This window comes from Halalkalicoccus sp. CG83 (genome assembly GCF_037081715.1).
Classification (GTDB): domain Archaea; phylum Halobacteriota; class Halobacteria; order Halobacteriales; family Halalkalicoccaceae; genus Halalkalicoccus; species Halalkalicoccus ordinarius.
The window spans coordinates 1,160,713-1,214,740 of record NZ_JAZDDH010000001.1 but is presented as its reverse complement, the minus strand read 5'-3'; the positions used below and the strand labels follow the sequence as shown (position 1 = coordinate 1,214,740).

The following is a 54,028-nucleotide window of genomic DNA, read 5'->3' as shown; positions in this document are numbered from 1 at the left end:
GGGCGATGGCCAGGATGAGCGAGACGCCGGTGACGACGGCGATGATCACCGACCCGAAGACGTTTCCGACCGACTGCGGTCCCAGGATGCGCTGGACGTTGCTCGGGCCGGCGACGTTCAACAGGACGAAGATCCCGAACATCGCAAGCGAGAGGACGCCGGTGACGATCCACCGGTTCGCGGTGATCAGAAACCACATCTTCACCGCGCTCTCGCCGGTGCGCTCGCGCATCGTATCCGCCGGTTGTGTTAGCTCGTCCGACTGGCTCATTCTGTCTATCGAAGTCGCACCGCGATCCGTCGATCACTACGCGTTCGGTACACCCTGATCACACGTCCGTGGATCTATGAGGACGTTGATTCGGCGGCATTTCTCGAAAGGACGCTACACGCTACGACTGTTCGTCGCGGATGTCCTCGAGTTCCTCGTCGATCTCGCCGGCCTCGAGCTCCTCGTCGACGTCGACCTCCGCGGCGGCCTCGACGTCGGCTTCGAGCTCCTCTTCGTCGTCCTCCTCGACGCTCGCGCTCGTGGTCTCCTTGCCCATCTCGCCCTTCAGCGTGTCGAGCTCGGCCTCGACCTCGCTGTCGGTCCGCCCGGCGGCGAGCTCGCGGTCGATGCTGTCCTCGTCCGAGAGCGCGTCGTCGAACGCGCCGGTGTCCTGGAGCTCGTCCATCGCGGCCGAGCGCGCCTCCATCTCCTCGGTCTCCTCCTCGGCGCGCTCGATCGCGCGCGAGACGTCGGCCATCTCGTCGCCCGCGCCGGTCATCGCCTCCGAGACGCGGACGCTCGCCTCGCTGGCCTCGTACTGGGCCTTCATCGTCTCCTTCTTCGTGCGGAACTGCTCGATGCGGCTCTGGAGCTGGTCCTTCTGGTCGACGAGCTTGTCCTGTTTGTTCTGGAGGTCCGCGATCTGGTCCTCGAGCTGCTCGATCTGGCTCATCTTCGACTTCTTCTTCTCGAGCGCCTGGCGCGCGAGGTCGTCACGGTCCTGGCGCACCGCCTCGCGGGCCTGCTCGTTGTGTTTCTCGACGTTCTCCTCGAGGCGGCGCTTCTGCATCTCGAGGCGCTTCTTCTGCGTGGTGAGGTCCGCGATCCCCTGTTTTACGTCCTGCAGTCGATCGCGCATCTGCTCGTACGAGTAGTCGAGCGTCTCCCGGGGATCCTCGCTCCGGTTGAGCATTGCGTTGATCTTCGACCGGATGACGTACGACATCCGCGAGAGTACTCCCATGGCATCCGTTTGCGGCCGAGTCCTTAAAAACGTCACCGACGAACGGGAACCATGACCGACGTGGCGGTACCGGGGGCGAGGGACGTCCGCGCGACCCTCGACGGCGAGGAGGCCGAATCGATCGTCGTCGCCTGCCCGCCCCATCCCCGACAGCGCGGCCACCGCGGCGACCCCAGGCTGACGGCGGTGGGCGGGGCGCTCTCGGACGAGGGGGTCGCCTGTCTCCGCTTCGACTACGGGGAATGGGACGAGGGCTACGGCGAGCGCGAGGACGCGCGCAACGCGATCCGCTGGACCGCGGAGCGCTACGATCGGGTGGGCGTCTTCGGCTACAGCTTCGGCGCGGCGGTCGCGCTACTGGCCGCAGCGAGCGTCGAGGAGCCGCTCGGCGGCGTGTCCGTGCTCGCCCCCGCCGCCAGCCTGGGCGACGGGGACCTGGATGCGGCGGGCGCCGTCGCCGAACTGGACGCCCCGCTACAGGTGCTCTACGGTGCCCGTGATACGACCGTCGACTGGAGGCCGGTCGTCGAGGCCGCGCGCGAGGCGGGCGCGCGCGTCGAAGAACTCCCCGCGGACCACTTCTTCCTCGGTAAACACGACCGGATCGCCGCATCGGTGGCCGAGTTCTTCGCCGAACGGTTCTGAGCGATGCGTCGGTCGGATCGAGCAACACCCGGCTCCCGCCCGGAGAGCGGCTCCGGCGTCCACGGACGGGACCATTGCCGCCGCGGAACGATCGGAACCGACCAACGGGTCACGTCCACCACCTCACTTCTCGGAGCGGTCGATGCGGAGGGGTTGGCGCGATCCGTAGGTGAGCACGCGCCAGAGCCACTCCAGGGGACCGAACCGGAAATAGCGCAGCCAGAGCACCGACAGCGGGATCTGCACCGCCCAGATCGCCACGACGACCGCGAACGCCTCGACCCGGCTCACCCGGGCGAACAGGCCGAGTCCGTGGCCGTAGAAGATCGACGTCGCGAGCACCGTCTGCAGGACGTAGTTGCTGAAGGCGGTCCGCCCGACGGCGGCGAGCGCCCGGGTCGCGGCCCCCTCGGGGCGCCACCGGCAGTAGAGCATCACCAGCCCGACGTACGCGCCGGCGAGGGGGAAGCTCCCCCAGTAGTTGAACTGCCGCCAGAACAGCGCCGTGCCGGCGCCCCAGTCGTTCGCCTCGACGTACAGGACGCCGGCGAGGACGGCGGCGAGCCCGCTCGTCGCCCCGATCGCGATCAGCCGGCGGTAGAACCGCGACGAACGGTCGTTGGTCAGCACGCCCCGCTTGAACAGCGCCATTCCCAGGAGCATCGAGCCGCTCACGCGCCAGGCGGTGTAGCCGAGGAAGCCCGACGTCTGTCGTCCGAACGACGTCGGAACCCGGTGGTCCATCTGCTCGAGCCAGCCGCCGCGGTACGCCTCGATCTCGCTTCGGAGGGCCGCCTCGGAGGGGTGCCACGTGCTTGCGAGCGCGCTCGGGTCCACGGCCAGTCCCACCAGTACCTCGATGACGGAGGGGACCGCCAGCAGGGCGAGACCGATCAGTGCCAGCGTCCGCGGCGCGTAGCCTCGCAGGAAGACGACGACGAACGCGCAGAGGCCGTAGGCGACGAGGATGTCGCCGTACCACAGCAGATAGGCGTGCGCGAGGCCGAAGGCGACCAGCCAGCCCGAACGCCGGAAGTACGAGTCGAGCGCGGAGCGCCCCTTCCGCTCGGCGCTGCGGGTGAACAGCACGACCCCGCCGCCGAACAGGAACGTAAAGAGCGTGATGAACTTCCCCTCGACGAGGACGTGTCCGACCAGCCAGACCCAGTAGTTCGCCCCGGTCAGATCGCCGAACGCCGTCGGGTTGCTCAGGACCACCTCGGGCATCGAGAACGCCCGGACGTTGATCACCAGGATTCCCAGCAGCGCGAACCCCCGAAGCGCGTCGAGCCCGACGATGCGGTCGGACGGCGACGTCGGTCCGTCGCCGTCACTCATCGCTCGGGCTCCGGGTCGGGATCTCGTACTGGATTGCCCGTCCGGTCTCCATGAGTCATCGCTTATGCCGTGCGGAGCGGCCACGAAAGGCGTGTCGCCTTCCGATCGCGGTCCCGGCCGGACGCCGGCGAGCGTTCGTTCATCGGTGGCTCTCGTCCCTGGAGAACTATCGTTCTCGAGTCCCAACCCCGTGGTATGGCTTCCCACTCGAACGAGGACGTCCGCGACCCGGCCGGACGTCGACCGATGTCGATCGAGGAGATCCGCGCGTCGTACGCGGAGTGTGCACCCTGGATGGATCGGCTCGACTGGCTCGACCGGCGGCTGACCGGCCGATATCGCCGCCGGCTGTTCGAGAGCGCGGAGGGACGCGTCCTCGACGTCGCCTGCGGGACGGGCGTGAACTTCCGATACCTCCCGTCCACGGTCGACCTCGTCGGGATCGACGTCAGCCCGGAGATGCTGGCGAGGGCACGGGACCGGCTCGATCGACTCGAGGTGGACGGAACCCTCCGGGAGATGGACGCACAGGCGCTCGAGTTCGAGGACGACGGTTTCGACACCGTGATCTCGTCGCTCTCGACCTGTACGTTTCCCGACCCGGCGGCGGCGCTAAAGGAGATGGACAGGGTGTGTAAACCCGGCGGACGGATCCTGCTGCTCGAACACGGTCGAAGCGACGTCGGGCCGCTCGCGCGCTTTCAGGACTGGTACGCCGACGCCCACTACTCGACGGCCGGCTGTCGGTGGAACCAGAGGCCGTTGGAACTCGTCCTGCGTGCCGGGTTGTCCGTACGCGAGGCCAGTACCCACGCCCTCGGGATCATCACGCTGATCGAGGCCCGTCCCTCGCGGGAGTCGCTAGTCGATGCCGCCCGCGCGCATCTCACGACGACTCGTTAGGACTCACCCATAGCGGGGGAGGACGACCCCGGCACTCAATGGCACTTCGGTCGGTGCGTGTCGAACGCGTCACGTCTCCGCCATCGGGCTCTCCCCTGTCTCCCCGTTCGACGGGCACGACGAGCCCACCGACCGACGGTCGAACAGTAGCCGGGGAGGACGGCGCGTCTGCCGGCACGCCGTTTAACCACCGGACTGCCGAACCGACGTGCATGGCGGAACTGCTGATCTACGGGTCGTACGGCTACAACGGGCGGCTGATGAGCGAGGAGGCGTTCGACCGGGGGATGGAGCCGATCCTCGCCGGTCGCGACGGCGGGGCGCTCTCGGAGCAGGCGAACGAACTCGGCCTCGAGAGCCGACGGTTCGGACTCTCGGAGCCCGCGGCCGTCGCAGAGGAGCTCGACGACGTCGACTGCGTGCTCAACTGCGCCGGCCCGTTCTCCAACACGGCGGACGAGCTCGTCGAGGCCTGCATACGGAGCCGGACGGACTACGTCGACATCACCGGCGAGATCCCCGTCATCGAGCGAGTGGGACGCCGAAGCGAGGAGGCCGAGGAGGCCGGGATCACCCTCCTACCAGCGGCCGGCCTCTCGTCGGTGCCGATGGACTGCCTGGCCGCCCACCTCGTCGAACGTCTCCCCGAGGCGACGCATCTCGCGCTCGGGGCGGAGACGTTCCGCCCGCCCTCCGTGGGTTCGATCACGACGCTGCTCGAGGGGCTCGAGGACGGCGGGGCGGTTCGTAACGAGGGGCGCCTCGAGTACGTCCCCGCGGGCTGGAAGTCCCGGCGGATCGACTTCGGGCGGGGCGAGCGCCCGGCCGTGACGATGCCGCTCGGCGACGTTTCGACGAGCTACTACACGACGGGCGTCCCGAACGTCGAGACGTACGTCTTCGCGCCGCCGCCGACGCGGCTCCTGCTCCGGGCTCACCGGTTCGTCGCCCCGCTGCTCGCCGCGGAGCCGGTCCGTGAGACGCTGAAAGGGGTCGCGCAGGTCGCCCGCGAGGGACCCTCGAAGCGCGCACGCGAGCGGGGCTCGAGCTACTTCTGGGGCGAGGCCCGTACCGAGGACGGAGAACGGGCCGTCTCGCGACTCCGCATGAGCGACCCGTACGTCGTCACCGGCGCGTGTGCGCTCGCGGTGACCGAACGGGTGCTCGACGGCGAGACCGCCCCGGGCTACCGGACGCCCGCCGGGGAGTTCGGCCCGGGGTTCGTCCTCGGGATCGACGAGGCCGAGGGGTTCCTCGACGAGGAGACCTCGTAGCCCGAGCGACGGCCTCCGAAATCGTTTTTTGCTCCCTGCGCGCAGGGTCAGTATGCCGACCGAACCGGAGACCGACTACGACCCTTCTCTCGGACGCAAGTTCATCTTCGTCACCGGGGGTGTGATGAGCGGCCTCGGTAAGGGGATCACCGCCGCGAGCACCGGCCGTCTGTTGAAGAACGCCGGGTTCGACGTCACCGCGGTGAAGATCGACCCCTACCTGAACGTCGACGCCGGAACGATGAACCCCTACCAACACGGCGAGGTCTACGTGCTGAAGGACGGCGGCGAGGTCGACCTCGACCTGGGCAACTACGAGCGCTTCCTCGACATCGACATGACGTTCGATCACAACGTCACCACGGGGAAGGTCTACAAGAACGTCATCGAGAAGGAGCGCGCGGGCGACTACCTCGGCAAGACGGTCCAGATCATCCCCCACGTCACCGACGACATCAAGCGGCGGGTGCGCGAGGCCGCCGAGGGCACTGACGTCTGCATCGTCGAGGTCGGCGGCACCGTCGGCGACATCGAGGGGATGCCCTATCTCGAGGCGCTTCGCCAGTTCGCCCACGAACAGGACGAGGGGGACATCCTCTTCACACACGTCACCCTCGTCCCCTACTCGAAGAACGGCGAGCAGAAGACCAAACCCACCCAGCACAGCGTCAAGGAGCTCCGGTCGATCGGCCTCCAGCCCGACATCGTCGTCGGGCGTGCCGACGATCACCTCGAGCCCGAGACCAAGGAGAAGATCGCGCTGTTCGGCGACGTCCCCACCGAGGCGGTGTTCTCGAACCCCGACGTCGCGGACATCTACCAGGTCCCGCTGATGGTCGAGGAGGAGGGGCTCGACGAGTACGTGATGGAGCGCCTCGGCCTCGCGGGAGAGGCCCTCCCCGAGGGCGAACGGAAGAACGAGTGGCGCGAGCTCGTCACCCAGACGGCCGATCACGAGATCGACGTCGCGCTCGTCGGCAAGTACGCCCTCGAGGACGCCTACATCTCGATCCACGAGGCGCTGAAACACGCGGGTCTCGAGCGAAACGTCGAGGTGAACGTCCACTGGGTCGACTCCGACGAGATGGCCGCCGCCCACGAGGAGCGCCTCCGTGAGGCCGACGGCGTCGTCGTCCCCGGCGGGTTCGGCTCCCGGGGAACGCGGGGGAAGATCGAGGCGATCCGTTACGCCCGCGAGGAGTCGGTCCCGTTCCTCGGGCTCTGTCTGGGATTCCAGATGGCGGTCGTCGACTACGCCCGCCACGTCTGCGGGCTCGAGGGTGCACACTCGACGGAGATCGAATCCGATACGACCCACCCCGTGATCGACCTGCTGCCGGAACAGTACGAGACGGCCGACATGGGCGGCACGATGCGCCTGGGCGCACACGACACCCAGATCGAGGCGGGAACGCTCGCGAGCGACGTCTACGGCGGCGCGAGCGCCTGCACCGAGCGCCACCGACACCGCTACGAGGTCAACCCCGAGTACATCGCTGAGCTCGAGAGCGAGGGAATGACGTTCTCCGGCCGGGCCGGAAACCGCATGGAGATCCTCGAACTCGACGACCACCCCTACTTCCTCGGGACGCAGTTCCACCCCGAGTTCCGATCGCGTCCGGGCCGCGCGAGCCCGCCGTTCGTCGGGTTCGTCGACGCCGTGCTCGAGCGGACCGCTCCGGAGGTCGAAGCCTGATGGTCGATCCCGAATCGTTCGTCGAGGAGGCGATCGCGGAGATCGAGCGGGAGGTCGGCGACGCGAACGCGGTGATCGCGCTCTCGGGCGGCGTCGACTCGTCGGTCGCGGCGGCGCTGGCCTACGAGGCGCTCGGAGAGCGGCTCACGCCCGTCTACGTCGACACCGGACTGATGCGAAAGGGCGAGACCGAGGCACTCCGCGAGACGTTCTCCTACATGGAGTCGCTTCGAGTGGTCGACGCCGAGGAGCGGTTTCTGGAGGCGCTCTCGGGCGTGACGGACCCCGAGGAGAAACGGTCGGTCATCGGCGAGTCGTTCATCCGCGAGTTCGAGCGCGAGGCGCGCGAGGCTGACGCCGACTACCTCGTCCAGGGGACGATCTACCCCGACCGCATCGAGAGCGAGGGCGGGATCAAGTCCCATCACAACGTCGGCGGCCTCCCTGAGAGAATCGACTTCGAGGGGATCGTCGAGCCCGTTCGCGACCTCTACAAGGACGAGGTTCGCGAGGTGGCCCGCGAGCTCGACCTCGAGGAGGTCGTCGCCGAACGGATGCCGTTCCCCGGACCGGGCCTCGCGGTACGCGTCATCGGCGAGGTCACGAAGGAGAAGCTGGAGGTCGCGCGCGAGGCGTGTCACGTCGTCGAGGACGAACTCGAGGAGCACGAACCCTGGCAGGCGCTCGCCGCCGTCATCGGAAAGGCGACGGGCGTGAAGGGCGACAACCGCGTCCACGGCTGGGTGGTCGCCGTTCGAAGCGTCGAATCGCGCGACGGCATGACCGCCCGCGCCCAGGAGCTCGACTGGGGGACCCTCCAGCGCATCCAGAGCCGGATCACGGGGGAGAACGAGAACGTCGCGCGGGTCGTCTACGACGTCACGCACAAACCGCCCGCGACCATCGAGTACGAATGAGCCGTGCCGTCATCGCCGGCGACGTCACCGAACGGAGTTCGGCCGATCAGTCGAAATCGGAGGACTCCGTCGACGACGCGGACGCCCTCGGCGACGCTCTCCAAGCGGAGGGGTTCGAGGTCGCCTGCATCGACGGACTGGCGGACCGGGAGGCGCTCGAGGAGGCCGGGATCGACGACGCCGAGGTCTACCTGATCACCGACGTCGTACAGGCGACCTCGATCCCCGTGGCTCGCGAACGAAACGAACGGCTGCGGATCGTCGTCTACGCGCCCGACTCGCTGCCGGAGTTCGCCCGGCCGCTGGCCGATCTGATCGTCGGCCCCGACCTGGTCGGCCCCGAGGCCGTCGCCGACGCGCTCGTCGACTGAGCGTCGGAACCGAGCCGTCGCTGGTCGGGCGTGAAAAACGGAGAAACGTAGTTCGGCTTTACAGCCGGGTGAGGTTCGTCGCTCGGGGGCCCTTGGGGGCCTGATCGATGTCGAACTCCACTTCCTGTCCTTCCTCGAGGTCCGGGCCGCCGACGTCTTCCATGTGGAAGAAAACGTCGTCATCCGCGTCCTCAGTCTCGATAAATCCGTAGCCGCCAGTGTCGTTGAAGAAGTCGACCTTGCCTTTCGCCATTGCAACTGAACCAAACGCCCCTGCACGGATAACCCTTCCGAGACTCGTACTACCACGACCGTCGGACCCCGAGCGTTTTGTTCGTCGCCCGCGTCGACCCGGGTATGACGCTCGATCGCTATCCGGACCTCGATCTCGACGAGGGCGAGGTGCGCACCGAGGAGCTGGTGGCGGAGGAGGACGTCCTGGTAAAGGCGTTCGCGCTCGGCCCCGGCGCGGAGCTCTCGCCCCACGAACACGCCGACTCGACCAACGTCTTCCACGTGCTGGAGGGGCGGGTGACCGTGATCCAGAACGGCGAGGAGGAGACGATCGACGCGCCGGGCGTCGTCCTCCACGAGCGCGGCGTCGCCCACGGCGCGCGAAACGACACCGACGAGGTGGCGGTGTTCACCGCGAGCCTCTGTCCGCTGCCGTCGTAGCCGATCCGATCGACGGCGTCGGTCGACCTCCTCACCACGGACGTGTACGGTCGCCGAACCGTCGAGCCGTCCGGCCGTGGACGGACGAGCGCGGCCTACTCCTCCGAGGAGTCCGAGTCGCGTGCGGCGAGCCCGATGAGGTGGGGTGCCTCCTCGACGATGATCTCCTCGCAGCCGAGGCGGGCGGCGTTCTCGCTGCCGGGCAGACAGAACACGGGAACGCTCTCAACGACCCCCGCGACCGCCCGCGTGCCGACGACTCGGGTGCCGACTTCCTCGTAGGAGAGGGTGCGAAACAGCTCGCCGAAACCCGGAAGGGTCTTGCTGATCAGCGGCTGGACCGCCTCGACGGTGACGTCGTCGGGCGTGACGCCCGTCCCGCCGGTCGTGACGACGACGTCGACGTCGTCGCGATCGGTCAGCCTGTTGACGATGTGCTGGATCGTATCGAAGTCGTCGTTGACGAGTTCGCGGGTCGCGAGCTCGAACCCGCTCTCCTCGAGGGCGTCGCGGATCGCGTCGCCCGACGGGTCGTCGTCGAGCGACCGCGACGAGGAGACGGTGACGACCGCGGCTCCCGGATTCTCGAGGTCGAAGTCGTGGTGGTCGTGACCGGGGCCGTGCTCGTGATCGTTCCCGTGATCGTGATCGTCATCGGAATCCGGGTGGCGTTGATGCGTCTGGTCGTCCTTCGAATCGTCGTGGCGGGCGTTCTCCCCCATGTCCGATCCGTTCGAGCCCTATCGTCTAAAACGCCCGCCACCAGTACAGTTTTCCACGCGGTGGTCGTTGCCAGGGACATGGACGCAGTCCAGTTCGCGGAGCACGGCGGACGCGAGGTCATCGAGTACGGCGAGTTCCCCGATCCCGAACCCGACCGCGACGAGGTGCTGGTCGACGTCAAGGCCGGCGCACTGAACCACCTCGACATCTGGACGCGAAAGGGGCTGCCGGGGATCGACCTCGAGATGCCTCATATCCCTGGCAGCGACTGTGCGGGCGTCGTCGAGGAGGTCGGCGAGGACGTCACCCGCTTTTCGCCGGGCGACCGCGTGGCGCTCTCGGCTGGCGTCGGCGACGAACGCATGGACGACCCGACGCTCGATCCGAACTTCCACATCATCGGCGAGCACGTCCGCGGCGTCCACAGCGAGTACGCCGCGATCCCCGAGGCCAACCTCGTCCCCGTCCCCGAGGACGTCGACTGGGAGGTCGCGGCGGCCGCGCCGCTGGTCTTCCAGACCGCCTGGCGGATGCTGATCCACCGTGGCGACCTCAAGGCCGGCGAGGACGTGCTCGTCCTCGGCGCCTCCGGCGGCGTGGGTCACGCCGCGGTACAGGTCGCGAACCACGCCGGCGCGACCGTCTACGCCACCGCGAGCAGCGAGGAGAAGCTCGAGTACGCGAGGGAGATCGGCGCCGATCACACGATCAACTACGAGGAGAAGGACTTCTCGAGGGCGATCCGCGAGGAGACCGACGGCGCCGGCGTCGACATGGTGGTCGACCACGTCGGCGCCCAGACGTGGGACGAGTCGCTGAAGAGCCTCTCGAAGGGCGGACGCATCGTCACCTGCGGGGCGACCACGGGACCGAACCCCGACGCCGGCCTCAACCGGATGTTCTGGAACCAGCTCTCGGTGATCGGCTCGACGATGGCCACGCCCGAGCAGACCGAGGAGGTGCTCGAACTCGTCTGGGACGGTACCTTCCAGCCGGAGATCAGCGAGGTGCTGCCGATGAGCGAGGCCGCCCGCGCCCACGAGATCATCGAGGAACGCGAGGACTTTGGAAAGGTAGTTGTGGTTCCGGACAGTGAACTGTAGCCGATGAGCGACGACGAGGGCTACGTCTACGAGCCGGGGGTCAACGAACGGACCGCACCGGCCGACCGGGAGTTCGACTGGCGCGGGTGGACGCTCGTCGCCACCGTCGTCCTCGCCTTCGTCGTCGCACCGGCGATCATCCTCTTTCACCCGCCGGAGGCGTTGCCGTTCTTCGTCGCCTACTTGCTGTTGCCGCTCGCGCCCGCGGTCCTCCTGGGGATCGTCGCGGTGTGGGCGACCGTCCGGCCGTAGTCGGGACCCCCGCTCACGACTCCGCCGCGAGCCGGGTGAGGACGCCGCTCACATCCGCCGTGATCGGATCGCCGTGGCCCGGTGCAGCGACGTCGAACGTCGGAAGCCGTTCCTCGAGCTTCCGGATGCTCCGGGCGTTCTCCTCGGCGTCCGCACAGAGGACCGACGGCATCGGGTGGAGGGTGCCACCCTTGCTTCGAACGCAGTCGCCGAGGAAGGCGACGCCGCTGTCCTCGTGGAAGTACGCCATGTGGCCGGCCGTGTGGCCGGGCGTGTGGTGGGCGACGAACCCGCCGATCCGGTCGCCGTCGGCGACCGGGTAGGCGTAGAGATCGGGATGATCGAGCGACCGGCCGAGCGCACGCTGGAGCAGCCCCTTCCGGTTGACGAGCGGCGGCTCCGCGGCCCCCACCAGGTAGGTCGCGTCGGGCTCGCCGGCGTAGACCGGGGCGGAGAGCCCCAGCGAGGCGAGCGCGCCGACGTGGTCGTAGTCGTAGTGGGTCAGGAGGACGCGGTCGACCTCGGCGACCGCGAACCCGAGCGCGCGGATGCCGTCGCGGATCCGTTTCGCGTCCTTCGGGACGCCGCCGTCGACGAGCGTCAGCTCGCCGTCATCGACCAGATAGACGTTGGCGGGGCCGTCGACCAGCCGGTAGACTCGACCGCGGCCGTCTCGTGTCATACGGGCGATTGGGTCGCCGGGGCAAAAAAGACCCTCAGTCGAAGTCACGACGCATCGCGATCTCGAACCAGGGACAGAGCCGGAGCTGGCGGTACCACTTCGGATGTTCGTAGAGCCGTTCGTAGGGCACCCACAGCAGACCGCCGACCTCCGCCTCGTCGGGGTCGAGCGCCGTATCGTCGAGCGTGCACTTGAGCACGGAGCACACCTCGTGTTCGACGCCCTCGTTGGGGTAGTAGCGTTTGTACTCGAACTTGTCGGTCACCCGCAGATCGGTGTACTGGGTGGGCTTGACCCCGAGTTCCTCCTCGAGGCGCTCGCGGGTGGCCTCCTCCTGGCTCTGTCCCTGAACGGGATGCGAGGCGACGGTGCCGTCCCAGTGGGTGTCCCACAGGCGCTTCTCGGGGCTTCGCTGGGCCAGCAGGATGCGCCCGTCGTGGTCGAACAGCAGCGCGGTGAACGCGCGGTGGCGGACGCCGTCGCCGGTGTGGGCGTCGAGACGGTTGACCACTCCCTGTTCCTCGTCGTCGGCGTCGACCGCGATGACCTCCTGGCGGGCGTTGTCGTGCGTCGCGTCCCCGGCCGTCTCCTGGGTACTCATATCCCCGGTATCGGGGGGTGGGGTCAAACGCTCTTCGACTCCGCGTCGTCGGCGTCGGCGTCGGACTCGGTTCGATACCCCTCGCCGACGCGGACCGAGAGCGTTCGGGGTCGGACGCGACAGGAGAGCGACTGAAACGACGCCATCTCGCCGTCGAAGCTGAACGAGACCGGCTCCTCTCGCCGGACGTCGACCGTCAGCGAGGGGGTCCGCAGCCGGGAGATGCTCGCGGTCTCCCCGCCGAGTAGGTGGCTGACGGTCGCGTCGCGCAGCAGCTGGTTCGTGGGGACGTCCTCGACGATGGTCACCTCGAGCAGGCCGTCCTCGGCGTCCCCCTGTCCGTCCCCGCCGGCCGGGAACGACCGGGCGTTGCCGATGAGTACGAACACCGCGTCGCCGTCCCAGAGGGCCCCCTCGTCCTCGGCGTGGACGTGAAGCGGAATCGCCTCGAACTCCGTCATCGTCTCGATCGTCTTGAAGACGTAGGCGAGCGGACCGAAGCGGTCTTTCAGGTCCGAGGAGGTCTCCCCGCTGGCGTTGGCGGTCAGCCCGCAGATACAGGAGTTGACGAACAGTTCGTCACCGGCGGTGCCGAGGTCGATCGTGCGTGTCTCCCCCTCGGCGAGCAGCTCGATGCCGTGTTCGATGCTCTCGACGCCGACGTTGCCCGCGAAGTTGTTACCCGTCCCCGCGGGGACGACGCCGAACGTCACCTCGTCGAACGCGTCGGCGGCGTCGATCCCGCGGACGACCTGGTTTATCGTGCCGTCGCCGCCGCAGGCGCCGATTCGCGTCGCGCCGCTCTCGGCCGCCTCGCGGGCGAGCGAGACGGCGTGGTCGCCCGACTCCGAGACCGCGACCTCGAAACCGTGTTCCGCGGCGAGTTCGCGGATGGTCTCGATATGGTTTCCGTTGCCGCTCTGGGGATTGACGACGAGCACACAGTCTCTCGTCCCGACGTCCTCGGTCATGGCCGGCATAGACGGCGCAATCGCAAAGGGTTGGCGGCCCGTATCTCGGGCGTGATCGAACTCGATCTCCACGCTCACACGCGGTTCTTCCACGGCCGCGATCGGGCTGCACGCGCGTTCGACCCCGTCGGCCACCGGCTACTGGTCGGGGCCGCCCGTCGACGCGGCCTCGACGGCGTCGCCCTGACGAACCACGACTACTACCGGCCGCTCGGCGATCCCACGGGGGAGGGGGGCGTGCTCTCGATGCCGGGAATCGAGATCTCGACGACGCAGGGCCACGTCGTCGTGCTGGGACCCGACCCGCCGACGCGCACCGCACCCGACACGCTCACCCCTCAGGAGGCAGTCGACCTCGCACACGACCGGGGCTGCGTCGCGATCATCGCCCACCCGTTTCGCAACAGCACCATCCGCGAGACCGACGTCGAGTTCGACGCGATCGAGCTCAACGGCAAACACCCCCGGACGTGGCCGCTGGTCCGTGAGATCGCCGAAGCGCGCGACCTCCCGCTCGTCGGCGGCAGCGACGCCCACTATCCGATCGAGGTCGGGCGCGCCTACACGCGGATCGACGCCGAGCCGAACCCCAGGGCGATCGCCGAGGCGATCCGCGAGGGACGGGTCGAGCCGGCGCTCGCGGACGGCCCGTTCGCCCGGCTCGTCCAGGGAGGGTATCGACGGATCCACAAGTACAAGGGCCACCTGACCGACCCGACGCCCGGCGTCGGCGAGTCGCCGGGCGAGGACTGACGCGAGGACGGCACGGGCTAGCGGCGTTCGTCGAGGATCAGCCGGGTCGTCGTGCTCACGATCTCGTCCATCTCCCGGGCCTGGGTGATGAGGGCGTTCACGCCGCGCGTGTCCGCGGCGTCGACCACCAGGACGATGTCCTCCTCGCCGCTCACCTGCCAGACGAAGTCGACCTCGTCCCACTCGGCCATCCGGTCCGCGACCTCGGTGGTGTCGACGGCGACGTCGACGCCGACCTCGATCATCGCCTTGATGTTGCCGGTGCGGGTGGCGACGGTGAAGCGCTCGATGACGCCGTCCTCGTTCATGCGCTCGACGCGGTTGCGGACCGTGCCCTCGCTCGTCCCAACGCGTTCGGCGATCTCCGTGTACGGCGTCCTCGCGTCGCGTCGAAGCACGTCGAGAATCGACCGGTCCAGCTCGTCCATCGGGATCGACGTTGTACGAGACGGGACTTCACGATTACGAAATTCGAAATCTGGCTTCGAAAGCAAGGTTTATAGACGGTCTGGACGTACGGATCTCGTAATGTCGGACGCCTACGTCGCGCTGGAGGGCGGACGCGTGCTGAGTGCGCGTACCCGTTCGCCGGGCACCGCCCGGGGAGAGCTAGTGTTCACGACCGCCTACACGGGCTACGAGGAGAGCCTCACCGATCCCTCATACGAGGAACAGGTGTTGACCTTCTCGTACCCGCTGATCGGCAACTACGGTGTCCGAGACGAGCGATTCGAGTCCGACCGCGTTCACCCCCGGGCCGCGATCGCCCTGGAGTTTACCGACGACGTGGCCGAGTGGCTCGAGAGCGAGGGCGTGCCGGCCGTCGAGGGGCTCGACACGCGCGATCTGGTCACCGAGATCCGCGATGAGGGTGCGATGAAGTGCGGCATCGCCGCCGGTCCCGACGCCACCCCCGAGGCGGCGCTCGCGGAGCTCGACGCCTGCAAGGGGATGAGCGAGCATACCGACATCGGCGAACAGGTGAGCGTCGACGAACCGTACACGGTCGAGCCCGCCGCCGCCGACGACGTCGAGGTGGACGTCGCGCTGATCGACTGCGGCGCAAAGGGATCGATCGTCTCCTCGCTGACCGATCGCGGCGCGACCGTCCACGTGCTGCCCTACGACGCGACAGCCGAGGACGTCGAGGCGCTCTCGCCGGACGTGCTGTTCGTCTCGAACGGCCCCGGCGACCCCGCGAACTTCACCGCCGCGGGTGAGCTGGTCGATCGGTTCGTCGGCGAGACCCCGATCGCGGGCATCTGTCTCGGCCAGCAGGTCGTCGCCCGGTCGCTAGGCGGCGAGACCGAAAAGATGGCGTTCGGCCACCGTGGGGTGAACCAGCCGGTTCTCGACCTGCGCACCGATCGGGTCGTGATGACCACCCAGAACCACGGCTACACCGTCGCCGATCCCGGGGAGCTCGAGGTCACGCAGGTGAACGTCAACGACGACACCCCCGAGGGGCTCGACAGCGAGGAGCTGAAGGTGCTCACCCGCCAGTACCACCCCGAGGCGAACCCCGGCCCGCACGACTCGCTCGACTTCTTCGATCGCGTCCTCGAGATGGCGAAAAAGCCCGCCGCGACCGCCGACTAACGAATCAGCGGCGTTCTACCGAATCCAGCACGTCCGCGTAGTCGGCGATGAGGCCGTCGACGCCGAGCGCCGCGAGCGCCGCGGCCTCCTTCGTGTCGCTCACCGTCCAGGCGTGGACCGCGAGTCCCGCCTCGTGAGCGCGAGCGAGGGGATTCCGTTCGGGGTCGCCGTCCGACCCGCCGAAAAGCAGCCCCGTCGACGGGTGGATCGCCGCACAGCCGCGTCGCCGAGCGACGTCCAGCGCGCGGTCGATATCCCTCTTACAGAGGTAGGCGGTCGGGAGGGCGGGCGCGTGTTCCTCGACGGCCTCGAGCGCGTCCTCGGAGAACGTCGAGACGAGAACCGGGTTCGCCGCCCCGGCGGCGGCCGCGAGTGGGTCCGCGAGCCACTCCCAGCACTCGTCGTCCGGGTCCTCGGCGTGGCGTCCCTTCAGGTCGAGTACGAGCCCCGTGTTCGACGGGACGGCGTCGAGCACCTCCTCGAAGGCGGGGATCGACCCGCCGCCGTCGACCTCGGCGGAGAGGACGGTCGCGACGGGCGTCTCGGCGACGGCTCCCGAGAGGTCGGTGCAGCGATCCAACACGGGGTCGTGAAAGACCACACAGACGTCGTCGGCGGTCGGCCGGCAGTCGATCTCGATCCAGTCGGCGACGGTCGCGGCCGTGCGTAGCGTCGAAACGGTGTTTTCGGGGTTCTCGCCCGCGAAACCGCGGTGGGCGATCAGCGACGGTACGTCGACGTTGGCGGCGGAGGCCCCGACGCCGATCGTCGTGGCGGCGCGCGTCCCGGTATCGGCCGTCCTCGGGGTCCCGCCCACGTCTCGACTCGAACCCATTACCGAACGCTGTCATTTGCTACAGCATGAGCCTTGCTAATATCGCTATAGATCGGTCGGTACTCTATATATCACTCCGTAGTGCCGTCGGCTCCGTCCAGGTGAGCGAGACGACGTTCCCCGGGGGACCCCGCAGTCCCTCGCGACTCACGACCTCGCGTGTGCGGTTCTCGGCCTCCCGGGTGAGGGGAGCCGCGGTCATCGGTCCGGCGACGTCCGCCCTCGGGACGCGTCCCAGGACGAGTCGCCGCCCTCGCCGACGACGACCGCTCCGGTGGGGGGACCGCCGCGATCCGGCGGGTCGACGAGTCCGATCCAGCGGCCGGACGTTTTATGCGGGAATGCGGACGAACGTAGCCATGGGAGACGTCAGTTCGTCCCAGGAACGGACGCGCGCCGAGATCGCAGAGTACCTCCGGGAGTTCGCGGACGAACTCGACTCGGGCGACGCGCGCTCCTCGAAGGGGATCGACGAGCCCGGGCGGTCCGGCGACTCGGCGCCGGCGGAGCGCACCGACGACGGCGGGAAGGTGACGATCGTCGCCGGGAACGAGAGCGCGACGATCAACCCGCCCGAGACGCTCACGTTCGACGTCGAGGTCGCGACCGACTCGTCGCTGCTCGAGGGTGGAGGCACGGAACGCAGCGCGACGTTCAGCCTCCGCTGGAACGAGGACCACGTCGAGGAGGACGACGAACTCGACGTCCGGTAGCTACGTGAGGCCGGAGGCTCACGACTCGCGGCGATCGAACGACGGGACGTGACGCACTCCGGTCGATCCGACCGGTCGGCGGCCCCACAGGGCCTTCCGATGACCTTGCCGAACGTGTCGGCTACCCATATCTCGGGGCCAAACCAGGGGTCGCTTCCCGTCAGGCGATCGAACGGCAGGACGACCTCCGTGACGCTGGTCTGCTCGGGCCTGGGCGGCGACCTTCGCGATCGGGACGCCGGTAGCGCTTCCGTGTGAAGGGCGGTCGTTCGAACGAGTACTGCCGTTCTGCAGTCGAGTGCTGGTCGGAAAACCCGAGTCAAACCGAACCCGGATCGGCTATCGGAGTGCCGGACCGGCGAGTGCCCTGCGCCCCGTCAGCGGCCCCACTGGGCCTGCCGGATGGGGCGACCGTCGATCGGTTGTACGTCGAGCGGCTCCTCGCGAGCGCGGAGCGCCTCGAGGGCGGCCTGGACGCTCGGAGCCGTCGAGTAGTAGGTGACGTCCTCCTCGACCGCCGTCTGGAGCGACTCGCGGTCGCGCGTGATCACCAGATCGACCTTCCCCTCGCGGATCGCCTCGGGGACGTCCTCGAACTCCCGGACGTCGTAGAACTCCTCGAAGCCCTCGACGTCGAGGTCGATCACGGCCGTGCCGCTCTCGGGGAGGACGGCGCCGGCGGCCTGCTGGGCCTTCCAGTAGGCCTTGCCGAACGTGTCGGCGGTGCCCATCACCTCGCCCGTCGACTTCATCTCGGGGCCCAGGCGGGGGTCCGATCCGGGCAGGCGGTCGAACGGCAGGACGACCTCCTTGACGCTGGTCTGCTCGGGAATCCCCTCCTGGACGTCGAGTTCGTCGAGGCTCGCACCGGCCATCACCTGGGCGGCGATCTTCGCGATCGGAACGCCGGTGGCCTTCGAGACGAACGGCACCGTCCGGGAGGAGCGGGGGTTCGCCTCCAGTACGTAGACGTCGCCCTCGTAGACCGCGAGCTGGACGTTGAGCAGGCCGACGGTCTCGAGCGCGCGGGCGATGTCCTCCGTGACCTCCCGAATGCGCCCGATCGCGTCCTCCTCGAGCCACCGCGGGGGGATCATGCACGCGGAGTCACCCGAGTGGACGCCGGCGGTCTCGACGTGCTCCATCACGCCGCCGATCAGCACGCGTTCGCCGTCGGAAACGGCGTCGACGTCGAGTTCGACGGCGCCCTCGAGGAACTCGTCGACGAGGATCGGCTTATCAGGTGCGACCCGGACGGCCTCCTCGATGTACTCCTTGAGCTCCTCGTCGGAGTGGACGACCTCCATCGCCCGGCCCCCGAGGACGTAGGAGGGCCGCACTAACACGGGATAGCCGATGTCGTGGGCCAGCTCGAGCGCCTCGCTCTCGCTGGTCGCGGTGCCGCCCTCGGGCTGGGCGATACCCAGGTCGTCCATCAGGCCGTTGAAGCGGTCGCGGTCCTCCGCGAGGTCCATCGCGTCGACGCTCGTGCCGAGGATCTCGCAGTCGAGCCCGCGGCGTTCGATCTCGCGCTCTAGAGGTTCGCCGATGTCGACGGAGGTCTGGCCGCCGAACTGGATCATGACGCCGTCGGCGCCGGTCTCCTCGATCACGTCAGCGACCTCCTCGGCCGTGATGGGTTCGAAGAACAGCCCGTCCGAGGTGTCGTAGTCCGTCGAGACCGTCTCGGGGTTGTTGTTCACGACGTGGGTCTCGATGCCGGCTTCCCGAAGCGCGCGTACCGCGTGGACGGTACAGTAGTCGAACTCGACGCCCTGGCCGATCCTGATGGGACCACCGCCGACGATCACGGCGCTCTCGACGTCGCGGTCCACCTGCACCTCGTCGCGGCCCAGCCGGTCGCCACGGGCGCGTGCGGAGTAGTAGTACGGCGTCGAGGCGGCGAACTCGCCGGCACAGGTGTCGACCTGCTTGAAGTCGCGTTCCGGCACGCTGGCCTCGACCTCGCTCACGGCCCCGCCGTCGGCTCGCGGGATCGTCGAGGCCTCACTCGAACTGATCCCCGCGGCGGCCTGCGCGTTCGTGAAGCCGACCTCCGTGGCGCGCTCGAACTCGCCGTCCCGCGCGGCGGTCGCGGCCTCGGCGACGTTGCGATACCGCTCGACGTACCACTCGTAGATGCCGGTCAGCTCGCAGACCTCCTCGACCGAGTAGTCGCGTTCGAACGCCTCGAACATCGCGTACGGCCGGTCGGGCGTCGGCGTCTCGAGGTAGTCGGCCTCGAGTTCGTCGTCGCTCAACGCGTCCCAGTCGACGTCGGGCTCGTACTCGCTGGATCTGAGCGCTTTCAGCAGCGACTCCTCGAACGTCCGGCCGATCGCCATCGCCTCGCCCGTCGACTTCATCGCCGTCCCGAGGTCGAAGTCGACCTCGGCGAACTTGTCCTTGGGCCAGCGGGGCACTTTGGTCACCACGTAGTCGATCGCGGGCTCGAACGCCGCCGTGGTCTCGCCGGTGATCTCGTTCTCGATCTCGTGGAGCCGTTTGCCGAGCGCGACCTTCGCGGTGACGCGCGCGATCGGGTAGCCGGTCGCCTTCGAGGCCAGCGCCGAGGAGCGCGACACCCGGGGGTTGACCTCCACCACTCTGTATTCGCCGCCGGGAGTGCCGTCGTCGCGCCAGGCGAACTGGATGTTACAGCCGCCCTGGATGCCCAGGTCGCGAATGACGTCCAGCGCTGCGGTACGCATCTCCTGGTGGCCGTCGTCGGGGATCACCTGAGAGGGGGTGACGACGGTCGACTCCCCCGTGTGGATGCCCATCGGGTCGATGTTCTCCATGTTGCAGATGATGATACACGAGTCGTCGGCGTCGCGCATCACCTCGTACTCGAGTTCGACCCAGCCGGCGATCGACTCGGTGATCAGCACCTCGTTGTTGCGCGAGAGGCGGAGCCCCTTGCGGACCGCGTCCTTCAGTTCGTCCATGTCGTCGACGACGCCCGAGCCGCTGCCCCCGAGCGTGTAGGTCGTCCGCATGATCACCGGCAGGCCGCCGACGGCCTCGACCGCTCCCTCGACCTCGCCCATCGACTCGACGGTACGGGACCGGGCGATGGGCTGGCCGAGCTCCTCCATCCGGTGGCGGAACTGCTCGCGGTCCTCGGTTGCGTAGATGGTGTCGAGCGGCGTCCCCATGATCTCGACGTCGTACTCCGAGAGGACGCCCTCCTCGGCGAGCTCGGCGGTGACGTTCAGTCCGGTCTGGCCGCCGAGGCCCGCGATCACGCCGTCGGGGTTCTCCTTGCGAATGATCTCGGCGATCGCCTCGGTCGTGATCGGCTCGATGTAGACCTCGTCGGCCATCTCCGGGTCGGTCATGATCGTCGCCGGATTGGAGTTGACGAGGACGACTCGAGCCCCCTCCTCCTGGAGCGCTCGGCAGGCCTGCGCGCCGGAGTAGTCGAACTCCGCGGCCTGGCCGATCTGGATGGGGCCGCTACCGATCAACAGGATCGTTCTCTCCTCGTCGGCGGTCGACGGTTCGCCGACCGTGTCCTCGTCGGTCATCACCCCGAACCAGTTCGCACATCGTAATAAGGGGTACGATATGATGCGAAAAGCGAAGAGGGGTTTCGAGATTCGAAGCCTACTCGGACGGTTCGACCTCGACGGTGAGCGCGTTCGGAAGGGAGGCGTTCGCCGCGTAGCCGCCCTCGTTCCAGGGGTACCGATCGGAATCGAGGGCGCCGAACCCCTCCTCGGGCGAGCCGATCGTCGTCGGCTGGGTCCGGCCGCGCTCGTCGGTCGCCCGCGAGACGAGCGTATGGGTCCCCGGCGTCGCGTCCCACGAGGTCCGAAAGAGCCGCCAGGCGCCCGAGTAGTCGGGCCCGAAGCGTTCCGCATCCCTCCAGGTCTCGCCGCCGTCAGTCGAGACCTCGACCCGTTCGACGGCGTCGTCGCCCGCCCACGCGACGCCGCAGACGTCGACTTCTCCGGCGCGGATCGGCTCCTCGCCGTCGGGTGCGCCGATCAGCGACATGACGTTCTGGTCGAACGTGTAGGGGTGGTCGATCTCCTCCGACTCGAGTTGGTCCCACGTGTCGAACGTTCCGATCGTCTCCCGCTGTTCGGGCGTCTCGCCCGCGGGATGGATTCGGTAGTCGTCCTGTTGCCACCTCGCGTGGGAACCGGGACGATCGAGCGACCCCTCGGTGACCATCGAGTCGGCGAGGCGCAGTTCGTCGAGCCACTTCACGCTGTTGACGCCGTACCAACCCGGAACGAGCAAACGTACGGGATAGCCGTGCTCGGCGGGGATCGGCCGGCCGTTGACGCCGACGGCGAGGATGCAGTCGTCGGTCGCCTTCTCGACGGGGATCGAGCGGGCGAAGACACCCTCCTCGTCGGGATCGCCGCCGATGGCGGTCAGCCAGCCGTCCTCGGGGACGTCATCGGCGTACGCCCGCAGCACCGAACTCAGCGGGACGCCCGTCCAGACGGCGGTGGCGGCGGCCTCCCATCCCCACTGGACGCTCGCCGTCTCGGGGTCGTGTTGGCCGCGACCGTTGCCCGCACACTCCATCGTGTGGGCGACCGCGACCGTCGGGAACCGTTCGACGAGGCCGGCCACCGAGGCCTCGCCGGCGAGACCGCCCGAGAACGTCACCGTCCACGAGTCGTCATCGATCTCGGGGATCGCGTTGCGGTGACAGACGAAGTGTTCCTCGATCGGCGTCAACCAGTTCGCGTACGTGCCGCGGCTCGCCGCCCCGACGACCGTGTAGCGATCGGCCTCGTCGCGGACCTCCCGAACGCCGGGCTTTCGCTCGAGGATCGCCTCGATCTCCTCGTGGCGCTGGCGTGACCGGTCCTCGGTGCTCATGTACCTACCTCATCGTTCGCGTACAAACCGTTTTCCCGGCGGCGGGTCGTCCTCGAGCGATCAGGCCGGCCGGTCGTACTCGTCCTCGAAGTCGCGCTCGACGCGGTAGGCCTCAACGAACGCGTCGACGTCGAACTCGAGCATCTGCTCCTCGAACGACGAGGCCGCGTCGTCGTCCTCCGCGTGGCTGATCGCGTGCTCCATCAGCTCGACGATCAGCTCGACGACGATCCCGTGAAGTCTTCGAGAATCGAAGTCGGTCAGCCAGACCAGCGAGTAGCCCACCTGGCCGTTCTCGGAGACGTCCTCCGCGACGACCTGGTCGGGGAACTCCTCCAGCACGATGCCCATGAGATGGGTCGTGCCGAACTCCCCGTGATCGTCGTCGGTCTCGACGGTCTCCCGGAGGACGGCGACGATCTCCTCGGGGACGAACCGACCGGGCGGGTGGACGTCCATCACGACGGCGTGGCGTTCGCCGCACGAACAGGCGTACTCGCGCATGCCCATGTCGAGCTCCCCGAGCGAGACCGACTCGCCACAGGGGAGCGTGATGTCGTCGTCGCGCTCGCCGGGAACCCGCGGTGTTGCCATCACCGTCGATAGCGGGTTCGAGCGGTTAAACTCCGCGCCCTCGACTCGAGCGTGGAGCGTTCACCCCGATCCGATCGGGATCGGTCACCACTCGACGCCCGCGGGGTCGTTCCACTCGTCGGCCTCGTCCGGCCGACCCTCGTCCGCCGCGGGTTCGTCCCCGACCTCGTGAAGCTGGACGAACGCCCGCGCGACGACCGCGAGTCCGAAGACAGTTGTGACCGCCCTGAGGACGATCCCGATCACCGCGCCGACCGCGGGCGCGGCGGCGAACAGCCCGGAGACGAGCGTCGCCGGGATCGAGACCGCGAGCCCCACGAGCGCGACGATCACGAGCAACGCGAACACGCGGAGGCGATGGCCCCGCGTGAGCCGCCAGCTCTCGGCCAGCGCGTCGACGAAGCTCCGGTCCTCGACGGCGATCAACGGCCGGCTGAAGTAGAAGCAGATCGCGAGGAACAGTCCGGGGACGACCAGGAGGAGCAGCCCGATTCCGATCAACACGGCGGCGACGACCTCGGCGGCCACGTCGTTGACCGTCGCGCCCGTGAGCCGCCGTGAGAGCATCTCGTCGGGGATCGTATCGACGTGCTCGCTCACGAGTACGCGCATGGCGACGACGCTCGCGGCGGCGTTCGCGAGCAGCCAGGCCAGCCCCAGGAGGACGATCACCGATCCCGACAGCGGGAGCCCGAGCGGAGTCGGAACGTCGACGGGCTGTGCACCCTCGACCTCGCCGGCGAACGAGTCGACGAACAGGAGGAGACTGTCGGTGACGACCGTCGAGAGGGTGCCGAGCAGCGCGAAGACGAGCACGAAGATCGCGCCGTTCCGGGAGACCGTCCGATGGGCTGCCGCCCGGATCGCCCGCGAGACGTTCAGGGACATAGCGGGATCGAGGGACGACCCGTTAATAAACGCACCCGATCACGGCCAGTCGTCGCGCTCCTCGGTCGCGGGCTCGGCGGCCGGTTCCGCGTCCGTGGCGAGCGTCCAGCCCGCCGCCTCGGCGGCGTCCTCGATCGGGAGGTACTCCCAGCCGACCGACTCGGCGAGCGTTCGGTCCTCCTCGCCCGTGCCGACGAAGACGTGCCGGTCGGTGTCGAACTGGTCCTTGACGCTCTCGAGGCTCTCCTCGCGCCCGCGCGGGCCGGAGAAGAAGTCCTGTCGGATCCGGTGTTTTCGCGTGAAGTTCGTCACGACGTAGGTGGGCTTCTCGCTGACGACGCCCACGTACTCGGTCCACTGGCGCGCGTCGGTGAACACCTGATCGGGCTCGGCGAGCGCCTGGAGCGCCGCCAGGTCGAACGCGAGGGTCATGTCGCCGCTGCCGTTCATGCTCTCAGTGGGCCGGCCCGGCCGAAAACCGCTTCGGATCCGCCGCTGCTCGTTCGTACTTACTCGAGTCGCTCCATCTCGTCGTCCGAGAGCTCGATCTCCGAGGCGGCGACGTTCTCCTCGAGATGGTCGACGCTCGAGGTGCCCGGAATGGGGAGGATCACCGGCGAGCGCTGGAGCAGCCACGCGAGCGCGATCTGGGAATCGCTCGCGTCGTGCTCCTCGGCGATCTCCGAGACCGCGTCGGCCTTCTCGCCGAGGTCGTCCTCTCCCGAGCCGATCGGCGACCACGGGATGAAGCCGATGCCGGCGTCCTCACAGGCCTCGAGGACGTCCGCGTCGGATCGGTCGCCGACGTTGAACTCGTTCTGGACGGTCGCGATCTCGACGACGTCGCGTGCGGTGTCCAACTGCTCGACCGAGACGTTGCTCACGCCGACGTGGTCGACGTAGCCCTCGTCCTTGAACTCGGCCATCTGCTGGATCGACTCCTCGAACGGCGTGTCGGGATCGGGCCGGTGGAACTGGTAGAGGTCGATCGAGTCCACCCCGAGTCGGTCCAGGCTCCCCATCAGCGCGTCCTGGAGGTACTGCGGATCGCCACACGGCGGCCAACTGCCGTCGAGCGTGCGCCAGAGCCCGCCCTTGGTGGCGACGACGACGTCCTCGTAGTCGGGGCCGTAGGTCTCGCCGATCAGGCGCTCGCTCACGCAGGGGCCGTAGGAGTCGGCCGTGTCGACGAAGTCGACGCCGATCTCGCGGGCGCGCTCGAGCACCTTGCGGGCCTCGCCCTCGTCCTCGGGCGGGCCGATGATGTCGTCGCCGGTGAGCCGCATCGCGCCGAACCCGAGCCGGTGGACCGTCAGTTCGCCGCCGATATCGAAGGTGTCGCTTCGGTTCTCGACCATACCCGCGAGACGCCGCCAACGTCCTTTGACCCTTGCCTTACGGCGGGCGCTTCCGTTACCCGGTATCGACGAGGACGATGGGCGTGCCCGACCGATCGGCCTTTATGCACGCTCGCGCCGTATTCACTCCGATGATCTCCCGAATCCTCGTCCCGATGGGCGGCTCCGAGATGGCCGAACACGCCCTCGAGTTCGCGCTCGAGACGTACCCCGACGCCGAGGTCACCGTACTACACGTCGTGGGCGCCCCGACGCCGTTCATGGGTGAGGCGGTTCGACTCGCCTTAGAGGAGGACTTCCCACGGGCGGTCGAGGAACGCGCCGAGGGGGTCTTCGAACGCGCTCGCGAACTGGCCGCCGCGCACGGAACGGAGATCGACACCGTCGTCGGGGTGGGCCAGCCCTCGCGGGTGATCGTCGAACACGCCGCGGACGCGGATCTGGTCGTGATGGGAAGCCACGGACGCAAGCGGACGTCGCGAGTACTGATCGGGAACGTCGCGGAACGGGTCGTCCGACGGTCGCCCGTGCCGGTGACGGTCGTTCGGTGAGGAGTCGGTGATCCGAGGGACGCCCGGCCGTCTACTGCTCCTGGGAGACCGCCAGATCGTCGAGGTCGATCTCCTCCTCAAGCAGGACGTCGGTCTGTCCCTCGACGCTCGTCTCCTCGCGCATCAGCTTCTTCAGTCGAGTCTGGGGGGCCAGATCGCCGATCAGCACGCCGCCGATCACCTTGCCGTCCTTGAGCGCGATCCGGCGCCACTCGGTGTCGCTGTACTTGCGCTCGACGTACTCGTCGCCGATCGTGGGATGGCCGAAGGAGAGGAAGGGGAAGTCGAAGTGCGTGATCGAGTAGGAGGAGACCCAGCGGAACGCCTCGCTCTCGGCGTCGGCGGCCATGTTGGTCCCGGCGACCTTGCCCTGTTCCTTCGCCGAGCCCCACGAGCCGTTCTGGGCGTACTCTCCGAGGATGGTGTCGTAAAAGCGCGTGAGGTCGCCGGAGGCGTAGATGTCGTCGACGTTCGTCTGCATGTACTCGTCGACGACGATCCCCTCGTCCTGTTCGAGGCCGGCCCCACGCAGGTACTCGGTGTTGAAGTCAAGCCCGATGGCGATGCCGACGAAGTCCGCGTCGTAGTGCTCGCCGTTGGGATCGACCGCGCCCGTCACGTGGCCCTCGTCGTCGACCTCGAAGTGATCGACGCCGCTGTTGAAGACGGGGGTAACGCCCTTCTCGCGCAGTCCCTCGTGGATGATCTCCGCGCCGTCGAGCGAGAGGGCGTAGCGCCACCAGCGGTTGCCCCGCATCAGGTAGTGAGCGTCGACGTCCTGGGCGCCCGAGATCGCCGCGAGGTCGATCCCGAGCAGGCCTGCGCCGACGACGACGCCGGTGTCGGCCTCCTCCGCGTGTTCGCGGATCTTGCGGGCGTCCTGGAACGTCCAGAAGTGGTGGATCCCCTCGGCGTCGGAGTTGGGGACGGGGAGCTGGGTGGGCGTGCCGCCGGTGGCGACCAGCAGCTTGTCGTAGGGGATGTCGTCGCCCTCGTGAGTGCGGACGACGTGGTCGTCGGGGTCGATCCGGAGGACGTGCGTGTTGAGTCTGAGCTGGATGTCGCGGTCCGCGTACCAGTCCTCGTCGTGAATGGAGATGGGAGCCTCGGGCAGCTTCCCCTTCGCGAACTCCTTGATCAGGATCCGGTTGTAGAGGGGTTCACCCTCGTCCGATACGATGGTGATGTCCGCGTCGGGGTCCTTCTCACGGAGGGTCTCGGCGGCGGAACTCCCCGAGATCCCGTCACCGATGATCACGTACGACTGGCTCATGCCCGGGAGGTTCGATTCGAGGGTTAAAGTCGGTTGCTATTCCTGAAGTCGGCGGGACGTTGATTAGTCCCCCGACCCTACCGAAACTCATGAAGATCCGACAGAACCCGCGCCACTGGGCCGCGATGCAGGCGCTCTCGACCCCCGGAATCCGGTCGGTCGCGAACTACGGGCTGGTGAAGCTCCATACGAGGATCTTCCTCGGGAAGGCCGACGCCGAGCACCGCGAGGAGCGCCGCGAGCACCTCGACGCCTTCTTCGACGCGACGATGGACACCTATCTCGCCGCCCTCCAGTCCGGCTACGACGAGGCCGGCGCCCGCGAGATCACCCACGTCCAGGCCAACTTCGACTTCTACAACCACGGCTGGACCGAGATGATGGAGATCCCCGCGGACGAGCTCGAGGACCACTACGAGCGCTACGAGGAGTTCTTCGAGCGCTACGGGATCACCATCGACGACCCGCTCGGAAGCTTTCGGCCCGCCGGCGGGATTCCCGAGGCACCCTCGACGCCCGAACGCCTCGATGCGCCCGAGCACCCCCACGCGGAGGGCGGGTTCGCCGACGACGTCTACGTCGAGGACGAGGAGGGCAACCTCCGGGTCGGCGGCGGCGAGAGACCCGAGGAGATCGACGTCTCGAGCGCGCCGGGCGTGGGCAGCGAGGACGACGAAGCCGACGCGTAGGCGCGGAGACGTAGAGACGCAGTAGACGCGTCTCCGCTACCTTTTTGCCCGACCTCCCGGTAGCGAGGGGCATGATAACCGTGCGAGCGCCCGCGACGAGCGCGAACCTCGGGAGCGGCTTTGACGTGTTCGGCGCGGCGCTCTCGCGGCCCGCCGACATCGTCCGGGTCGAACGCGCCGACGAGACGTCGATCGAGATGAGCGGCGCGGGCAGCCAGTACATCCCCGAGGACCCCGAGAAGAACGTCGCCGGCGCGGTCGCCGACGCGCTCGACGTATCCGCCCGCATCCGGATCGACAAGGGCGTGCGACCCTCCTCGGGGCTCGGCTCCTCCGCGGCGAGTTCCGCGGCGGTCGCGCTCGCGCTCGACGCGCTCTACGACCTCGATCACGGCCGCGAGGCGCTCGTGGCCTACGCCGCCGAGGGCGAGGCGCTGGTCTCCGGCGAGGCCCACGCCGACAACGTCGCCCCCGCGCTGATGGGCGGGTTCACCATCGCCACCGACGGCGGCGTCACGCAGATCGACGCCTCGATCCCGCTGGTGGTCTGTCTACCCGAGCTCGTGGTCTCGACGCGCGACGCCCGGCGGGTCGTTCCGGACTCGGCGGAGGTGAGCGAGGTCGTCGACTGCGTCGGCCGGGCGGCGACGCTCACCGCGGGGATGTGTCGCGACGATCCGGCGCTGGTCGGGCGCGGGATGGCCGACGAGATCGTCACGCCGGCACGCGCGGCGCTGATCGACGGCTACGACACCGTCCACGAGTACGCGCTGGCCGCGGGCGCGACCGGCGTCACCGTCAGCGGTGCCGGGCCGGCCGTGATCGCGGCCTGCCGGAACGCCGGTCGGCGCTCGATCGCCAGCGCGATGCTCGACGCCTTCGCGGAACACGACGTCGAGGCTCGCGCCTACCAGACGCGGGTCGGCCGCGGCGCGGAGCTCCTGTGAAGGGTCGGTAGTACGACTCCACACGGCCGGATGGGCGGAGTCGATGGTCGAGAACTCGCCGTCTATCGAACGACGGTCGTCGAAACGACCGGGTCGCCGTCTCCGTGGCGCCGTCACCTCGATCTCGATCCGGTCGCGACTCCCATCGCCAGCTACGGCCCGAGGTCGTCGGTCGCCAGCCCCGCCGCGATACCGATGCCGATCGCGATACCGATCCCGGGCTCGGCGTCGGGCCGCTCTCCTCGGGGGCGTGCCCGCTCGCTGTTGGCGCACGTGGGAATGGTCACGAGCGGGGACGACCGCGACTGCCGGATCGAGCCGTCGATCGCGGGGACCGAATCGAGTCAGTCGAGCGCGTCCGAGAGCGCGTCCATCGTCCGATCGACCCGCTCGAGATCGGCGTTATAGCCCATGTGACCCACGCGCAGGAGGTCGTCGGCGTGCTCGCCGAGTCCCGTCGAGAGCACGACGCCGTGGTCCTCGGCGACCCGTTTCTGCAGCTCCTCGGCCCGACCCTCGACCGAGAGGGCCGTCACGGTCGGCGAGGCCAGTCCGTCGGGCGCGAACGGCTCGAGATCGATCTCTCGACCGCGCTCGCGACACCGGGCGGCGGCCGCCTCGTGGCGCTCGAAGGCGCTCTCGAGCCCCTCCTCGAGCAGGCGATCGACCGATGCCTCCAGCGCGTAGACGTTCGACACCGAGTGGGTGTAGGGGAACGCGGCAGGCGGGTCGTCGAACGAGAGCTCGCGCCAGGGCTCGAGGCTCGCGTAGAAGGAGTCCTGCTCCGTCGACTCGACCTTCGTCCAGACGGCGTCGCTCACCGAGAGCAGCGAGAGCCCCGGTGGCGAACTGAGACACTTCTGTGAGGCTCCGAGACAGACGTCGATCCCCTCGGGGACCGGCGTCCCTCCGAGCGAGGAGACCGCGTCGACGACCGTGAGCACGCCCGCCTCGTCGAGCGCCGCGAGCACGCCGTCGAGATCGTTCAACACGCCGGTCGGCGTCTCGCAGTGGACCATCGTCGCCACCGCGGGCTCGTGAGTCTCGATCGCCTCCTCTACGGACTCGACGTCGAACCCCTCGTTCCCGGGCACCTCGTGAAGGACGGCCTCGCCGCCGTGGGTCTCGACCAGGTCGGCGAAGCCCGCGCCGAAGAGTCCGTTCGAGAGACAGAGCACCGTCTCGCCGGGTGCGACCAGCGAGGAGACGCTCGCCTCCAGTCCGAGCATCCCCTCGCCCGCGAGGATCACGAGATCGTCGTCGGTCCGATAGACCGACGCGAGCTTCCCGAGGAGCTCGCGATAGCGCTCGGTGAACTCGGACTCGACGTCGGGGTTGTGGATCGGGCGGGTCATCGCCTCCCGGACCGCCGGGGGGAGCGCGGTCGGGCCGGGCGTCATGAGGAGGCGGTCTCGCTGGTCTCGCATGCGTAAGTCTCCGGCCCCGGCGGCCTAAACCGGTGCGGTCGCGGGACCGAACCGGCACCTCTTTGGGTCGGTCCCTCTCCCATCGGAACGATGACCGGGTCGGCCCTCCCCTACTGGCTCGCGCCGCTACCTTCCCGGATCGAGGAGCTCGCACTTCGGTACGCGTGGGCCATCGTCGCGATCAACCTGTCGGGGACGGCCTTCGGCTTCTGGTACTACCGCTTCCAGTTCGCGGGCACGCCTCTCGTGATGTGGCCCTGGGTACCCGATAGCCCGCTCGCGACGCTGTTCATGGCGCTCAGCCTCGCACTCTGGAAGCTGGATCGAGCGAGCGAACTGGTGAACGCGCTCGCCTTCTACGGCAACGTCAAACTCGGGCTGTGGACGCCGTTCGTCCTCCTCGCGTTCAACGACGCCTTCCTCGCGATCAACTCACCCCCGATGTACGCCTTCCTCGTAGTCAGCCACCTGGGGATGGTCGTACAGGCCTTCCTGATCCACCGCTACAGCGAGTTCTCGATACCCGCGATCGCCGCGGCACTCGCGTGGTACAGCTTCGACCTCACGGTGGACTACTTCGTTCCGATCGTCGGCGGCCCCCACCACACGGCGCTGCCCTTCGCCGATCCGACGGCGGTCGAGATGGTGGGCAACGCGACGGCGTTCCAGGTCGCCGCGTTCGGCGCGACGCTGCTGACGATCTGGATCACCTTCCTCGCGCTCGCGACCCGGGCGGAGAAGGCCCGGTTCTCGGCGGCCTGACGATACCGACGGCGGCCATCCCGACGCGACCGCGGTTCGTGGGACGGGTGAGCGACGACGTCGAACGCCTGCTCGGACGCCCGCCCCGTGCTCTCGCGGCGTTCGCCGCCGACTACCGCGACGCGCTTACCGGCTGCGCCCCGGAGGTCGTGGTCTCGGCAGAGACGGCCCGCCGTCGTCGGACCCGACTCACGGACGTTCCGGATCGAGGACAGGTCCCGATCGCCGGCCGGATCACTCGCCACCGTAGCACCACTGACGGCTCCGGACGGTAATCATTTTCCCGATACGGCACCTAACTAGTCGCGTCATGGAGACGGTCATGACAGTTACCAATGACACTCAACGATACTGCGAAATACCTGATACACGCGGACATCGCGGTCGACGGGGTGGTCGAGCGGAGTGACGTAGTCGGCGCGATCTTCGGCCAGACCGAGGGGCTGCTCGGGGACGACCTCGACATCCACGATCTCCAACAGTCCTCGAAGGTCGGTCGGATCGACGTCGAGGTGACGAGCCAGGGCGGTCGATCGGCCGGCGAGGTCACGGTCGCGACCAGCATGGACAAGGTCGAGACCGCGGTGCTCGGAGCGGCGCTCGAGACGATCGATCGAATCGGCCCCTGCAGGTCGACCGTCGAGGTGAGCCGCATCGAGGACGTGCGGGCGGCGGCGCGCCGCGAGGTCGTCGATCGGGCACGCGACCTGCTCTCGACGGCGTTCGACGACACCGTGATGTCGAGCGACGAACTGCTCGAGTCGGTCCGCGAGAGCGTTCGCGTCGAGGACGTCACCGAGTACGAGGGCTACCCGGCCGGGCCGCGCGTCGCCGAGGGCGACGCGATCATCATCGTCGAGGGGCGTTCGGACGTGCTCCAGCTGCTGAAGTACGGCATCAAGAACGCGGTCGCCGTCGAGGGGACGGACGTCCCCGAGGCGGTCGCGGACCTCACCCGCGAACGGACGGCGACGGCCTTTCTCGACGGCGACCGCGGCGGCGAGCTCATCATGAAGGAGCTCGAACAGGTCGCGGAGATCGACGCCGTCGCCTTCGCTCCGCCCGGACGGTCGGTCGAGGACCTCAGCCGCGAGGAGGTGTTCGCCGCGCTCCGCGAGAAGGTGCCCTACGCGGCCATCTCTGACGCGAGCGCGCCACGGCAGTTCGTCGCGGCGACCGACGGAAGCGCGATACCCGCTCCCGACGCCGCCTCGAGCGAGACGCGAGAGCCGTCGGGAGCCGGTAGCCCCGACGCGAGCGACCCGGACCCGATCCCGGCGGCCGCGGCGTCGGACGCGGAACCGCCCGTCGAGGCGGACTCGACGGCCGAGCCCGAGGCGGATCCCGACGAACCGCAGACCCTCCACGGCCACGTTCAGGCGGTCATCGACGAGGAGACCGGGACGGTTCGGCTGCTCGACGACACGTTCCACGAGGTCGCCAGCGCGCCCGTCTCGGAGACGTTCGAGGCGATCGCCGAGGCCGACGAGCCGCCGTACGCGGTCGTGATCGACGGCCCCCTCAGCCAGCGAGTGCTCGACGTCGCGGCCCAACGCGGGGTCGAACAGGTGATCGCCCGTGAGCGGGGACAGTTCACGAAGCGGCCGACGAGCGTCCGGATCCGGACGGCCGACGAGCTCCGGAACTGAGCGGCGAGCGCTAGGCCAGGAGTCCGAACGCGAGCGCGACCGAGACGCAGACGACCGCCCCGACGAACGTCGCGAGGAAGTTCACGCCCTGGTTGTCGAGCCACCGGTTCTCGACGGTCGCCCCGAGCAGGCTGTCGGCGGTCATCCCCGCCACTCCGGCGAGCACGACGGCCGTCGCGCCGAACGGGCCGACCGCCTCGAACAGCAGCCACGTGGGGAGCGCGACGACGAGTGCGCCCGTCAGGCCGGCGACCTCGCCCTGCCAGGTGACGCCGCCGTCGGTCCCCGGAGCGACGGGTTTGAGCGTCGTGATCAGTCGGGGACGGTCGTAGACGCCGCCGATCTCGCTCGAGAGCGTATCGGCCATCGCGGTCGCGACCGCGCCGACGAACGCGAAGAGGAACAGCGCCGAGGGGAGGGCGACCGCCTCGGGCGTGGCGGCGTAGCCGATCACCGCGAGCAGCGCCACCGCGGAGTTACCCAGCACGTTGCCGCTGCCGCGGGCGCCCTCGTTGTCCTCGGCGACGCCGCGCTCTCGTTTTCGCTCGTAGCGGAACTTCGAGGAGAGCCCGCCGATCGCGAAGAAGGCGATCAGCAGGACGAACCACGCGTAGCCGCCCAGGACGATGGTGACGAGCGCGAGCAACATTCCCGTGACCATCCCGGGGATCGACGCCGTCCCGAGCGCGTAGGAGACGTATCCCAGAAGCGCCGTGACCGCGATCGCGACGGCGATCTCGACGGGCGTCGTCGCGACCCCGAGCCCCGCGAACAGCCAGAGGACCAGCCCTGCGGTGAGCATGACGAGCGGGTCGTCACGGCGATACAGCACCGTTCGCAGGAGGGCGGCGATCAGCGCCCCGCAGGCCGCGAGGTACGCGGCGCTGGCCGGGACGAACCCGTTCGCGAACGGCGTCACGACCAGTTGGGCGCCGAGGCCGGCGAGAAACGCCCCCGCGGTGAACCCCACCGTCGTCGCCAGATCGTCGTCGCTTCGGGTCCGAACGGCCTGCTCGGCGAGGTTGCCGTAGGCGAGCAGGCAGATCGCGGCGGCGAACAGCTCTACGGGAAGGCCGAACGAGACCAGCAGCGCGAGGCCGGTCGCGGCGAAGGCGAAGCCCGCCAGCCCGTAGAGGGTGCGATCCTCTCGGTCGCCGGGACGGGCGAACAGCTCGAACAGCGGGCCGTCGTCGACGACCGCGGCGGCGAGCACGCCGACGACGGCGAAGGGGGCGAACGTCGCCGGACCGAGAAGGGGTGCGGCGAGCGAGAGGCTTCCTACGAGCGCGAACGCCCCCGCACGCCGGACTCGCAGGATCACTATCGACCTCGTTTCGTGGACGCGCACTTAACGGTCCCGAAGGCCCGTGAGGCTTAGGACGCCTCGATGAGAAGGGGGGCCGTGGGCCTCTACGACCGCTATCTCGCCGCCCGGGTTCGCCGTCACGACGGCGCGCCGCCGGAGCACGTCGCCATCGTGATCACCGAACGCGACCTGCTCGAGCGGGGGGCCTACGCGACGCTCGAGGACGTCCTCGAGTGGGCGTTCGAGCACGGCGCCGAGCGCGTCACCGTCTACGTGAGCGTGCTCGATCCCGCCGCTGCCCCCACCCTGATGGCCGAACTCGGCGAGCTCGACGCCCCCCGGGCGGTCGCCGTTCGCGGTCCCGACGACGTCCAGCCGGCCGCCGAGCCGATCCGCATCAGCATCGGGCTCGGCGGAAAGCGGGAGTTCGCTCGGGCGGTTCGCGCGCTCGCGGACGAGGTTCACGAGGACGACCGCGACCCCGACGGGATCGTCGCGGAGGACATCGAGGACCGGCTGGTGTTTCCCGACGAACCCGACCTCGTGATCAAGACCGGTGCCGAGCGGCTCTCGGACTTCATGATCTGGCAGTCGGTGTACGCTGAGCTCTACTTCACCGACGTCAACTGGCGACGCTTCCGCAAGCGCGACTACCTCCGTGCGGTGCTCGACTACAAGGAACGGAACCGGCGGTTCGGACGGTAGTCGAGCGCGTCCCGGACGATGACGAGTCTCGCCGTGGCTCCGTCGACGACTCGAGGGTCGTCAGAGCCGGACGGCGGTACGGACGTCGCCCGATCTCAACAGTCGACCGGCGGGACCCACACCGTCGCCGGCTCGCCGTCGGGGATGCCCAGGAACATCGCGTACGCCCGGGCACACTCGGTATCGCTCGTGTTCCTCGCGGTGTGGATCTCCCCTGGATCGAGGAACGACTCGCCCGCCGTGTAGGTGCGCGGGACGCAGTCGCGCTCCCAGACGAGTTCGAGTTCCCCTTCGGCGACGTTGACGAGCACCGGCCCCGGGTGGCGGTGCCAGCCGGAGGTACCGCCCGGCGTCCAGGTCACCTCGGCGACGACGAGCGTCGAGGCGTCGTCCAGATCGACGACGATCGGTTCCCCCTCGCTGTCGGCGAACTCGAGGGTGAATTCCGCGGCGACGTCGTCTACGAACGGCGCGTGCGGGGCGAGTATCTCGACCTCGAACCCGTCGGGCTCGTCGACGGCCTCGGCCGTCTCGTCGCCGTCGTCTTCGCCCTCGTCCGTTCCGTTCCCGTTGCCTCCGTCATCGCCGCCCGTCCCCCCGTGATCGTCTGCAACAGCGGTCCCGAGCGTGCCGAGCGTGCCGAGCGTGCCGAGCGTGCCCACCGCGACCGCGCTCGCCCGCAGAACCGTTCGGCGCAGTACGCCAGCGATCGGTTCGGTCTCGTCGGTCATTCGTCGTCCCCTCCTCGCTTGCGGGCGCCGAACGAGACGCTCTTCACGCCGTATCTGTCACACGCACCCTGCGCCCGCTCCGAGGTGAACGCGTACGCGTCGTTCGCCCGGAGTTCGGCGACGTCGAATCCGGGCGCTTCGACCGTCGTCGTGTAGTCGTCGATCTGTTCGGCCCCGCCGATACACGCCGCCCAGAGATCCGCGTCGTCCTTGATGCTCGCGGGCATTCGCGCCTCGCTCACGACGTCCGAGAGCGCCAGTCGGCCGCCCGGTCGGAGAACGCGATGGGCCTCCGTGAAGACACGGCTCTTCTCCGCCGAGAGGTTGATCACGCCGTTCGAGATCACGGCGTCGAACGTCGCGTCGTCGAACGCCACCGCCTCGATGTACCCCTTCTCGAAGCTGACGTTCTCGAAGCCCGCGTCGTCACGGAGCTGTCGTGCCTTTCTCAGCTGTTCGTCGGTCATGTCGAGGCCGGTCACGCTGCCGGTTTCGCCGACGTGCAGCGCCGCGATGAACGCGTCCGTCCCCGACCCGCTGCCCAGATCGAGCACGTCGTCGCCCGGCTGCAGATCGGCGAGGTCGAAGTGGTAGCCCACGCCGGCGAAGGAGGCGATGGCGTCGCTCGGAACCCGATCGAGGTCCTCGGGCCGATAGCCGAGACGCTCGGCCAGCGGTCGTCCCATCTCGAAGTGGAACTCCTCGTCCGGGGATTCGGCGACCTCGCGGTAGACCGTCTTCACCTCACGTTCGAGCTTATCGACGTCGAGTGATTGAGCCATCCTCGATCACCGTCCGCTGTCAGTCACGGCCGCCTGCTTCTGGATGTACGCGGCGCTCTCGGCGACCTCCTCTTTGAAGACGTCGACGTCGTAGTCCTGGGCCTGGATGAGGGCGCTGTAGCGTGGCGTGTAGCTCGCGAGGAAGAACAGCTCCGAGAGCTCCTCCTCGCTCACGCCGTGGAGCTGCGCCGCTCCCTTGTGGAAGTGCCTGCAGAACTCACAGCCGATCGCCGCCGCCACCGCGAGCCCGACGAGTTCGCGAGTCTCCGGATCGATCGCGGTCTCGCCGAACAGGAATCGCTTCAGGTTCGGCCATTCGTTCACCAGCGTCTGCTCGGGTAGGGCCTCGAGATAGCCCGGCAGGAGACCGAGATGCTCCTCGATATCCGTCACCGTTTCCTCGTACGTTCGTGTCATGGTATCTTCACCCATGGTACCTACCGATCGAGAGGAGATGTAGTCATCTAGTGAGATCCGTGCGGAGGGCGCTCGTCCCGCACCGTCCGCAAGGCGGTCACCGGCTGCGATCGGCAGGGAGAACGGACGGGGGCGTCCGCGACCCCGTATCGGCGACCGACGACCGCCCGACGAGTCGTGGGCGCGCTGGCTGCGGTCCGACTGCCGTCGTCAAGCGGACGTTCGATTTCGGATGCGCATGTAGCGACGGTGATCTCCGGGCGGTATCGGGGACGCTTCCGTGAGTATCATCGCTCGACGGGCGTGGCCGGTTCGGCGGGGGACTCGGCCTCCCCGTCGAGTACGTCCCGTGCCTTCGGCAGGTCGACGTCCGAGAGCGCGCGGACGAGCGTCAGCGCGCGCCGGCTTCTGGTCTGGCGCCGGGAGCTCTCGCGGTTGTGGTAGGTTCGGACCGCCCGCAGGAAGTCGATCTTCGAGAACTCCGGCCAGTACGGCGCACAGAAGAAGACCGCGGCCTCGTTGCCGTTGGCGTGCCACGGGAGGAAGTTCGAGGTGCGCTCGTCGCCGCCGGTGCGGATGATCAGGTCGACGTCCCGGATCTCGTCGTCGTAGAGGCGGCGGTCGATCTCTCCGATGTCGATCTCGTCGGCCGGGAGGTCGCCCTCCGCGACCGCGCGGGTCACGTTGCGCGCGACGCGCAGCAGTTCGGCCCGGCCGCCGTAGGCCAGCGCGATGTTGAGGACGAACGTCTCGTAGCCGCGGGTCCGGCGCTCGGCGTAGCGGGCGGCCTCCTGGACCCGATCGGGGAGCGCCTCGATGTTCCCGAGGGTGCGGATCCTGACGCCGCCGTCGTGGACGCGTTCCGCGTCGGCGAACTCGACGAGCTTCTCACAGAGCAGGTCGTAGAGCGCCCGTCGCTCCTCGGCGGGTCGGTTGAAGTTCTCCGTGGAGAACGCGTACAGCGTTAGCTCCTCGATGCCGAGCTCCTCACACCAGTCGAGCACCCGTTCGGTGGTGCGGGCGCCGGCTCGATGCCCGTCGGTGGCCTTCTCGCCGCGCTTGCGCGCGTAGCGGCGGTTGCCGTCCTGAATGACGGCGACGTGAGCCGGGCCGTCGTCGATCTCGCGAAGGAGGAGCTTCTCGTAGGCCTGTGACGTCAGGTTCCGCAGCGATGCCATCCGTTCGGCGGCAACGCAACCGACTGCAATGAGCCTTATGACCGCCGATCAGTGCGCACATTTTTAACAGAGGAGAGCGAAGGGGAGAACGCAATGGCGAAAGGTACGGTCGATTTCTTCAACGACACTGGCGGCTATGGCTTCATCGACACCGAGGATTCCGAGGAGGACGTCTTCTTCCACATGGAGGACGTCGGCGGCCCGGACTTAGAGGAAGGGCAGGAAGTGGAATTCGACATCGAACAGGCCGATAAGGGCCCGCGAGCAGTCAACCTGCAGCGACTGTAAGCGGCGTCATCGGACGATCGTCGGGGCAACCCGCGAACGAGCCTTCATCACGTTTTCCACCCGGCCAGCGACGCGACCGTGAACGGTATAGGTACGCCTCGCCCAGCAGTAGGCATGAGCGACGTGATCGATGAGGACCTCTACGAGCGCACCAAGCGGCTACTCGAGCCCGGGGAGATAGCGCTGGCCGGCGCGATCGTCCACACGGATCTCGAGGGCAGCGACGACATCGAGATGCACCAGGCGACGGTCGACGTCGGGGAGATCATCGCCGAGGGGGCCGGACACGACCCGAAGGACACGTACGTCTACTCCGGCTCCGACGACACCGACTTCGCCTCGAACCAGCACCAGGGACTGACCCTCGACGGCGACGAGTTCGTCTGGGAGTGCCAGCAGTTGCTGCGAAACGGGACCTTCGACGTCGTCTTCTACTACGAGGCCAGCGCCGACCACGAGTCGATCCTCGAGGGGATCCGCGAGCGTGGCTTCGAGGTGACGGGAGTGCGCGAGGACTGATCGAGACGCCGATCCCGCCACGATCGTCCCGGTTCGAAGCGAGCCGCCCGGGGTCGATACGATACCCGAATGGTATCAAAAAACTCAATGGACGATGGCGTATCGTGCGACCCATGTCGGGTCACAGGGGAAGGACGCGACGTTCGTTTCTGCGGGCGAGCGGAGCCGGCGTGGCCGCGGTCTCCGCGGCCGGCTGTCTCGACGCCGACGGCGGTGAGGACGGCGACGGCAACGGCGGGACGGGGGTACCGGAGTCCGGAGAGACCGAGCCCGACGAGATCGAACGCGGGGGGAGTTTCACCGTCGGTCTCCCCGGCGCGATCGAGGCGCCGAACCCGCTGACGGCGAGTTCGGCCTACACCTGGAGCGTGCTGGAACTGGTCCATCAGACCGGCGTCTTCGTCGAGCCCGAGGCGTTCGAGGTGATGCCGTGGGCGTTCACCGAGTGGGACGCCGAGGAGCGCGAGGGGAGGATGACGATCCGCTTCAGCGTCAACGACGACCTGCGGTGGACCGACGGCGAGGCGTTCACCGTCGACGACGCGCTGTTCACCTACGAGTACTACATGGACCGGGAGCCGACGCGGTATCGCGCGGCGATCGACCCGATCGAGTCGGTCTCGGAGGCCGACAACGGGTTCGACGTGCGCCTCGAACTGAGCGAGGCGGTCGGAACCTGGGAGGTCGAACAGCTCGGGCTCCACCTCTTGCCCCGTCACGTCTGGGAGGGCGTCGACGACCACACGGCCCACGGGAGCGACGAGCCGGTCGGGCTGGGTCCGGGCCGGATCACGAGGCTGGAGCCCGACACGGCGATCGACGTCTCGCTGGACGGGGAGTCACCGCTGACCCGCTACGACTGGGTCGACGAGCACGACCTGTTCCTCGCCGAGGGACCGTACCTCGATTCGATCCGCTTTCGCGTCCTCGACGACGCGGCGCTCCATCGGGAGTTCGTAGCGGGGAACGTCGACGCGATCCACGACGACGCCTTCGACCCGGGCCGAACGGGGACCCTCGAGGACCGGGACGGGCTGGACCTGATCGACGGTCGGGCCGACGGCTACGGCCACTACACCGTGAACATGCGGGTGACGCCGTTCGACGACCAGGCGTTTCGCCAGGCGATGCGCATGGCGATGGACGGGCCCCGGTGGGTCCGGGAGATGGCACGCGACTCCGCGGTAGCCGGCAGCGTCGTCGTCCCGCCCGCCTACGAGCACCTCCGACCCGAGACCGCCGCCGACGAGCCGGTCCAGCAGTCGCCCGACGAGGAGGCCCACCCCGCGCTCGAGGCGCTCCGGTTCCGCGGGACCGGGGACGGCGCGCTGGACGTCGAGGCCGTTCGTGAGTTCCTCCGGTCGGGCGAGGTGATCTCGGGGCGAGGCGGCACGTACGCCGGCGTCGAGTACCCCGGCAGCCTCACCGACGTCGGCGAGACCGCCCAGACCGAGGCGGCGTACGACTACGAGTTCGGCGAGGTCCGGTCGGACGTCCTCCGGGAGGCCGGCGCGGACGCGGAGCTGTACGTCGACGGCCAGACGATCGAGGAACGCAACGAGGGACCGCTCACGATGTTGAACTACCCGCCCGACGAACGCCCGCGGGTGGTCGAGTTCACGCAGGAGTACGTCGGGAACCTCCGTCGGCTCGGCGTGCCGATCCGACAGGAGATCGTCACCGCCGGCGTGATGGCCGACCGGGCGTTCCTCGAGGCCGAGTTCGACGTCCATCCGATGGAGTGGTCGAGCCTCTCGTCGCAGGGGGCCGATTCGCTGTATCGTCTCTTTCACAGCGACAACGCCCACGCGGCGGATTCGACGTTCGACAGCTTCGCGTACAACGCGTCGGGCTACGGGCTCGAGGGGCTGGCGGGCGCCGACGAGGAGATCGACGCGATGCGCCGGGAACTCGACGACGAACGGCGAGACGCGCTCGTCCGACGGGTCGCGGAGCGGCTGTACCTCGAGGCGCCCACGCTCGTCAGGGACTATCCGCCGTCGCGGTGGCCGGTCAACGCCGGCGAGTACGCGGGATTCATGGCCGACGTTCCGTCGCCCGGCAGCGACGGGCTCTGGAAGCAGTGTCTGAACGTCCACCGGCGGTAGCTCCTCCGGGCGAGTCGGCCACGGGGACGACGAAGGCGAGCACGCACGCCGAGCGAGGATCGTCCCGAACGCGACCCTTAAGGACCGAGAACCCCGAGACCCGAGCATGGACCGGGCGCAGGTAGGAGACCTCGACGAGTACGATCGCGCCCTTCTCAACGCGTTCCAGGGCGGCTTTCCCGTCTGTGAGGAGCCGTTCGAGCGCGCCGCCGCCGCCCTCCGCGAGCGGGGGATCGACCTCGACGGATCGGAGCTGCTCGCCCGGGTCAAACGCCTCGACGAGGAAGGCGTGCTCACCCGCTTCGGCGCGCTGATCGACGCGGGGGAGATCGGCGGCACCGCGACGCTGGTAGCGATGCACGCCCCCGAGGAGCGCTACGAGGAGGTCGCCGAACGGGTGAACGCCCACCGGGAGGTGGCGCACAATTACGAACGCGAGCACCCCCACCTCAACATGTGGTTCGTCCTCAGCGTCGCCGACGAGTCGCGCGTCGAGGAGGTACTCAGGGAGATCGAACGCGAGACCGGCCAGGAGACGTACGACCTGCCGAAGATACGGGAGTTCCGCGTCGAGGCGAAGTTCATGCTCGACGGGCCGATCCCGGAGGGCGACGTCGATCTCTCCGATCTCGGTCCCGCGGTCGAGCCCTCCGATCGGTCGTCGTTGACGCCCGACGAGCGCGACCTCGTCGCCGAGATCCAGGGTGGGCTCCCGATCGTGGAGCGACCCTACGAGGCGATCGGCGCGGATCCCGACTGGGTCCGCCGGACGATCAAGCGGTTCGACGAGGAGGGGAAGGTCCGCCGAGTGGGGGTGATCCCCAACCACTACGCGCTGGGCTACACCGAGAACGGGATGACCGTCTGGAACGTCCCCGACGACCTCGTCGAGGAGGTCGGCCCCGCGATCGCCTCGCTCCCGTTCGTCACCCACTGTTATGAGCGCCCGCGCCACGAGGGCGTCTGGCCGTACAACTTCTTCGCGATGACCCACGGGCGCAGCGAGGAAGAGAGCGAGCGACGCATCGAGCAGGTCCGCGAGCGCATGGCGGAGTTCTGGGACGTAGGAGAGGAGGACTGGGACACGCTGTTCTCGACGCGGATCCTGAAGAAGACCGGCATCCGCCTCGAGGAGCGCGCCGACGCGAACACGAGCGAGGGCGACGAGTGATCATCCCACGACCGCGAGCCGCGCGGGACCGACGGTCCCGCTGGAAACCGGCGGCTTCGCCGGCGGTGACGACCGCCGGGAGCGAGCGGTGTTTCTTCCTCCAGATTTTTTGCGCGAGCGGTCCGCTTCGCGGACCCGAGGGGAGAAAAGGTGGGCGGCGATGATCCCGCTGTTTCACGACTTCTCGGGGCGGACGGTGCTCGTCTTCGGCGGCGGGACGGTGGGCGCGCGTAAGGCCCGGCGGTTCGCCCGCGAGGCCCGCACGATCGTCGTGAGCCCCGCCTTCGACGGGGAGTTCGACGGCGCACAGCGGGTGCGGGCGGCTCCGGAGCCGGCGGACCTCGCCGCGTGGTTCGAGCGGGCGACGCCGGCGCTGGTCGTCGCGGCGACCGACGACGCCGAACTGAACGCCGCGATCGAACGCGAGGCCCGCGAGCGGGGCGTGCTCGTCAACCGCGCTGACGAGCACGGCGGGCGCGAGCCGGGGAGCGTCGTCGTTCCCGCGACGGTTCGAGAGGATCCGGTAGTGGTGGCGGTCTCGACCGGCGGGAGGAGCCCGGCGCTGAGCAAACACCTCAGAGAGCGCATCGAGCCCGAACTCGAGGGAGCGGGCGAGATGGCGGAGCTGACCGCGGAGCTCCGCGAGGAACTCCGGTCGCTGGCTCCGGAGACCCGTCGCGAGGCGATCCGATCGGTGATCGAGACGCCGGCCGTTTGGAAGGATTTACGTTCGGGGGACTCGAAGCGCTCGCAAGTGGTTGCAGACGTGATCGAGAGAGCAGTGAATCGAGAGGAGGGGTCGCCGTGAGCGGCGGCGTCATCACCGGGATCCGGATCGCCCACGACACCGCGTCGGTCGACGCCATCGAGGCGGCCTGCGATCCCGATCAGCGCCGGCTCGTCGAGCAGCTCCTGGCCCACGAGGGCGTCTCGGAGGCGTTCTGCCTCCAGACGTGCAACCGGGCGGAGGCGTACGTCGTCACGCCCGACGAGGCCGCCGGACGGGCGGCGCTCGAACCGCGGGTCTCGGAGCTTCCGACGGCGGCCGTCCGCTGGACGGGCCACGAGGAGAGCCTGCGTCACCTGCTTCGGGTGGCGGCGGGTCTGGAGTCGCTCGTCCTCGGCGAGGACCAGATCATCGGCCAGTTCAGGGAGGCCTACGCCGACGCCCGCGACGCGGGTGCGATCGGAACGATCCTCGAGGACGCGCTGTTGAAGGCGATCCACGTCGGCGAGCGCGCCCGCACCGAGACGGCGATCAACGAGGGGGTCGTCTCGCTGGGCAGCGCCGCCGTTGCGCTCGCCGCCGCGGAACGCCCGCTCGAGGATGCGACGGTGCTCGTGATCGGCGCCGGCGAGATGGGAACGCTCGCGGCCCAGTCGCTCGACCGCCGCGACCTCGAGCGACTGCTGGTCGCGAACCGAACCCTCTCGCGGGCCGAGCACGTCGCGAGCGAGGTCTCGGTCGACGCGGAGGCGGTCCCGCTCGCAGCGCTGTCGACGACGATCGACAGCGCCGACGTGGTGATCACGGCGACGGGAAGCGCCGAGCCGATCCTCGACCCCGCGCTGCTCGAGGCGAGCGGCGAGACGCTGGTGATCGACATCGCGAAACCGCGGGACGTCCATCCCGAGTCCGACGCGGTCGAGGGCGTCGTGGTTCGCGACCTCGACGATCTAGAGACGGTGACCGAGCGGACCGAGGCCAGGCGTGCCGCCGCCGCCCGGGAGGTCGAGTCGATGATCGATCGGGAGCTCGATCACCTCATCGGGCAGTTCAAGCGCAAACAGGCCGACGAGGTGATCGGCGCGATGTACGAGGGTGCGGAGATGGCGAAACGCCAGGAGCTCTCGACCGCGCTCTCGAAGCTCGAATCCCAGGGCGGGCTAAGCGACAAACAGCGCGAGACCGTCGAGGCGATGGCCGACGCGCTGGTGAGCCAACTGCTCGCCGCGCCGACCCATAGCCTCCGGGAGGCCGCCGCCGAGGACGACTGGGAGACGATCAACACCGCGATCCAGCTGTTCGACCCCGAGTTCGAGACCGGGGCCGTCGGATCGCCCGGGGGCGTCGACCCCGCCGAGGCGACGATGCCACCCGAGGTCGCCGCCCGGCTCAAGGACGACTGATCCGACCGTCCGAGGACCGACCTTTATTCGTCTGGCCGTCGTCGTTCAGCACATGGCGGAGCTACTCGACGACGACGAGATCCAGCAACGGCTGCCCGACGGCTGGGAGCGCGACGGCGACGAGATCGTTCGGACGTTCGAGTTCGACGACTACCTCGCGGGCGTCGAGTTCGTCCAGCGTGTGGGAGAGCTCGCCGAGGAGGAGTTCCACCACCCCGAGATGATCGTCGGCTACGAGGAGGTCGAGGTCCGCTTCACCAGCCACGAGGAGGGCGGCATCACCGATCAGGACGTCGAGATGGCCGAGCGAACGAACGACGAGGCGTGAAAAGCGAGAGATGAGCGGGCGCTACGTCCTCGCGGTTCGCTTCCGTCTCGCCCCCGGCCGAGGCGTACGCGTCGAGCCCGCACGCTTCGAGACCACGCTGTATCGAGACGCCGACGAGCCGGGCGAGGACGGCTGGCTCTTCTTCCGGGACAACCTCTGGCGCGGAGAGCTCAACTCGCCCGATCACCTCCGCGAGCTGACCGAGGAGGCGCTCGGCGTGCCGGTCGAGCATGTCGAGTATCGTCGCTTCGAGACGAGCGAGTCGGGCTACCGGGAGCTGAAGGAGGCGATCGCGGACGACCTCGAGCAGTTCAACGCCGACTCGGTCGACGAGGTCGTGAACAAGTACTTCGGGAGCTCGATCGACGTCCGGCCGGAACGCTCATAATCCAGGGAACGCCTAGAGGACGTCCTGAATGAGCGGTGAAGCGTACCGAGACGACTACGACTACGACTTCTGGCTGCTCGACCTCGACGGCACGCTCGTCGACGTCGAGTGGTCCTACGTCCGCGAGACGTTCGACCGCGTCGGCGACCGGATCGGCCGAACGTTCACCGACGAGCAGGCCCGCGGCCTCTGGTACGGCCTCGGCGCGGACCGCGAGACACAGATCCGCTCGCTGGGGCTCGACCAGGAGGCGTTCTGGGCGGCGTTCGACGCCGTCGAGAGCCCCGCCGAGCGCGTCGAGGCGACGACGCTCTACGACGACGCCGCGTTCGTCGCCGACCTCGACCGCCCGGTGGGGCTCGTCACCCACTGTCAGCCTTTTCTCACCGAGCCCGTCCTCCGGACGCTCGACATCGACGACTGGTTCGACGCCGTCGTCTGCTGTTCCGATGATCTGGGCTGGAAGCCCGATCCGACGCCGGTCGAGCGGGCGATGGCGGAGCTCGACGCCGAGGGGCGGGGCGTCCTCGCTGGCGACGGCGCGAACGACGTCGGCGCGGCCTGGAACGCCGGGCTCGACGCGATCCACGTCGAGCGCCACGGCCCCGACAGACGCGGCGTCTGCGTCCTCGGCGACCACCGCGTACGGAGCTTCGCCGACCTTGCGGAGCTATCGCCGGTAGCCCGGTAGCGTCTCGTCCTCGAACGACCACTCGTCGATCGCCTCTCGCAGCCGCTCCATCCCCCCCTTCTCGATGCGATCGGGGTTTCCGAGCACCGAAACCCGCTCCTCGCCCAGCGAGACGAACCCTAGACCGAGCCGTTCGGCCGTCGTCCGTAGCCCGAGCCCGGCGTCCGCCCGCCCGGCGACGACCTTTCGAGCGGGGCTCTCGTGAGCACGTACGGCCAGGTCGAACCCGTCGATCGACTCGACCAGCTTGTGGCGCGTCGAGCCGCGCTCCTCGGCGACCGAGGCGAGCGCGTTCGAAAGCGTCGTCCGGAGTCCCGAGTCGGTCGTGCGGTTGACGAACCGCAGGTCGCGCTCGACCAGGTCGGCGAGCCCCTCGACCCCGTCGGGGTTGCCCTCGGGAACGACGAGCCCCCACTCGCGGGTCCAGCCGCCCAGATCGACGGCCTCGACGTCGCGATCGATGGAACCGGTGACGACGGCGAAGTCCGGCGTGCCGCGGCCGAGCCGACGCAGTCCCTGACGGCTGCCGATCCCCAGATAGCGGGGGTGCTCGACCCGGTCGAGCAGCGCCGAGAGCGCGGGGTCGTCCTCGCCGACGCCGAACACCGTCGGGGGACGGACGTCGGGCGAGAACAACCGGACGGAAACGGGTTCGCCCGCGTCGAGGTAGGCGGTGTCGGCGTCGACCTCGACGATGCCGTCGGCCTCGACGAGACTGGTGGTCGCGCCCGACCCCTTGTCGACCGGGTAGGCGAGCGTCACGGGTTTGTCGGTTCCAGCCTCGTCGCCGTCGGCTTCCCCGACGTCGGGAGACGGCCCGCTCTCGACCAGGCCAACGGGCATCAACCGCTTTCGGCCGCCCTCGTAGCGCTCGCGGTCGGCCATGCGCGCCTCGACGGTCGCCGTTCGGGGCTCTGGCAGACCGGCGGCCCGCCGGACCGCGGGCGCGACGAACGTCCGGAAGATCGTCAGCGCGGAGACGGGATATCCTGGAAGACCGACGTACGCCGACTCCTCGAGGGTTCCGATCAGCATCGGTTTGCCGGGCTTGACCGCGACGCCGTGGAGCAGGAGTTCGCCCCGCTCCTCGATTACCCGGTAGATCACGTCGACCGCGCTCGCGGAGGTCGAACCCGACGAGAGGACGAGGTCGCACTCCTCTGCGGCCTCGACCATCACGCGGCCCATCTCCTCGTAGTCGTCGCCGACGTGGGGGTAGAGTTCCGCCTCGCCGCCGGCGTCCTCGACGGCGGTCGCGATGGTGTAGCTGTTGACGTCGTAGATCTGGCCCTGCTCGCTTTGCAGTTCGCCGCCGGGCCGAACGAGCTCGTCGCCCGTCGAGACGATGCCGACACGCGGGCGGTCGCGAACGGGCACCTCGCTCACCCCGAGCGCCGAGAGCAGGCCGATCTCGCGGGGCGTCAGCCGTGTGCCGGGACCGAGCGCCCGCTCGCCGGCGGCGACGTCCGCACCCGCGAACATGACGTGATCGCCCGGCGCGAGCGAGGTGCGGATCTCGACGCCAGCGTCGGTTTCGTCGGTCCGCTCGACCATCACCACCGCGTCGGCCCCCTCGGGCATCACCGCGCCCGTCGAGATCTCCGCGGCGGTCCCCTCCTCGACGACTACATCGGGTTCGGCACCGGCGTGGACCGCCCCCACCAGATCGAGGACGGCGGTGTCGGCCTCGTCGGCGCCGAACGTGTCGCGGGCGCGGACGGCGTAGCCGTCCATGCTGGCACGGTCGAAGCCGGGGACGTCGATCCCGGCGTCGACCCGTTCGGCGAGCACGCGACCGCGCGCCTCCCGAAGCGGAACGCGTTCGACCCCGCCGCCGAGGTCGAGCGAGTCGATGGTCTCGCGGGCGCGCTCGGGCGGAGCCAGGTCGCGGAACTCCTTTCGGCTCACGCGAGCACCTCCCGTGCGAGCGTGAGGGCGTCCAACGGGGCCGGGCGAGCGAAGCGAGCGTGAACGCGTTCGGCGGGGCTCACGCCGACCACTCCCAGTTCTCGACGGCGACGGTCTCGCCCGCCGCGATCCCCTCGCTCTCCTCGGGGACGACCACCCAGCCGTCCGCGAGCGCCACGCTCGAGAGCACGCCCGAGCCGCTGACGCGCGTCGGCTCGGCGGTTCTCTCGCCGTCCTCCTCCTCGACCTTCACACGGGCGAACGTCCGAACGCCGGGCTCGCTGCGGATCTTCCGCTCGAGGCGTGCTGCCGTCGCCGGGTGGTCCTCGATCGGCATCCCGCCTGCGCGTTTGAGCGCCGGACGGAGGAACTGGACGGCGTTGACGATGCAGGCGACGGGGTAGCCCGGAAGCATGATCACGGGCGTGTCCTCGACGACGCCGAGCGCCACCGGATGGCCCGGCTTCAGCGCGACGCCGTGGACGAGCACCTCGCCGAGGTCGTCGACCACCTCGGGGATGAGGTCGCGTTCGCCCACGGAGGAGCCGCCGGTGGTGACGATCACGTCCTTCGTCAGGTCGCGCTGGATCGCCGCCCGGAGCGCCTCGCGGTCGTCGGTGACGACGTCCCGGTAGACGGGCCGGCCGCCCCAGCGGTCGACGAACCGGGAGACCGTCAGCCCATTGGTCTCGATGATCTCACCCGGGCCGGGGTCGGTCTGGACGAGCTCCTCGCCGGTCGGCACCACCGCGGCGGTCGGCCGTTCGGCGACCTCGACGGCGTCGAGTCCCACCGACTTCAGCAGGCCGAGATCCGAGGGGCGGACCCGATGGCCCGGTTCGTAGAGCCGTTGGCCCTCAGCGACGTCCTCGCCGGCATCACCGACGTTCTCCCCCTCGGCGACGGCGTCGAACACCTCGATCTCCGCCCCGACTTCCTCGACCTGCTCGATCATCACGACGGCGTCGGCGCCAGCGGGGAGGTCGCTGCCGGTGTGGACCCGGGCGGCGACCTCGGGACCGGTCTCCTCGCCCGTCCGGAGGACGTTCGGCGATCGGTCGCTCGCGCCGAAGGTGTCCTCCGCACGCACGGCGTAGCCGTCCATCGCGGCCCGGTCGTAGCCCGGGACCGGGTTGGGGGCCGTCACTCGGGCGGCGATCGTTCGTCCGTCGGCGCTCCCGAGCGGCACTCGCTCGGTCCGGCCGTGCGTCGAGACCGCCTCGAGCAGCCGACCGCGGGCCTCGTCGATCCGCGTCCGGTCCTTGAATCCCGACCGCTGGAGATCGTCCTGGCTCATGCGTGGACGTACGGTCGGAACGACAAAAGTCGGTGGGCTACTCCTCGATCCGATTCACCCATCGGCGCCGTCCCGAGTGTGGGCCGTGAGCGTCCGTGGAGCCACCGACCCGTCTCGGACCCTTCGTGTATCTCGGGGAGGGGGCGGTGGTGACGCTCGTGCTAGCGCTCGCTCTCGTCGTGTGATCGCGGGCTTTTTCGCCCCCGCGACCCTACCGAAGGACATGTCAGCGCTGCGCGAGGCACTCCAGGAGCTGCCCGAAGCCGTGTTCGCGGATCTGCTGGAACACGACGAGGAGTACCTGATCGTGCTCGACCTGCCGGGCGCGACCGGCGAGACGACCGAGGTGACGGCCGAGGCCCGTCGCGTTCGGATCGAGGCGCGGCGCGAGAAGGACGTCCCCGAGGGATTCTCGTACGTCCGCGAGAACCGCTCGCTGTTCCTCGATGCCGACCTCCCGCTACCGCCGGACGCGATCGGCGACGAGGCGCGCGCGACCATCGACCGAGGGGTGCTCGAGCTACACGTCCCCCGTCGAACCGGCGATGCGGCGACGACCATTCCGATCGAGGACGCCTGAGCCGGGATGGCATGGCTGCACGCCTATCGACGCTTCTTCGTCGTCGCCTGGCAGTTCCTCCCGCTGCTGCTGGCGTACGCGCGTGATCGGCGTCGGTATCTGCTGTTCGGTAGCCCGCGCCAGGTCGACGTCGAGACCCAGCGACGGCGCGCCGGGCGGCTGCTCGAGTCGCTGCTGACGCTCGGACCGACGTTCATCAAGCTCGGCCAGCTGCTCTCGACGCGGCCGGACGTGCTACCGCCCGCCTACATCGACGAGCTCTCGAAACTCCAGGACGAGGTCCCTCCCGCCGAATGGGAGGACGCACGGCAGGTGCTCGAGGAGGAGCTCGGCCCCGTCGACGAGGCGTTCGTCGAGTTCGACCGCGACGCCATCAGCGGCGCGAGCCTGGGACAGGTATACCGGGCGTACGTCGACGACCGACTCGTCGCGGTGAAGGTTCGGCGACCCGACATCGAGTCGCTCGTCGAGGCCGACCTTCGGGTGGTGAAGTTCTCGCTGCCGCTCCTGTTGCGATTCGTCGGCGAGGCCCGTGCGTTCTCGCTCGAGAACCTCGCCGACGAGTTCGCGAAGACGATCCGCGAGGAGATGGACTACTCGAGGGAGGCCGAGATGCTCCGGGAGATCCGGGCGAACTTCGAGAACAACCGACGGATCCTGATCCCCGCGATCATCGACTCACACTCGACGGGTCGCGTGCTCACCATGGAGTACGTCGGCGGAACGAAGATCAGCAACACCCGCAAGTTGGACGAACTCGAGATCGACCGGAGCGCGGTGGCAGAGACGCTCCAGGAGGCGTACCTCCAGATGATCATCGACGACGGCGTCTTCCACGCCGATCCCCACCCGGGGAACCTCGCGGTCCAGGAGGACGGCACGATCGTCTTCTACGACTTCGGGATGAGCGGGCGGGTCGACGCCTACGTCCAGGAGAAGATCGTCGACTTCTACGTCGCCGTCGCGAACCAGGACACCGACGCCATCCTCGATGCGCTGATCGACCTCGGGACGCTCTCGCCCGAGGCCGACCGGCAGGTGATGGGCGACGTGATGGAGCTCGCGATCGCCGACGCCCGCGGCGAGGAGATCGAGCAGTACCGCGTCCAGCAGATCGTGAGCCAGATCGAGAACACCATCTACGAGTTCCCCCTCCGACTGCCCTCGAACCTCGCGCTCGTTCTCAGGGTCGCGACGGTCGTCGAGGGGGTCTGCGTGACGCTCGATCCCGACTTCGACTTCATCGAGACCGCGACGGAGTACCTCTCCGAGCAGGGCTATCGCGAGGAGACCGCCCAGCAGTACGCGGAGGAGGCGGGCCAGCAGTTCTGGCGATCCGCCCAGGCGTCGATCCGGCTCCCCCAGACGGCGGACCGCACCCTCGGTCGGCTCGAACGCGGCGACGTCACGATCAACGTCGACGTCCAGGACCCGGAGAGCGTCTTCGATCGGCTGGCGAAGCGGCTGATCTACGGACTGCTCCTCTCGGTGATGCTCGTCTCGACGTCGATCATCTTCGCGTTCCGGGCGTGGGAGCCCGCGGTCGTTCCGGCGTTGCTCTCGCTCGTCATCGTCTTCCTGCTCTACCGGTCGTTCCGCGGGCGTCGAAAGGGGATCAGCGCACAGCCGCAGTTCACCCGTCAGAACCTCCGGAAGCGCCGCGGCGAGTAGTCCGGTTTATCCTCCCTCGTCACGACCCGGCCGTATGGAGATCGCCCCCTTCGGCCTCGAACGCTGGTTCGACGAGTACGAACACGACGCCGACGTCATGCTCGCGGAGAGCGGCATCCGGAGCCTGCCCGCCTCGCGGTTCGACCTGGATCCCGGCGACCTGGACTACGTGATTCCCACGGACGGCGATCCCGAACTCCGCGCCGCGGTCGGGGCACGCTACGACCGGAGCGCCGAGGAGGTCTGCTTCACGTGTGGCACCCAGGAGGCGAACTACCTCGTCTTTCAGTCACTTCTCGATCGGGGGGATCACGCGGTCGTGATCACGCCCACGTATCAGGCGCTCCACGCCGTCCCCGAGTCAATCTGTGACGTCTCGCGGGTGAGCCTCTCTCCGCCCGCCTGGGAACTCGACGTCGACGCCGTCCGGGAGGCGATGCGGCCCGAGACCCGCCTGGTCGTGCTGAACAACCCGAACAACCCCACCGGGAAACACCACTCGCGAGCGACGGTCGAGGCGCTCTACGACCTGGCGGCGGAGAACGACGCCTACCTGCTCTGTGACGAGGTCTACCGACTGCTCGCGGAGGAGCCCCTCCCGCCGGTGGCCTCGATGGGCGATCGGGGAATCAGCACGACGAGCCTGACGAAGGCCTACGGGCTCGCGGGGCTCCGCTTCGGCTGGATCGTCGGTCCCCGAGACGTGATCGAGGGTGCGGTCCGCTGGAAGGACTACACCACGATCTCGCCGTCGATCGTCGGCCAGCACGTCGCCCGACAGGCGCTCGGCGACGAGGAGAGGGCGATCCTCTCGGAGAACCGAACGCTCGCCACGGAGCACCGCGAGCGCGTCGACGAGTGGGTCGCCGAACACGGACTGGAGTGGCACGAACCCGTCGGCGTCAACGGGTTCGTTGCTATCCCCAACGAGTTCGAATCGGGCGAGTCGTTCTGCCGGGCCGTCGTCGAGGAGGAGAGCGTCGTGCTCGCGCCGGGCGGGCTGTTCGGCTTCGAGGGGTACTTCCGGATCGGGTTCGGCCTCCCGACCGACGAGCTAGAGGAGGGGCTCCGGCGGGTAGGTCGCATCATCGATCGTCGACGATGAGTCAGCTATCGAGAAACGCCGCGAGCCGCTCGCGATACTCCGTGGAACGATCCTCGGGGACCCAGTGGCCGGCGTTCTCGACCGGCGCGAGCGTCGCGTTCGGGAGGTCCTCGGCGAGCCGTTCCGCGTCCTCGATCGGCTGTTCGTCGTCCTCCGTGCCCCACAACAGGAGGGTCTCGGCCTCGATCTCCCCGTACGCTATCTCGGTGGTGTGATTGGTGTTGGTCGCGATCGCGTTTCGGCCGAGCGAGACCACCGCCTCCTCGGTGTCCCACTGGGAACACATCCCCTCGACGAACGCCTCGGTGGGATCGCCGTGGAGGGTGTCGCGGTAGGCCTCCGAGAGGGTCTCCCGACACTCCTCGACGCTCATCGTTCGGATCGTCGACGGGAGACCGAGGTCGACGATGAACTCGATCGGCCAGGAGTCATAGACCGTCGCGTTCGAGAGCACGAGCGCCTCGATCCGCCCGGGGTCGTTGACGGCCAGACGCACGCCCACCCCGCCGCCGATGTCGTGACCGACGAGAACACACGAGTCGACGCCGAGTTCGTCGAGCAGCGCCCCGAGCACCGCTTCCTGGGCGCGGATCGAACGGTCGAACCCGTCGTACATCGAGGACTCGCCGTAGCCGGCGAGGTCGGGAGCGATCACCCGCCGATCGCCCGCGAAGGCGGGCGCGACGTCGCGCCAGAGGAACGACCAGGTCGGGATCCCGTGGACGAACAGCACGGGCGGATCCGGCCCGTCGCCCTCGTCGTAGTAGGCCACCTCCAGCTCGTGACCCTCGACGGTTACGGTCGCCGACTCCTGTCGCTCACGCCAGTCGTCGTGGGGCGCCATACGCTCCGTACGACCGGGACCAACAAAGGAAATGGGATCGTTCCAAACCGTTTATACGGCCTCCGTGGATAGCGACGACCATGGTAACGCAGCAGAAGCAGGTCCGCGATCTGCAGGAGGGCAGCTACGTCATGATGGACGGAGCCGCGTGCAAGATCACCGCCTACAGCACGGCCAAACCGGGTAAACACGGAAGCGCAAAGGCCCGCGTCGAGGGCCGAGGCGTCTTCGACGGGAAGAAGCGAAGCTTCTCACAGCCGGTCGACGCCAAGATCCGAGTGCCGATCATCGAGCGAAAGCAGGGTCAGGTCATCAGCGTCGAGAGCGACACCGTCGCGCAGGTGATGGACCTCGACACCTACGAGACGATCACGATCAGCACGCCCGACGACGTCGACCTCTCCTCCGACGAGAACATCGAGTTCCTCGAGATGGAGAACCAGCGGAAGATCCTCGGCTGATGTTCCCCGGGGCCGCCACGGCCCGCGAGGACGCCGACTACGTCGTCGTCGGTGCGCCGCTCGACGTCTCGACGACGTTCCAGCCCGGCACCCGCTTCGGCCCCGACCGGATCCGACGGTTCGCCGAGACGTTCGACGACTACGACCGACGCACCGATCGACGCTTCTCCGATCTCTCCGTTCACGACCACGGCGACGTCCACGCGTGGAACGACGCGGCGGAGTACGTCTCGTATCTCGAGGGCGTCCTCACCGACGTCGTGTGGGACGACGCGATCCCGCTGCTTCTGGGCGGCGAGCACACCGTGAGCGCGGCGGGCGTCCGCGCCGCCGATCCCGACGTGTTCGTCTGTCTCGACGCCCACCTCGACCTCCGGAAGTCGTACGACGGCGACGAGTGGAGCCACGCCTGCGTGACGCGACGAGTCCTCGACGTGGTCGAGGAGGCGATCGTCCTCGGAGCGCGCACCGGAAGCGAGGCCGAGTGGGAGCGCGCCGGGGTCGATGACGTGACGGTCGTCGCGCCCGAGGACGTCGACTCCTGGCTCGATGCGCTTGCCGAGGGGACGCGAGACCCGATCGGATCGCGCTCGACGTATCTCAGCGTCGATATCGACGCCGCGGACCCCGCCTTCGCGCCGGGAACCGGAACCATGGAACCGTTCGGCCTCGCCGCCCGCGAGATGCGAGCGGTCGTCCGGGCGGTCGCGCCCGCCTGCGTCGGCTTCGACGTGGTCGAGGTGAACGACCGCGACGACGGCCAGGCCGCCGCGCTCGGGGGAAAGCTACTCAGGGAGTTCGTCTCTACACACGCACGTGCCAATGCAACTGACGACGCTGTGTGAGCGCTACGACGAACGCCTGCGTACGGGGGCGTTCGCCGAGATCGACGCGAGCGCGAACGGCCTCCAGGTCGGCCCCGAGGAGCGCGAGATCGAACGCGTCGCATACGCGGTCGACGCCGCCCTCGAGACGATCGAGCGGGCGGCCGAGGAAGGCGCGGACGTCCTCGTGGTTCATCACGGCCTCTCCTGGGACGGCTTCGAGCGCGTCACCGGCCGCACCCACGACCGGATCGCCGCGCTGATCGAGAACGACCTGGCGCTCTACGTCTCGCACCTCCCGCTCGACGCTCACCCCGAACTGGGCAA

At 68.8% G+C, this 54,028-nt stretch carries 61 protein-coding genes (2 of these 61 running past the window's edge); 34 read left to right on the top strand and 27 right to left on the bottom strand.

All coding sequences use genetic code 11. The features are described 5' to 3' along the window. Both V0Z78_RS06310 and V0Z78_RS06305 read right to left on the bottom strand, forming a co-directional pair. On the bottom strand, positions 1–271 hold the 5' end (the start) of the coding sequence (locus V0Z78_RS06310; RefSeq protein ID WP_336343780.1) for a hypothetical protein. The gene continues 758 nt to the left of window position 1, outside the view; 271 of the gene's 1,029 nt are visible here — the first part of the coding sequence; its start codon is at positions 269–271; its stop codon lies off the left edge, out of view. Positions 272–392: 121 nt separating this feature from the next. Continuing rightward, on the bottom strand, positions 393–1,235 hold the full coding sequence (locus tag V0Z78_RS06305; protein WP_336343779.1) for a PspA/IM30 family protein: 843 nt from the start codon (positions 1,233–1,235) through the stop codon (positions 393–395). A gap of 51 nt (positions 1,236–1,286) precedes the next feature. Here V0Z78_RS06305 and V0Z78_RS06300 point away from each other — a divergent pair, with 51 nt between their 5' ends. Then, positions 1,287–1,880: a CocE/NonD family hydrolase gene (locus tag V0Z78_RS06300; RefSeq protein WP_336343778.1), complete on the top strand. Its 594-nt coding sequence runs from the start codon at positions 1,287–1,289 to the stop codon at positions 1,878–1,880. A gap of 123 nt (positions 1,881–2,003) precedes the next feature. Here V0Z78_RS06300 and V0Z78_RS06295 read toward each other — a convergent pair whose 3' ends face one another. After that, positions 2,004–3,218: a DUF418 domain-containing protein gene (locus tag V0Z78_RS06295; RefSeq protein ID WP_336343777.1), complete on the bottom strand. Its 1,215-nt coding sequence runs from the start codon at positions 3,216–3,218 to the stop codon at positions 2,004–2,006. 195 nt (positions 3,219–3,413) lie between these two features. Here V0Z78_RS06295 and V0Z78_RS06290 point away from each other — a divergent pair, with 195 nt between their 5' ends. The 5 genes from V0Z78_RS06290 to V0Z78_RS06270 all read left to right on the top strand — a co-directional run bounded on the left by V0Z78_RS06290 (position 3,414) and on the right by V0Z78_RS06270 (position 8,379). Beyond that, on the top strand, positions 3,414–4,121 hold the full coding sequence (locus V0Z78_RS06290) for a class I SAM-dependent methyltransferase (RefSeq protein ID WP_336343776.1): 708 nt from the start codon (positions 3,414–3,416) through the stop codon (positions 4,119–4,121). A 212-nt stretch (positions 4,122–4,333) separates the two neighbouring features. Further along, complete coding sequence (locus tag V0Z78_RS06285; protein WP_336343775.1) at positions 4,334–5,395, top strand: saccharopine dehydrogenase family protein; 1,062 nt, start codon at positions 4,334–4,336, stop codon at positions 5,393–5,395. Between the two features lie 52 nt (positions 5,396–5,447). Beyond that, positions 5,448–7,091, top strand: coding sequence for a CTP synthase (locus V0Z78_RS06280; RefSeq protein ID WP_336343774.1), 1,644 nt, complete (start codon positions 5,448–5,450; stop codon positions 7,089–7,091). Continuing rightward, entirely contained in the window at positions 7,091–8,008 is a 918-nt protein-coding gene (guaA, locus tag V0Z78_RS06275; RefSeq protein ID WP_336343773.1) for a glutamine-hydrolyzing GMP synthase, read from the top strand. Before V0Z78_RS06280 ends, guaA begins: the two co-directional genes overlap by 1 nt. Then, positions 8,005–8,379 carry a DUF7126 family protein gene (locus tag V0Z78_RS06270; protein WP_336343772.1) on the top strand — a complete coding sequence of 125 codons (375 nt, stop codon included), beginning with the start codon at positions 8,005–8,007 and terminating at the stop codon, positions 8,377–8,379. The genes guaA and V0Z78_RS06270 overlap by 4 nt, the downstream gene beginning before the upstream one ends. Before the next feature lie 58 nt (positions 8,380–8,437). Here the strand turns inward: V0Z78_RS06270 and V0Z78_RS06265 are convergent, their stop codons facing one another. Beyond that, on the bottom strand, positions 8,438–8,632 hold the full coding sequence (locus tag V0Z78_RS06265; protein WP_336343771.1) for a cold-shock protein: 195 nt from the start codon (positions 8,630–8,632) through the stop codon (positions 8,438–8,440). A 104-nt stretch (positions 8,633–8,736) separates the two neighbouring features. Between V0Z78_RS06265 and V0Z78_RS06260 the strand changes: the two genes are divergently transcribed. After that, positions 8,737–9,054 (top strand): cupin domain-containing protein, encoded by a 318-nt coding sequence (locus tag V0Z78_RS06260; protein WP_336343770.1) that lies wholly within the window; start codon positions 8,737–8,739, stop codon positions 9,052–9,054. Between the two features lie 95 nt (positions 9,055–9,149). On the opposite strand, the gene V0Z78_RS06255 is transcribed toward V0Z78_RS06260, so the two are convergent. Further along, the gene (locus V0Z78_RS06255; protein ID WP_336343769.1) at positions 9,150–9,776 is read right to left on the bottom strand and encodes a MogA/MoaB family molybdenum cofactor biosynthesis protein; all 627 of its coding nucleotides are present in this window, start codon (positions 9,774–9,776) and stop codon (positions 9,150–9,152) included. A gap of 78 nt (positions 9,777–9,854) precedes the next feature. Here V0Z78_RS06255 and V0Z78_RS06250 point away from each other — a divergent pair, with 78 nt between their 5' ends. Both V0Z78_RS06250 and V0Z78_RS06245 read left to right on the top strand, forming a co-directional pair. After that, positions 9,855–10,880, top strand: a complete 1,026-nt coding sequence (locus tag V0Z78_RS06250) for a zinc-binding dehydrogenase (RefSeq protein WP_336343768.1) — start codon at positions 9,855–9,857, stop codon at positions 10,878–10,880. A 3-nt stretch (positions 10,881–10,883) separates the two neighbouring features. Next, complete coding sequence (locus tag V0Z78_RS06245) at positions 10,884–11,132, top strand: hypothetical protein (protein ID WP_336343767.1); 249 nt, start codon at positions 10,884–10,886, stop codon at positions 11,130–11,132. A 13-nt stretch (positions 11,133–11,145) separates the two neighbouring features. Here the strand turns inward: V0Z78_RS06245 and V0Z78_RS06240 are convergent, their stop codons facing one another. Genes V0Z78_RS06240 through V0Z78_RS06230 form a run of 3 tightly spaced genes read right to left on the bottom strand, consistent with a single transcriptional unit; the run spans position 11,146 to position 13,386 of the window. Next, entirely contained in the window at positions 11,146–11,814 is a 669-nt protein-coding gene (locus V0Z78_RS06240) for an MBL fold metallo-hydrolase (protein ID WP_336343766.1), read from the bottom strand. 34 nt (positions 11,815–11,848) lie between these two features. Next, a complete protein-coding gene (locus V0Z78_RS06235) occupies positions 11,849–12,415 on the bottom strand; it encodes an NUDIX hydrolase (RefSeq protein WP_336343765.1) in 567 nt (188 codons plus the stop codon). A gap of 23 nt (positions 12,416–12,438) precedes the next feature. Beyond that, entirely contained in the window at positions 12,439–13,386 is a 948-nt protein-coding gene (locus tag V0Z78_RS06230) for a diacylglycerol/lipid kinase family protein (RefSeq protein WP_336343764.1), read from the bottom strand. Between the two features lie 51 nt (positions 13,387–13,437). Here V0Z78_RS06230 and V0Z78_RS06225 point away from each other — a divergent pair, with 51 nt between their 5' ends. After that, complete coding sequence (locus tag V0Z78_RS06225; protein WP_336343763.1) at positions 13,438–14,139, top strand: CehA/McbA family metallohydrolase; 702 nt, start codon at positions 13,438–13,440, stop codon at positions 14,137–14,139. A gap of 17 nt (positions 14,140–14,156) precedes the next feature. On the opposite strand, the gene V0Z78_RS06220 is transcribed toward V0Z78_RS06225, so the two are convergent. Then, positions 14,157–14,567 carry an Lrp/AsnC family transcriptional regulator gene (locus tag V0Z78_RS06220; protein WP_336343762.1) on the bottom strand — a complete coding sequence of 137 codons (411 nt, stop codon included), beginning with the start codon at positions 14,565–14,567 and terminating at the stop codon, positions 14,157–14,159. Between the two features lie 100 nt (positions 14,568–14,667). Between V0Z78_RS06220 and carA the strand changes: the two genes are divergently transcribed. Then, complete coding sequence (gene carA / locus V0Z78_RS06215; RefSeq protein ID WP_336343761.1) at positions 14,668–15,738, top strand: glutamine-hydrolyzing carbamoyl-phosphate synthase small subunit; 1,071 nt, start codon at positions 14,668–14,670, stop codon at positions 15,736–15,738. Between the two features lie 4 nt (positions 15,739–15,742). Here carA and V0Z78_RS06210 read toward each other — a convergent pair whose 3' ends face one another. Next, positions 15,743–16,573, bottom strand: a complete 831-nt coding sequence (locus tag V0Z78_RS06210) for a glycerophosphodiester phosphodiesterase (RefSeq protein ID WP_336343760.1) — start codon at positions 16,571–16,573, stop codon at positions 15,743–15,745. A 359-nt stretch (positions 16,574–16,932) separates the two neighbouring features. Between V0Z78_RS06210 and V0Z78_RS06205 the strand changes: the two genes are divergently transcribed. Further along, a complete protein-coding gene (locus V0Z78_RS06205; protein ID WP_336343759.1) occupies positions 16,933–17,286 on the top strand; it encodes an amphi-Trp domain-containing protein in 354 nt (117 codons plus the stop codon). Positions 17,287–17,663: 377 nt separating this feature from the next. Here V0Z78_RS06205 and carB read toward each other — a convergent pair whose 3' ends face one another. From carB to V0Z78_RS06175, 6 genes are all read right to left on the bottom strand, one after another. Beyond that, a complete protein-coding gene (gene carB / locus V0Z78_RS06200; protein WP_336343758.1) occupies positions 17,664–20,816 on the bottom strand; it encodes a carbamoyl-phosphate synthase large subunit in 3,153 nt (1,050 codons plus the stop codon). Between the two features lie 79 nt (positions 20,817–20,895). Then, positions 20,896–22,131, bottom strand: a complete 1,236-nt coding sequence (locus tag V0Z78_RS06195; protein ID WP_336343757.1) for a molybdopterin-dependent oxidoreductase — start codon at positions 22,129–22,131, stop codon at positions 20,896–20,898. 60 nt (positions 22,132–22,191) lie between these two features. Further along, complete coding sequence (locus V0Z78_RS06190; protein WP_336343756.1) at positions 22,192–22,725, bottom strand: DUF5815 family protein; 534 nt, start codon at positions 22,723–22,725, stop codon at positions 22,192–22,194. 84 nt (positions 22,726–22,809) lie between these two features. Next, a complete protein-coding gene (locus tag V0Z78_RS06185; RefSeq protein ID WP_336343755.1) occupies positions 22,810–23,613 on the bottom strand; it encodes a hypothetical protein in 804 nt (267 codons plus the stop codon). A gap of 39 nt (positions 23,614–23,652) precedes the next feature. Next, a complete protein-coding gene (locus V0Z78_RS06180) occupies positions 23,653–24,063 on the bottom strand; it encodes a DUF7124 domain-containing protein (protein ID WP_336343754.1) in 411 nt (136 codons plus the stop codon). A 59-nt stretch (positions 24,064–24,122) separates the two neighbouring features. Continuing rightward, on the bottom strand, positions 24,123–24,971 hold the full coding sequence (locus V0Z78_RS06175) for an aldo/keto reductase (protein WP_336343753.1): 849 nt from the start codon (positions 24,969–24,971) through the stop codon (positions 24,123–24,125). Positions 24,972–25,102: 131 nt separating this feature from the next. Here V0Z78_RS06175 and V0Z78_RS06170 point away from each other — a divergent pair, with 131 nt between their 5' ends. Beyond that, positions 25,103–25,522 carry a universal stress protein gene (locus tag V0Z78_RS06170; protein WP_336343752.1) on the top strand — a complete coding sequence of 140 codons (420 nt, stop codon included), beginning with the start codon at positions 25,103–25,105 and terminating at the stop codon, positions 25,520–25,522. A 31-nt stretch (positions 25,523–25,553) separates the two neighbouring features. On the opposite strand, the gene V0Z78_RS06165 is transcribed toward V0Z78_RS06170, so the two are convergent. Beyond that, on the bottom strand, positions 25,554–26,795 hold the full coding sequence (locus tag V0Z78_RS06165) for an NAD(P)/FAD-dependent oxidoreductase (RefSeq protein ID WP_336343751.1): 1,242 nt from the start codon (positions 26,793–26,795) through the stop codon (positions 25,554–25,556). Positions 26,796–26,884: 89 nt separating this feature from the next. Between V0Z78_RS06165 and V0Z78_RS06160 the strand changes: the two genes are divergently transcribed. Beyond that, positions 26,885–27,484: a DUF6149 family protein gene (locus tag V0Z78_RS06160; RefSeq protein WP_336343750.1), complete on the top strand. Its 600-nt coding sequence runs from the start codon at positions 26,885–26,887 to the stop codon at positions 27,482–27,484. 71 nt (positions 27,485–27,555) lie between these two features. Then, the gene (locus V0Z78_RS06155) at positions 27,556–28,431 is read left to right on the top strand and encodes a homoserine kinase (RefSeq protein WP_336343749.1); all 876 of its coding nucleotides are present in this window, start codon (positions 27,556–27,558) and stop codon (positions 28,429–28,431) included. Between the two features lie 152 nt (positions 28,432–28,583). On the opposite strand, the gene V0Z78_RS06150 is transcribed toward V0Z78_RS06155, so the two are convergent. Then, entirely contained in the window at positions 28,584–28,718 is a 135-nt protein-coding gene (locus V0Z78_RS06150; protein WP_336343748.1) for a hypothetical protein, read from the bottom strand. A 57-nt stretch (positions 28,719–28,775) separates the two neighbouring features. Then, positions 28,776–29,858, bottom strand: coding sequence for a pyridoxal-phosphate-dependent aminotransferase family protein (locus V0Z78_RS06145; protein ID WP_336343747.1), 1,083 nt, complete (start codon positions 29,856–29,858; stop codon positions 28,776–28,778). Between the two features lie 90 nt (positions 29,859–29,948). On the opposite strand from V0Z78_RS06145, the gene V0Z78_RS06140 reads away from it, so the two are divergent. The 3 genes from V0Z78_RS06140 to dnaG are packed head-to-tail and all read left to right on the top strand — an operon-like array spanning position 29,949 to position 32,269. Continuing rightward, positions 29,949–30,620 (top strand): DUF1405 domain-containing protein, encoded by a 672-nt coding sequence (locus tag V0Z78_RS06140; RefSeq protein WP_336343746.1) that lies wholly within the window; start codon positions 29,949–29,951, stop codon positions 30,618–30,620. Between the two features lie 47 nt (positions 30,621–30,667). After that, the gene (locus tag V0Z78_RS06135; protein WP_336343745.1) at positions 30,668–30,895 is read left to right on the top strand and encodes a hypothetical protein; all 228 of its coding nucleotides are present in this window, start codon (positions 30,668–30,670) and stop codon (positions 30,893–30,895) included. A gap of 60 nt (positions 30,896–30,955) precedes the next feature. Beyond that, the gene (gene dnaG, locus V0Z78_RS06130) at positions 30,956–32,269 is read left to right on the top strand and encodes a DNA primase DnaG (RefSeq protein ID WP_336343744.1); all 1,314 of its coding nucleotides are present in this window, start codon (positions 30,956–30,958) and stop codon (positions 32,267–32,269) included. Between the two features lie 10 nt (positions 32,270–32,279). Here the strand turns inward: dnaG and V0Z78_RS06125 are convergent, their stop codons facing one another. Continuing rightward, positions 32,280–33,590: a DUF92 domain-containing protein gene (locus V0Z78_RS06125; RefSeq protein WP_336343743.1), complete on the bottom strand. Its 1,311-nt coding sequence runs from the start codon at positions 33,588–33,590 to the stop codon at positions 32,280–32,282. 81 nt (positions 33,591–33,671) lie between these two features. On the opposite strand from V0Z78_RS06125, the gene V0Z78_RS06120 reads away from it, so the two are divergent. Further along, positions 33,672–34,280: an undecaprenyl diphosphate synthase family protein gene (locus tag V0Z78_RS06120; RefSeq protein ID WP_336343742.1), complete on the top strand. Its 609-nt coding sequence runs from the start codon at positions 33,672–33,674 to the stop codon at positions 34,278–34,280. 95 nt (positions 34,281–34,375) lie between these two features. Here V0Z78_RS06120 and V0Z78_RS06115 read toward each other — a convergent pair whose 3' ends face one another. The 4 genes from V0Z78_RS06115 to uppS all read right to left on the bottom strand — a co-directional run bounded on the left by V0Z78_RS06115 (position 34,376) and on the right by uppS (position 37,388). Beyond that, entirely contained in the window at positions 34,376–35,011 is a 636-nt protein-coding gene (locus tag V0Z78_RS06115; RefSeq protein ID WP_336343741.1) for a cupin domain-containing protein, read from the bottom strand. Continuing rightward, the gene (locus V0Z78_RS06110) at positions 35,008–35,793 is read right to left on the bottom strand and encodes a methyltransferase domain-containing protein (protein ID WP_336343740.1); all 786 of its coding nucleotides are present in this window, start codon (positions 35,791–35,793) and stop codon (positions 35,008–35,010) included. Before V0Z78_RS06110 ends, V0Z78_RS06115 begins: the two co-directional genes overlap by 4 nt. Positions 35,794–35,799: 6 nt before the next feature. Next, positions 35,800–36,210, bottom strand: a complete 411-nt coding sequence (locus tag V0Z78_RS06105; RefSeq protein WP_336343739.1) for a carboxymuconolactone decarboxylase family protein — start codon at positions 36,208–36,210, stop codon at positions 35,800–35,802. 287 nt (positions 36,211–36,497) lie between these two features. Beyond that, entirely contained in the window at positions 36,498–37,388 is an 891-nt protein-coding gene (gene uppS, locus V0Z78_RS06100) for a polyprenyl diphosphate synthase (protein WP_336343738.1), read from the bottom strand. A gap of 93 nt (positions 37,389–37,481) precedes the next feature. Between uppS and V0Z78_RS06095 the strand changes: the two genes are divergently transcribed. The 9 genes from V0Z78_RS06095 (at position 37,482) to V0Z78_RS06055 (ending at position 45,011) form a co-directional block, all read left to right on the top strand. Further along, complete coding sequence (locus tag V0Z78_RS06095) at positions 37,482–37,676, top strand: cold-shock protein (RefSeq protein WP_286046126.1); 195 nt, start codon at positions 37,482–37,484, stop codon at positions 37,674–37,676. A 114-nt stretch (positions 37,677–37,790) separates the two neighbouring features. After that, positions 37,791–38,195 (top strand): DUF5778 family protein, encoded by a 405-nt coding sequence (locus tag V0Z78_RS06090; protein WP_336343737.1) that lies wholly within the window; start codon positions 37,791–37,793, stop codon positions 38,193–38,195. A gap of 170 nt (positions 38,196–38,365) precedes the next feature. Further along, positions 38,366–40,303 (top strand): ABC transporter substrate-binding protein, encoded by a 1,938-nt coding sequence (locus tag V0Z78_RS06085; RefSeq protein WP_336343736.1) that lies wholly within the window; start codon positions 38,366–38,368, stop codon positions 40,301–40,303. Positions 40,304–40,409: 106 nt separating this feature from the next. After that, positions 40,410–41,474, top strand: coding sequence for a siroheme decarboxylase subunit beta (gene ahbB / locus V0Z78_RS06080; protein ID WP_336343735.1), 1,065 nt, complete (start codon positions 40,410–40,412; stop codon positions 41,472–41,474). Between the two features lie 160 nt (positions 41,475–41,634). Then, the gene (locus V0Z78_RS06075; RefSeq protein WP_336343734.1) at positions 41,635–42,282 is read left to right on the top strand and encodes a precorrin-2 dehydrogenase/sirohydrochlorin ferrochelatase family protein; all 648 of its coding nucleotides are present in this window, start codon (positions 41,635–41,637) and stop codon (positions 42,280–42,282) included. Further along, positions 42,279–43,604 carry a glutamyl-tRNA reductase gene (gene hemA / locus V0Z78_RS06070; RefSeq protein ID WP_336343733.1) on the top strand — a complete coding sequence of 442 codons (1,326 nt, stop codon included), beginning with the start codon at positions 42,279–42,281 and terminating at the stop codon, positions 43,602–43,604. Before V0Z78_RS06075 ends, hemA begins: the two co-directional genes overlap by 4 nt. A gap of 52 nt (positions 43,605–43,656) precedes the next feature. Continuing rightward, entirely contained in the window at positions 43,657–43,932 is a 276-nt protein-coding gene (locus V0Z78_RS06065) for a 4a-hydroxytetrahydrobiopterin dehydratase (RefSeq protein WP_336343732.1), read from the top strand. Positions 43,933–43,942: 10 nt separating this feature from the next. Next, positions 43,943–44,320 (top strand): LWR-salt protein, encoded by a 378-nt coding sequence (lwrS, locus tag V0Z78_RS06060; RefSeq protein ID WP_336343731.1) that lies wholly within the window; start codon positions 43,943–43,945, stop codon positions 44,318–44,320. 28 nt (positions 44,321–44,348) lie between these two features. Next, positions 44,349–45,011 carry an HAD family hydrolase gene (locus V0Z78_RS06055; protein WP_336343730.1) on the top strand — a complete coding sequence of 221 codons (663 nt, stop codon included), beginning with the start codon at positions 44,349–44,351 and terminating at the stop codon, positions 45,009–45,011. Here the strand turns inward: V0Z78_RS06055 and V0Z78_RS06050 are convergent. Together V0Z78_RS06050 and V0Z78_RS06045 are read right to left on the bottom strand one after the other, a co-directional pair. Then, the gene (locus tag V0Z78_RS06050; protein WP_336343729.1) at positions 44,991–46,919 is read right to left on the bottom strand and encodes a molybdopterin biosynthesis protein; all 1,929 of its coding nucleotides are present in this window, start codon (positions 46,917–46,919) and stop codon (positions 44,991–44,993) included. The two genes, V0Z78_RS06055 and V0Z78_RS06050, sit on opposite strands and share 21 nt — an antisense overlap. Positions 46,920–46,998: 79 nt before the next feature. Beyond that, positions 46,999–48,216 (bottom strand): molybdopterin molybdotransferase MoeA, encoded by a 1,218-nt coding sequence (locus V0Z78_RS06045; RefSeq protein ID WP_336343728.1) that lies wholly within the window; start codon positions 48,214–48,216, stop codon positions 46,999–47,001. Between the two features lie 223 nt (positions 48,217–48,439). Between V0Z78_RS06045 and V0Z78_RS06040 the strand changes: the two genes are divergently transcribed. Genes V0Z78_RS06040 through V0Z78_RS06030 form a run of 3 tightly spaced genes read left to right on the top strand, consistent with a single transcriptional unit; the run spans position 48,440 to position 51,572 of the window. After that, positions 48,440–48,796, top strand: a complete 357-nt coding sequence (locus V0Z78_RS06040) for an Hsp20/alpha crystallin family protein (protein ID WP_336343727.1) — start codon at positions 48,440–48,442, stop codon at positions 48,794–48,796. A 6-nt stretch (positions 48,797–48,802) separates the two neighbouring features. Then, positions 48,803–50,467 (top strand): ABC1 kinase family protein, encoded by a 1,665-nt coding sequence (locus V0Z78_RS06035; protein ID WP_336343726.1) that lies wholly within the window; start codon positions 48,803–48,805, stop codon positions 50,465–50,467. Positions 50,468–50,501: 34 nt separating this feature from the next. Then, complete coding sequence (locus V0Z78_RS06030) at positions 50,502–51,572, top strand: aminotransferase class I/II-fold pyridoxal phosphate-dependent enzyme (protein WP_336343725.1); 1,071 nt, start codon at positions 50,502–50,504, stop codon at positions 51,570–51,572. Position 51,573: 1 nt separating this feature from the next. On the opposite strand, the gene V0Z78_RS06025 is transcribed toward V0Z78_RS06030, so the two are convergent. Further along, positions 51,574–52,416: an alpha/beta fold hydrolase gene (locus V0Z78_RS06025; RefSeq protein WP_336343724.1), complete on the bottom strand. Its 843-nt coding sequence runs from the start codon at positions 52,414–52,416 to the stop codon at positions 51,574–51,576. Between the two features lie 80 nt (positions 52,417–52,496). On the opposite strand from V0Z78_RS06025, the gene V0Z78_RS06020 reads away from it, so the two are divergent. The 3 genes in view from V0Z78_RS06020 to V0Z78_RS06010 are tightly spaced (each overlapping or abutting the next) and all read left to right on the top strand, a layout consistent with a single transcriptional unit that may run on beyond the window. After that, positions 52,497–52,877 (top strand): translation initiation factor IF-5A, encoded by a 381-nt coding sequence (locus tag V0Z78_RS06020; RefSeq protein ID WP_336343723.1) that lies wholly within the window; start codon positions 52,497–52,499, stop codon positions 52,875–52,877. Beyond that, positions 52,877–53,722: an agmatinase gene (gene speB / locus V0Z78_RS06015; protein WP_336343722.1), complete on the top strand. Its 846-nt coding sequence runs from the start codon at positions 52,877–52,879 to the stop codon at positions 53,720–53,722. The genes V0Z78_RS06020 and speB overlap by 1 nt, the downstream gene beginning before the upstream one ends. Then, positions 53,700–54,028, top strand: the beginning of a protein-coding gene (locus V0Z78_RS06010) for a Nif3-like dinuclear metal center hexameric protein (protein WP_336345164.1). Its footprint extends 436 nt past the window's final position; 329 of the gene's 765 nt are visible here — the first part of the coding sequence; the start codon lies at positions 53,700–53,702; the stop codon falls past the right edge of the window. The genes speB and V0Z78_RS06010 overlap by 23 nt, the downstream gene beginning before the upstream one ends.

Bases quoted from the DNA above. Each gene is read 5' to 3' on its own strand.
- V0Z78_RS06220 (WP_336343762.1), bottom strand. From the start codon at position 14,567: ATGGACGAGCTGGACCGGTCGATTCTCGACGTGCTTCGACGCGACGCG.
- V0Z78_RS06155 (WP_336343749.1), top strand. From the start codon at position 27,556: ATGATAACCGTGCGAGCGCCCGCGACGAGCGCGAACCTCGGGAGCGGC.
- V0Z78_RS06250 (WP_336343768.1), top strand. From the start codon at position 9,855: ATGGACGCAGTCCAGTTCGCGGAGCACGGCGGACGCGAGGTCATCGAG.
- V0Z78_RS06260 (WP_336343770.1), top strand. From the start codon at position 8,737: ATGACGCTCGATCGCTATCCGGACCTCGATCTCGACGAGGGCGAGGTG.
- V0Z78_RS06170 (WP_336343752.1), top strand. From the start codon at position 25,103: ATGATCTCCCGAATCCTCGTCCCGATGGGCGGCTCCGAGATGGCCGAA.
- V0Z78_RS06295 (WP_336343777.1), bottom strand. From the start codon at position 3,218: ATGAGTGACGGCGACGGACCGACGTCGCCGTCCGACCGCATCGTCGGG.
- lwrS (WP_336343731.1), top strand. From the start codon at position 43,943: ATGAGCGGGCGCTACGTCCTCGCGGTTCGCTTCCGTCTCGCCCCCGGC.
- V0Z78_RS06175 (WP_336343753.1), bottom strand. From the start codon at position 24,971: ATGGTCGAGAACCGAAGCGACACCTTCGATATCGGCGGCGAACTGACG.
- V0Z78_RS06110 (WP_336343740.1), bottom strand. From the start codon at position 35,793: ATGGCTCAATCACTCGACGTCGATAAGCTCGAACGTGAGGTGAAGACG.
- V0Z78_RS06300 (WP_336343778.1), top strand. From the start codon at position 1,287: ATGACCGACGTGGCGGTACCGGGGGCGAGGGACGTCCGCGCGACCCTC.
- V0Z78_RS06280 (WP_336343774.1), top strand. From the start codon at position 5,448: ATGCCGACCGAACCGGAGACCGACTACGACCCTTCTCTCGGACGCAAG.
- V0Z78_RS06160 (WP_336343750.1), top strand. From the start codon at position 26,885: ATGAAGATCCGACAGAACCCGCGCCACTGGGCCGCGATGCAGGCGCTC.
- V0Z78_RS06055 (WP_336343730.1), top strand. From the start codon at position 44,349: ATGAGCGGTGAAGCGTACCGAGACGACTACGACTACGACTTCTGGCTG.
- V0Z78_RS06210 (WP_336343760.1), bottom strand. From the start codon at position 16,573: ATGGGTTCGAGTCGAGACGTGGGCGGGACCCCGAGGACGGCCGATACC.
- V0Z78_RS06245 (WP_336343767.1), top strand. From the start codon at position 10,884: ATGAGCGACGACGAGGGCTACGTCTACGAGCCGGGGGTCAACGAACGG.
- V0Z78_RS06025 (WP_336343724.1), bottom strand. From the start codon at position 52,416: ATGGCGCCCCACGACGACTGGCGTGAGCGACAGGAGTCGGCGACCGTA.
- V0Z78_RS06065 (WP_336343732.1), top strand. From the start codon at position 43,657: ATGGCGGAGCTACTCGACGACGACGAGATCCAGCAACGGCTGCCCGAC.
- V0Z78_RS06305 (WP_336343779.1), bottom strand. From the start codon at position 1,235: ATGGGAGTACTCTCGCGGATGTCGTACGTCATCCGGTCGAAGATCAAC.
- carB (WP_336343758.1), bottom strand. From the start codon at position 20,816: ATGACCGACGAGGACACGGTCGGCGAACCGTCGACCGCCGACGAGGAG.
- V0Z78_RS06090 (WP_336343737.1), top strand. From the start codon at position 37,791: ATGAGCGACGTGATCGATGAGGACCTCTACGAGCGCACCAAGCGGCTA.
- carA (WP_336343761.1), top strand. From the start codon at position 14,668: ATGTCGGACGCCTACGTCGCGCTGGAGGGCGGACGCGTGCTGAGTGCG.
- V0Z78_RS06035 (WP_336343726.1), top strand. From the start codon at position 48,803: ATGGCATGGCTGCACGCCTATCGACGCTTCTTCGTCGTCGCCTGGCAG.
- V0Z78_RS06045 (WP_336343728.1), bottom strand. From the start codon at position 48,216: ATGAGCCAGGACGATCTCCAGCGGTCGGGATTCAAGGACCGGACGCGG.
- V0Z78_RS06290 (WP_336343776.1), top strand. From the start codon at position 3,414: ATGGCTTCCCACTCGAACGAGGACGTCCGCGACCCGGCCGGACGTCGA.
- V0Z78_RS06030 (WP_336343725.1), top strand. From the start codon at position 50,502: ATGGAGATCGCCCCCTTCGGCCTCGAACGCTGGTTCGACGAGTACGAA.
- V0Z78_RS06145 (WP_336343747.1), bottom strand. From the start codon at position 29,858: ATGCGAGACCAGCGAGACCGCCTCCTCATGACGCCCGGCCCGACCGCG.
- guaA (WP_336343773.1), top strand. From the start codon at position 7,091: ATGGTCGATCCCGAATCGTTCGTCGAGGAGGCGATCGCGGAGATCGAG.
- V0Z78_RS06180 (WP_336343754.1), bottom strand. From the start codon at position 24,063: ATGAACGGCAGCGGCGACATGACCCTCGCGTTCGACCTGGCGGCGCTC.
- V0Z78_RS06265 (WP_336343771.1), bottom strand. From the start codon at position 8,632: ATGGCGAAAGGCAAGGTCGACTTCTTCAACGACACTGGCGGCTACGGA.
- V0Z78_RS06195 (WP_336343757.1), bottom strand. From the start codon at position 22,131: ATGAGCACCGAGGACCGGTCACGCCAGCGCCACGAGGAGATCGAGGCG.
- V0Z78_RS06165 (WP_336343751.1), bottom strand. From the start codon at position 26,795: ATGAGCCAGTCGTACGTGATCATCGGTGACGGGATCTCGGGGAGTTCC.
- V0Z78_RS06105 (WP_336343739.1), bottom strand. From the start codon at position 36,210: ATGACACGAACGTACGAGGAAACGGTGACGGATATCGAGGAGCATCTC.
- V0Z78_RS06270 (WP_336343772.1), top strand. From the start codon at position 8,005: ATGAGCCGTGCCGTCATCGCCGGCGACGTCACCGAACGGAGTTCGGCC.
- speB (WP_336343722.1), top strand. From the start codon at position 52,877: ATGTTCCCCGGGGCCGCCACGGCCCGCGAGGACGCCGACTACGTCGTC.
- dnaG (WP_336343744.1), top strand. From the start codon at position 30,956: ATGACACTCAACGATACTGCGAAATACCTGATACACGCGGACATCGCG.
- V0Z78_RS06255 (WP_336343769.1), bottom strand. From the start codon at position 9,776: ATGGGGGAGAACGCCCGCCACGACGATTCGAAGGACGACCAGACGCAT.
- V0Z78_RS06140 (WP_336343746.1), top strand. From the start codon at position 29,949: ATGACCGGGTCGGCCCTCCCCTACTGGCTCGCGCCGCTACCTTCCCGG.
- uppS (WP_336343738.1), bottom strand. From the start codon at position 37,388: ATGGCATCGCTGCGGAACCTGACGTCACAGGCCTACGAGAAGCTCCTC.
- V0Z78_RS06285 (WP_336343775.1), top strand. From the start codon at position 4,334: ATGGCGGAACTGCTGATCTACGGGTCGTACGGCTACAACGGGCGGCTG.
- V0Z78_RS06095 (WP_286046126.1), top strand. From the start codon at position 37,482: ATGGCGAAAGGTACGGTCGATTTCTTCAACGACACTGGCGGCTATGGC.
- V0Z78_RS06240 (WP_336343766.1), bottom strand. From the start codon at position 11,814: ATGACACGAGACGGCCGCGGTCGAGTCTACCGGCTGGTCGACGGCCCC.
- V0Z78_RS06230 (WP_336343764.1), bottom strand. From the start codon at position 13,386: ATGACCGAGGACGTCGGGACGAGAGACTGTGTGCTCGTCGTCAATCCC.
- ahbB (WP_336343735.1), top strand. From the start codon at position 40,410: ATGGACCGGGCGCAGGTAGGAGACCTCGACGAGTACGATCGCGCCCTT.
- V0Z78_RS06040 (WP_336343727.1), top strand. From the start codon at position 48,440: ATGTCAGCGCTGCGCGAGGCACTCCAGGAGCTGCCCGAAGCCGTGTTC.
- V0Z78_RS06190 (WP_336343756.1), bottom strand. From the start codon at position 22,725: ATGGCAACACCGCGGGTTCCCGGCGAGCGCGACGACGACATCACGCTC.
- V0Z78_RS06020 (WP_336343723.1), top strand. From the start codon at position 52,497: ATGGTAACGCAGCAGAAGCAGGTCCGCGATCTGCAGGAGGGCAGCTAC.
- V0Z78_RS06185 (WP_336343755.1), bottom strand. From the start codon at position 23,613: ATGTCCCTGAACGTCTCGCGGGCGATCCGGGCGGCAGCCCATCGGACG.
- V0Z78_RS06115 (WP_336343741.1), bottom strand. From the start codon at position 35,011: ATGACCGACGAGACCGAACCGATCGCTGGCGTACTGCGCCGAACGGTT.
- V0Z78_RS06075 (WP_336343734.1), top strand. From the start codon at position 41,635: ATGATCCCGCTGTTTCACGACTTCTCGGGGCGGACGGTGCTCGTCTTC.
- V0Z78_RS06235 (WP_336343765.1), bottom strand. From the start codon at position 12,415: ATGAGTACCCAGGAGACGGCCGGGGACGCGACGCACGACAACGCCCGC.
- V0Z78_RS06205 (WP_336343759.1), top strand. From the start codon at position 16,933: ATGGGAGACGTCAGTTCGTCCCAGGAACGGACGCGCGCCGAGATCGCA.